The 57,671-nt window shown below is 51.0% G+C and carries 45 protein-coding genes and 1 tRNA gene (2 of these 46 only partly in view); 25 read left to right on the top strand and 21 right to left on the bottom strand.

All coding sequences use genetic code 11. From position 1 onward, the window contains the following. Positions 1-1,228 carry the 5' portion of a serine hydrolase gene (locus JHJ32_RS11465; RefSeq protein WP_200121042.1) on the bottom strand. Its footprint begins 554 nt before the window's first position, so only the first 1,228 of its 1,782 coding nucleotides appear in the window; it begins with the start codon at positions 1,226-1,228; its stop codon lies beyond the left edge, outside the window. A 120-nt stretch (positions 1,229-1,348) separates the two neighbouring features. Here JHJ32_RS11465 and JHJ32_RS11460 point away from each other — a divergent pair, with 120 nt between their 5' ends. Further along, complete coding sequence (locus JHJ32_RS11460; RefSeq protein WP_139378670.1) at positions 1,349-2,119, top strand: hypothetical protein; 771 nt, start codon at positions 1,349-1,351, stop codon at positions 2,117-2,119. Position 2,120: 1 nt separating this feature from the next. Further along, positions 2,121-3,026: a tRNA (adenosine(37)-N6)-dimethylallyltransferase MiaA gene (gene miaA / locus JHJ32_RS11455; protein WP_370584506.1), complete on the top strand. Its 906-nt coding sequence runs from the start codon at positions 2,121-2,123 to the stop codon at positions 3,024-3,026. Positions 3,027-3,050: 24 nt separating this feature from the next. On the opposite strand, the gene JHJ32_RS11450 is transcribed toward miaA, so the two are convergent. The 3 genes from JHJ32_RS11450 to JHJ32_RS11440 all read right to left on the bottom strand — a co-directional run bounded on the left by JHJ32_RS11450 (position 3,051) and on the right by JHJ32_RS11440 (position 6,093). After that, positions 3,051-4,604 carry an Rne/Rng family ribonuclease gene (locus tag JHJ32_RS11450; protein WP_079717160.1) on the bottom strand — a complete coding sequence of 518 codons (1,554 nt, stop codon included), beginning with the start codon at positions 4,602-4,604 and terminating at the stop codon, positions 3,051-3,053. 339 nt (positions 4,605-4,943) lie between these two features. Further along, on the bottom strand, positions 4,944-5,780 hold the full coding sequence (locus JHJ32_RS11445) for a tetratricopeptide repeat protein (protein ID WP_200121041.1): 837 nt from the start codon (positions 5,778-5,780) through the stop codon (positions 4,944-4,946). 28 nt (positions 5,781-5,808) lie between these two features. Beyond that, the gene (locus JHJ32_RS11440; protein ID WP_079717162.1) at positions 5,809-6,093 is read right to left on the bottom strand and encodes an HU family DNA-binding protein; all 285 of its coding nucleotides are present in this window, start codon (positions 6,091-6,093) and stop codon (positions 5,809-5,811) included. Positions 6,094-6,343: 250 nt separating this feature from the next. Here JHJ32_RS11440 and JHJ32_RS11435 point away from each other — a divergent pair, with 250 nt between their 5' ends. From JHJ32_RS11435 to uxaC, 3 genes are read left to right on the top strand one after another with little or no spacing between them, the layout of a single operon-like run. Further along, positions 6,344-7,165, top strand: a complete 822-nt coding sequence (locus tag JHJ32_RS11435) for an SDR family oxidoreductase (protein WP_200121040.1) — start codon at positions 6,344-6,346, stop codon at positions 7,163-7,165. A gap of 29 nt (positions 7,166-7,194) precedes the next feature. Continuing rightward, positions 7,195-8,358, top strand: a complete 1,164-nt coding sequence (uxuA, locus tag JHJ32_RS11430; RefSeq protein WP_200121039.1) for a mannonate dehydratase — start codon at positions 7,195-7,197, stop codon at positions 8,356-8,358. 21 nt (positions 8,359-8,379) lie between these two features. Further along, positions 8,380-9,792, top strand: a complete 1,413-nt coding sequence (uxaC, locus tag JHJ32_RS11425; protein WP_079717165.1) for a glucuronate isomerase — start codon at positions 8,380-8,382, stop codon at positions 9,790-9,792. Positions 9,793-9,810: 18 nt separating this feature from the next. Here the strand turns inward: uxaC and JHJ32_RS11420 are convergent, their stop codons facing one another. From JHJ32_RS11420 to JHJ32_RS11395, 6 genes are all read right to left on the bottom strand, one after another. Next, positions 9,811-10,587 (bottom strand): hypothetical protein, encoded by a 777-nt coding sequence (locus JHJ32_RS11420; protein ID WP_200121038.1) that lies wholly within the window; start codon positions 10,585-10,587, stop codon positions 9,811-9,813. A gap of 134 nt (positions 10,588-10,721) precedes the next feature. Continuing rightward, positions 10,722-11,321, bottom strand: a complete 600-nt coding sequence (locus tag JHJ32_RS11415; protein WP_079717167.1) for a DUF6624 domain-containing protein — start codon at positions 11,319-11,321, stop codon at positions 10,722-10,724. A gap of 291 nt (positions 11,322-11,612) precedes the next feature. After that, positions 11,613-11,969, bottom strand: coding sequence for a nuclear transport factor 2 family protein (locus tag JHJ32_RS11410; RefSeq protein WP_079717168.1), 357 nt, complete (start codon positions 11,967-11,969; stop codon positions 11,613-11,615). A 350-nt stretch (positions 11,970-12,319) separates the two neighbouring features. Then, on the bottom strand, positions 12,320-13,072 hold the full coding sequence (locus JHJ32_RS11405) for an outer membrane beta-barrel protein (RefSeq protein WP_200121037.1): 753 nt from the start codon (positions 13,070-13,072) through the stop codon (positions 12,320-12,322). A 34-nt stretch (positions 13,073-13,106) separates the two neighbouring features. Next, a complete protein-coding gene (locus tag JHJ32_RS11400) occupies positions 13,107-13,571 on the bottom strand; it encodes an SRPBCC family protein (protein ID WP_176146187.1) in 465 nt (154 codons plus the stop codon). Continuing rightward, positions 13,571-13,939 (bottom strand): helix-turn-helix transcriptional regulator, encoded by a 369-nt coding sequence (locus tag JHJ32_RS11395; protein WP_233632609.1) that lies wholly within the window; start codon positions 13,937-13,939, stop codon positions 13,571-13,573. The genes JHJ32_RS11400 and JHJ32_RS11395 overlap by 1 nt, the downstream gene beginning before the upstream one ends. A 344-nt stretch (positions 13,940-14,283) precedes the next feature. On the opposite strand from JHJ32_RS11395, the gene JHJ32_RS11390 reads away from it, so the two are divergent. From JHJ32_RS11390 to JHJ32_RS11355, 8 genes are all read left to right on the top strand, one after another. Then, a complete protein-coding gene (locus tag JHJ32_RS11390) occupies positions 14,284-14,847 on the top strand; it encodes an RNA polymerase sigma factor (RefSeq protein ID WP_176146188.1) in 564 nt (187 codons plus the stop codon). A gap of 105 nt (positions 14,848-14,952) precedes the next feature. Then, positions 14,953-15,933: a FecR family protein gene (locus tag JHJ32_RS11385; RefSeq protein ID WP_200121036.1), complete on the top strand. Its 981-nt coding sequence runs from the start codon at positions 14,953-14,955 to the stop codon at positions 15,931-15,933. A gap of 143 nt (positions 15,934-16,076) precedes the next feature. Beyond that, positions 16,077-19,376: a TonB-dependent receptor gene (locus tag JHJ32_RS11380; protein WP_233632608.1), complete on the top strand. Its 3,300-nt coding sequence runs from the start codon at positions 16,077-16,079 to the stop codon at positions 19,374-19,376. Positions 19,377-19,396: 20 nt separating this feature from the next. Continuing rightward, on the top strand, positions 19,397-20,950 hold the full coding sequence (locus JHJ32_RS11375; protein ID WP_200121034.1) for a RagB/SusD family nutrient uptake outer membrane protein: 1,554 nt from the start codon (positions 19,397-19,399) through the stop codon (positions 20,948-20,950). A 9-nt stretch (positions 20,951-20,959) separates the two neighbouring features. Continuing rightward, positions 20,960-22,744 (top strand): metallophosphoesterase, encoded by a 1,785-nt coding sequence (locus tag JHJ32_RS11370; RefSeq protein WP_200121033.1) that lies wholly within the window; start codon positions 20,960-20,962, stop codon positions 22,742-22,744. Positions 22,745-22,916: 172 nt separating this feature from the next. Continuing rightward, complete coding sequence (locus JHJ32_RS11365; protein WP_200121032.1) at positions 22,917-23,348, top strand: DoxX family protein; 432 nt, start codon at positions 22,917-22,919, stop codon at positions 23,346-23,348. Then, complete coding sequence (locus tag JHJ32_RS11360; protein WP_200121031.1) at positions 23,336-24,109, top strand: sulfite exporter TauE/SafE family protein; 774 nt, start codon at positions 23,336-23,338, stop codon at positions 24,107-24,109. The genes JHJ32_RS11365 and JHJ32_RS11360 overlap by 13 nt, the downstream gene beginning before the upstream one ends. Positions 24,110-24,339: 230 nt before the next feature. Next, a complete protein-coding gene (locus JHJ32_RS11355; protein WP_200121030.1) occupies positions 24,340-25,443 on the top strand; it encodes a hypothetical protein in 1,104 nt (367 codons plus the stop codon). 402 nt (positions 25,444-25,845) lie between these two features. On the opposite strand, the gene JHJ32_RS11350 is transcribed toward JHJ32_RS11355, so the two are convergent. Both JHJ32_RS11350 and purD read right to left on the bottom strand, forming a co-directional pair. Then, positions 25,846-25,917: transfer RNA gene (locus tag JHJ32_RS11350), tRNA-Glu, on the bottom strand. A gap of 54 nt (positions 25,918-25,971) precedes the next feature. Further along, complete coding sequence (gene purD / locus JHJ32_RS11345; RefSeq protein ID WP_200121029.1) at positions 25,972-27,246, bottom strand: phosphoribosylamine--glycine ligase; 1,275 nt, start codon at positions 27,244-27,246, stop codon at positions 25,972-25,974. A gap of 108 nt (positions 27,247-27,354) precedes the next feature. Between purD and JHJ32_RS11340 the strand changes: the two genes are divergently transcribed. The 6 genes from JHJ32_RS11340 (at position 27,355) to JHJ32_RS11315 (ending at position 35,449) form a co-directional block, all read left to right on the top strand. Next, entirely contained in the window at positions 27,355-30,063 is a 2,709-nt protein-coding gene (locus tag JHJ32_RS11340; RefSeq protein ID WP_200121028.1) for a TonB-dependent receptor plug domain-containing protein, read from the top strand. A 6-nt stretch (positions 30,064-30,069) separates the two neighbouring features. Then, positions 30,070-30,828, top strand: a complete 759-nt coding sequence (locus tag JHJ32_RS11335; protein WP_079717183.1) for an enoyl-CoA hydratase/isomerase family protein — start codon at positions 30,070-30,072, stop codon at positions 30,826-30,828. 70 nt (positions 30,829-30,898) lie between these two features. Then, on the top strand, positions 30,899-31,786 hold the full coding sequence (locus JHJ32_RS11330; protein WP_200121027.1) for an SDR family oxidoreductase: 888 nt from the start codon (positions 30,899-30,901) through the stop codon (positions 31,784-31,786). A 116-nt stretch (positions 31,787-31,902) separates the two neighbouring features. Continuing rightward, a complete protein-coding gene (locus JHJ32_RS11325) occupies positions 31,903-33,642 on the top strand; it encodes a phospho-sugar mutase (protein ID WP_200121026.1) in 1,740 nt (579 codons plus the stop codon). A 1-nt stretch (position 33,643) separates the two neighbouring features. Next, positions 33,644-34,186, top strand: coding sequence for an NUDIX hydrolase (locus JHJ32_RS11320; protein WP_079717186.1), 543 nt, complete (start codon positions 33,644-33,646; stop codon positions 34,184-34,186). An 18-nt stretch (positions 34,187-34,204) separates the two neighbouring features. Then, the gene (locus JHJ32_RS11315; protein WP_079717268.1) at positions 34,205-35,449 is read left to right on the top strand and encodes a hypothetical protein; all 1,245 of its coding nucleotides are present in this window, start codon (positions 34,205-34,207) and stop codon (positions 35,447-35,449) included. A 14-nt stretch (positions 35,450-35,463) separates the two neighbouring features. Here JHJ32_RS11315 and JHJ32_RS11310 read toward each other — a convergent pair whose 3' ends face one another. Then, the gene (locus JHJ32_RS11310; RefSeq protein ID WP_079717187.1) at positions 35,464-36,540 is read right to left on the bottom strand and encodes an aminotransferase class V-fold PLP-dependent enzyme; all 1,077 of its coding nucleotides are present in this window, start codon (positions 36,538-36,540) and stop codon (positions 35,464-35,466) included. Positions 36,541-36,775: 235 nt separating this feature from the next. Here JHJ32_RS11310 and JHJ32_RS11305 point away from each other — a divergent pair, with 235 nt between their 5' ends. Together JHJ32_RS11305 and JHJ32_RS11300 are read left to right on the top strand one after the other, a co-directional pair. Beyond that, positions 36,776-39,148 carry an FtsX-like permease family protein gene (locus tag JHJ32_RS11305; protein ID WP_200121025.1) on the top strand — a complete coding sequence of 791 codons (2,373 nt, stop codon included), beginning with the start codon at positions 36,776-36,778 and terminating at the stop codon, positions 39,146-39,148. Between the two features lie 272 nt (positions 39,149-39,420). Continuing rightward, positions 39,421-40,086 (top strand): ABC transporter ATP-binding protein, encoded by a 666-nt coding sequence (locus tag JHJ32_RS11300; protein ID WP_079717269.1) that lies wholly within the window; start codon positions 39,421-39,423, stop codon positions 40,084-40,086. Between the two features lie 14 nt (positions 40,087-40,100). Here JHJ32_RS11300 and JHJ32_RS11295 read toward each other — a convergent pair whose 3' ends face one another. Further along, positions 40,101-41,687 (bottom strand): S41 family peptidase, encoded by a 1,587-nt coding sequence (locus tag JHJ32_RS11295; RefSeq protein WP_079717190.1) that lies wholly within the window; start codon positions 41,685-41,687, stop codon positions 40,101-40,103. Positions 41,688-41,933: 246 nt separating this feature from the next. On the opposite strand from JHJ32_RS11295, the gene JHJ32_RS11290 reads away from it, so the two are divergent. Next, positions 41,934-42,500, top strand: coding sequence for a hypothetical protein (locus tag JHJ32_RS11290; protein WP_200121024.1), 567 nt, complete (start codon positions 41,934-41,936; stop codon positions 42,498-42,500). On the opposite strand, the gene idi is transcribed toward JHJ32_RS11290, so the two are convergent. Together idi and JHJ32_RS11280 are read right to left on the bottom strand one after the other, a co-directional pair. After that, complete coding sequence (gene idi / locus JHJ32_RS11285) at positions 42,497-43,021, bottom strand: isopentenyl-diphosphate Delta-isomerase (protein WP_079717270.1); 525 nt, start codon at positions 43,019-43,021, stop codon at positions 42,497-42,499. The two genes, JHJ32_RS11290 and idi, sit on opposite strands and share 4 nt — an antisense overlap. Positions 43,022-43,075: 54 nt before the next feature. Further along, complete coding sequence (locus JHJ32_RS11280; RefSeq protein ID WP_079717192.1) at positions 43,076-44,389, bottom strand: nicotinamide mononucleotide adenylyltransferase; 1,314 nt, start codon at positions 44,387-44,389, stop codon at positions 43,076-43,078. 180 nt (positions 44,390-44,569) lie between these two features. On the opposite strand from JHJ32_RS11280, the gene kbl reads away from it, so the two are divergent. From kbl to typA, 3 genes are read left to right on the top strand one after another with little or no spacing between them, the layout of a single operon-like run. Next, entirely contained in the window at positions 44,570-45,760 is a 1,191-nt protein-coding gene (gene kbl / locus JHJ32_RS11275; protein WP_079717193.1) for a glycine C-acetyltransferase, read from the top strand. Between the two features lie 53 nt (positions 45,761-45,813). Beyond that, positions 45,814-46,266, top strand: a complete 453-nt coding sequence (locus JHJ32_RS11270; RefSeq protein ID WP_079717194.1) for a hypothetical protein — start codon at positions 45,814-45,816, stop codon at positions 46,264-46,266. A 57-nt stretch (positions 46,267-46,323) separates the two neighbouring features. Next, the gene (typA, locus tag JHJ32_RS11265) at positions 46,324-48,129 is read left to right on the top strand and encodes a translational GTPase TypA (protein WP_079717195.1); all 1,806 of its coding nucleotides are present in this window, start codon (positions 46,324-46,326) and stop codon (positions 48,127-48,129) included. A 24-nt stretch (positions 48,130-48,153) separates the two neighbouring features. On the opposite strand, the gene JHJ32_RS11260 is transcribed toward typA, so the two are convergent. The 5 genes from JHJ32_RS11260 to JHJ32_RS11240 all read right to left on the bottom strand — a co-directional run. Continuing rightward, positions 48,154-49,614, bottom strand: coding sequence for a RagB/SusD family nutrient uptake outer membrane protein (locus JHJ32_RS11260; protein WP_200121023.1), 1,461 nt, complete (start codon positions 49,612-49,614; stop codon positions 48,154-48,156). Positions 49,615-49,635: 21 nt separating this feature from the next. Then, positions 49,636-52,857, bottom strand: coding sequence for a TonB-dependent receptor (locus tag JHJ32_RS11255; RefSeq protein WP_200121022.1), 3,222 nt, complete (start codon positions 52,855-52,857; stop codon positions 49,636-49,638). Between the two features lie 181 nt (positions 52,858-53,038). Next, positions 53,039-54,160: an efflux RND transporter periplasmic adaptor subunit gene (locus JHJ32_RS11250; protein WP_079717198.1), complete on the bottom strand. Its 1,122-nt coding sequence runs from the start codon at positions 54,158-54,160 to the stop codon at positions 53,039-53,041. Continuing rightward, complete coding sequence (locus JHJ32_RS11245; RefSeq protein WP_200121021.1) at positions 54,157-57,429, bottom strand: efflux RND transporter permease subunit; 3,273 nt, start codon at positions 57,427-57,429, stop codon at positions 54,157-54,159. Before JHJ32_RS11245 ends, JHJ32_RS11250 begins: the two co-directional genes overlap by 4 nt. 6 nt (positions 57,430-57,435) lie before the next feature. Further along, a protein-coding gene (locus JHJ32_RS11240; RefSeq protein WP_200121020.1) for a TolC family protein crosses the window boundary here: on the bottom strand, positions 57,436-57,671 show its 3' end. Its footprint extends 1,117 nt past the window's final position; only the last 236 of its 1,353 coding nucleotides appear in the window; its start codon lies off the right edge, out of view; its stop codon occupies positions 57,436-57,438.

The raw sequence follows: 57,671 nt of genomic DNA, 5'->3' as shown, positions 1-57,671 counted from the left end.
ACTCTTGCTGGATATAATCCTGTATGGGCAAACCCGTTTGGTGCTCGGCGATCTCTTTCATAACATACATGCTGACGTCGCTATATACATACGATCCGGAAGCATTAAGCTTGGACTGGAGCATGGTAGGCCACATGATGTCTTCGTAATAGCCCGTACGGATATAGCAGCTGTCTGCCACTTTCACTGCATAGGCTGCTGATGAGTCCGTGCTGAGATCACCGGGTTTCAGGTGCTGGTAAAAAGCGATAAAGGGAACGAAGCCGGCTTCATGGAGCATGATGTCACGCAGTTTGGTGTCTTTCTTGTTGGTGCCCTGGGCTTGGAGCAAGTAATATCCCATGGTGCTGTCCAGGTTGATAATGTCCCGTTCGGTGAGCCGCATAATGGCGGGTGTTGTTGCAGCGATTTTGGTGATGGACGCCAAGTCGAAGATGTCAGACACCGCCGTGCGCCGCTGCCGATCATAGGTATGATAGCCATACGCCTTTTCAAAAATCACTTGGCCGCTTTTGATGGCCATGACGACAGCCCCTGGCGTAGCCCGCTCGCGGATGGCCTCCGCCAAAATAGCGTCGATTTTGGCTTCCAAGCGGGTATGGTCAATGCCCAATGCATCAACGCCGGCATATTCCAGGCGCGTCTGTTCGGTGGTAAAGCCAGCACCAGACGCGTATCTTGCAGAAAAAGACTGTGGCAGGCGTGCCGTGCAGGCCGTTCCCCCAAAAATGGACATCGCCGAATTTTTGACGGCCGTTTCGGTAATTTCGGGATTCCACGCTATTGGGAAATGGAAGAAATCCAATTCGGCCAGTTTGGTGCCGTCGCCGAACACGGCCAATATCACTTCTTTGCCGACAGCCTGTGCATTGATGAGCTGCAACAGGCGCTTGTTCGCTAAGTCGGCCGTGTTTAGCACAAAAACAAGGGTGTTGTAAAACTTGAGCGCTCCATCGAGTTGACGATAGGCATCGGCCTGAGCAGGTATCGGGAGCGCATCTGCCGGAGCATAGCGCTTCAAGATCTCGCCGAAAACGGAGAGCGCCGGTTCATTGTTATACATGATATAAGCAATATTCCGGCGTTGAAGATCGCGCAGCGGAACAATCCTGGTCTGGTTATTCAATAGGACGGTGTGATTTACCCGTGGCGCGTGCTGCCGGGTATATGCCTCGTGCGCTACGCCAAGGAAAGCCACCAATAAATATACCGTATAAAGTTTCTTCATCGTAGACGAATATCGCTAATTTGCACAAAAAATAGGTAGGTCTTGAAAAATTTGCCACATTTGTAATTCATTTGCCTGTTTCCAATGTTTAATGTCAACAGTTCTTTTTATAAGTTTCTGATGGCTTTGCAAGCTAAGCTGCATGCGGAGTTTAATCTTGAGGCACTATCGCCAAGCGCCTGTCTCCTGCATGCGGACGGAATGCCGGATATTGTTTATTACTTATGCGGCGCCGGGGAACGTATTGCCGTGGACAGCACGGCCCGTTGCATTCACATTGACGAAGACCGCGGTATTAAACAGCCGGATCTACTGCTTAACAGGATTGCTGCACTGGCAGGCCTTGCCCAGCGTATCCATGCTCGGGATACGGTGGTTGCCCGTATTGATAAACAGATGGCTATGGCCTTTCAGGAAGACCATCATCTCCAGGTGGCGCTGCCGGGTAAATACCGTTTCGGGTTGTTCCGGGAAGGTGAGCTGGTGGCTGTGGCCGTATTCAGTGGAGGAAGGAAGATGGACAACAAGGCAGCGGATTACCGCTCGTATGAGCTGCTCCGGTTTTGCCATAAACAGGGAATGCAGGTCGTGGGTGGGTTCAGCAAGCTTATCGACGCCTTTCAGCAGGCGTTTGATCCGGGGGATATCATGACCTATGCGGACAAGGATTGGACGGATGGCAGCAGCTATCGCAAGACAGGCTTCGCGATCGCGGGGGAAACGTCTCCTCAAGTCTTCTGGGTAGATACACGGACGATGCAGCGATACTACGAGCAGGCGCTACCGGTTGAAATTCAGCAGAAGCCCGCGGAAGAACGCAGAAATCGGGGGTTTGTGCCTGTTTATAACAGTGGTAGTATCAAGTTGGTGAAAGCATATAAACACGCGTGACGTGAAACTGGTGGTCATCCTCGGCCCGACGGCATCCGGTAAAACCCAATTGGCTGTCGAAGTAGCCAAACGTATAAATGGCGCAATAATCAGTGCAGATTCGAGGCAGGTATATCGAGGGATGGATCTGGGCACCGGCAAGGATCTTGAGATTTATGGCGACATTCCTTATTACTTAATAGACGTTGTAGAGGCCGGAGAGACGTATCATGTCAGCCGGTATCGGGAAGATGTTTACGAGGCGTTGGATGCTATCCAAGAGCGGGGCAAACAGCCTATACTTTGTGGAGGTACGGGCTTATATATCCAATCAGTCGTCCAGGGATTTGAATACGACGGTGTTCCGGTTAATGCAGCATTGCGCGATGCGCTGGAGCCACATTCCATAGAAACGTTAACAGCAAGATTAGTGCACCTGCCGATGCCGCCGGGCTTTAAGCCCGACACCAGCACCAAAAAGCGGCTCATCCGTGCTATTGAAATAGCCGAGTGGTGCCAGGCTCATTTGCTGCCGGCGCGTCCCCGGCCAGCGCCGGACGCAGCAATCTTCGGCATCAATCCGCCTGTCGAATCCCGCAGGCAACGTATTACAGCCCGGCTTCGGCTACGGCTTGACAAGGGGCTGTTGGACGAAGTGAAGGCGTTATTGCAAAGTGGCGTTGCGAAGGAACGGCTAACCTACTATGGGTTGGAATACAAATACGCTACCCAATACCTTTCGGGCGAGATGGATGAAAGCACGTTTTTCTCAAGACTGAACACGGAGATACACCGGTTTGCTAAGCGGCAGATGACTTATTTCCGCAAGATGGAAAAGGATGGACTGCGCATCCAGTGGCTGAACCAAGGAACCGTCAACGAGATGGCCGACGAAGTTTTGACGATGTTGCGCGGAAAGCCCGCATAAAAAAAGGGGCTGAGGCCCCCTTTTTCAAAGTTTTATTTCGACATCCTTGGCATTAAAAAAATGAAACTCGGTCAGGTAATAAGACGAAATGGGCTTTACCTTGATCCAGCGTCCGAATTTAAAGTACCATTTCATTCTGCGGGAAATCAAGCCAGACTTAATGTACGCATAAATGTACGGGTGTACACACAGTGTGATATCCTTTTCGTTCTGTTCATGAAGAATGAAACTGAGGTTATTTTCGATATCGTCCATCAGTACAATACTCGATCGGATTTCCCCTGTGCCATCGCATGCAGGGCACTTTTCGTTCGTGACAATGGACATTTCGGGACGTACGCGTTGCCTGGTGATCTGTACCAATCCGAATTTACTTGGCGGTAATATGGTGTGCCGCGCGCGGTCGGCCGCCATGCACTGCTTCAGGTAAGCATGCAATTCCTTGCGGTTGGCGGGCTTATGCATGTCGATAAAGTCGATGACGACAATGCCTCCCATATCCCGCAGACGCAGCTGGCGCGCAATTTCCTTCGCGGCCTCCATATTGACCTGCAATGCATTTTCTTCCTGGTTTTCCTTATTGGCCGTGCGGTTGCCACTATTTACGTCGATCACATGCAATGCTTCAGTATGTTCGATGACCAGGTATGCGCCGCCATGGAGATTTACCGTCTTTCCGAATGCAGCCTTGATTTGCCGCTCCACGCCGAAATGCTCAAAAATCGGTTCCCGGTGCTTGTACAGTTTAACGATCTTCTCCAAATCAGGAGAGATTTCCTGCACATACGAACGTGTTTCCTCGTAAATCACAGGATCATTCACATAAATGTGCGTAAACTCATCTGTGAGGATATCACGAAGAATTGTCGATGTTCTATCCATCTCGCCGAGGACCTTGTGTGTAGGTTCGGCCATGCGCAGGCGGCTGGTCAAAACCTCCCACTTCGCAATGAGATCCAATAAGTCTTTCTGTAGCTCGGCTACCCCCTTGCCTTCTGATACGGTACGGATAATAACGCCAAAATTGGCAGGTTTGATGCTTTCTACAATCTTTTTAAGTCGATTGCGTTCGGTATTTCCCTTTATGCGCTTGGAAATGGATACCGCACTTGAAAACGGTACTAATACCACATATCTCCCAGCGATGGATAAATCCGAACTTAACCGTGGCCCTTTTGTGGAAATGGGCTCTTTGGCTATCTGGACAGGCAACAACATATTGCGGGTCAATACCTCAGATATCTTGCCGGCTTTGTTGATGTCTTTTTCCAGTTTTAAACTATCAAGCAGCTTCTCTTTGTAACTGCCGTTCTTTACTAATTTGGTAAGCTTGATGAGCGACTGTACTTGTGGGCCCAAGTCCAGGTAATGAAGGAATGCGTCTTTCGAGTATCCGACATCTACGAATGCAGCATTAAGACCAGGCATGATCTTTTTAATCCTGCCTAAATAAATATCACCTACCGCGTAGTTGTTATTCGCCTGTTCCTTGCTGAGCTCTACAAGCTGTTTGTCCTGAAGTAAAGCGATAGTGACCCCCTTTTCGGGAGCCGAATCGATGATTAACTCCTTTACCAACAGCTATTTTTTTTGCAAAGCAGGCAATATTGGAAATAGCATATTCAGCTATCCATATTGCGATTGCGCAATGAATGCCTGCTTTGAATGAAACAATAAAATACGTTTAATCAACACGCCCATCTTCCGGCAGTTCATGTGAGGCAGAGTTCAATTGTGTGAAATCACGCTCATTTATATACCCCAGCCCGGAAGTGGGTCTGCGTCAGGCAAAGTTATTTTTTCTTATGCCGGTTTTTTCTTAAACGCTTTTTACGTTTGTGGGTAGCCATTTTGTGTCTTTTTCTTTTTTTTCCGCTTGGCATAGCTTAATTTTTTTAATAATGAATAAATGAATGATTATTTACTCAATTCATCGATTTTACGATTGATAAACTGAGTGAGGGTTGGATCCGCGGCGAGATCTCGGCTTTTTTCAAAAGCTGCTATCGCTTCGCGTTTCAACCCAATGTTTTCATAACTTGTTGCGAGGTAAAAATAAGATTCGGCATCCGGTTGTATGGACACGACAGTTTTGAACCGATCGATTGCGCGGTCAAACTGCCTCGATTGCATCGAAAACAGCCCCAAACTTTTATTAGCCTCCAGGTGATCGGGGTCGGATTTGACCACCTCCTGCAGCAGTGCGATACCTGCCATGGGATTCGCCGTACCACTTACATACGCGCTGCCTAAACCGGTTTTTGCATCCAGATTGGCTGCATCCAGTTCGAGCGCCTTTTCGTAAGCCTGTATCGCGCGTCCGTTGAGGACAGCAACCGTTGCGGTGTCTTGTAAGTTGGTATAGGCGGCACGGTATGCGTCGCCCGCTTTCAGCCAGTAAGTCAATTGATTGTCGAGCGTAGCGAGCTCTTCATAGACGAATCCAAGTGGCGCTGGCCGATTTACGTCGTCCCACTTGGTTGCAAGCTGCTGCAATAAATCAATCTTTTCCGGACCCGAGGCGCTTGGCAGTTGCGCCTCTATATCTGAGATTTCTTTGATGATGCTGGCATTGAGCCCTTGCTTAGCCTGCTGGGATACCCATTCTAGCGATATATTTGACGCAGCATCGGTATTTGAAACGGCGGTACCTTTATCTTCGTTGACCAGCCCTTTGATAGGTTGCGCCAGCAGAAACCCCATCAGTATCAGGATGGATGTAATGGCGACTATCTGTTTGGTCCGTTGCTGCATGATGGATGCGTTACCTTAAAGGCAGAAATTATTTGTTGCCGGTTTTTACCTTCTCTACAAATGTTTTTGCCGGTTTGAATGTGGGCACGTAGTGAGCAGGAATGATGATGGCGGTATTCTTAGAAATATTGCGTGCGGTTTTTTCGGCTCTTTTTTTCACTACAAAACTACCGAAACCTCTTACATAAACGTTCTCGCCCCCTATCATTGCATTTTTAACGACTTTGAAAAAAGCTTCGACGGTTTCCTGAACATCTACTTTCTCTAATCCGGTCTTGTTAGAGATTTCTGCGATAATTTCTGCTTTAGTCATATCTATATTTTTTGTAATTAATTATTTTTCAACACGTAAGCCCTTTCGATGTTGGGGATGCAAAAGTATCGCTTTAAAACGAGATCTTAAAATAAAATTGTTAAAATTTTGTAAATGAACTGTTTTCCCATTTTTTCGCTAAATAGCGCTACAACGTTTTCGTAGATAATTATTTAAAAAGTGCATAGGATGAGCTTATTTTTTAACTAATATTGGGGTTTGAATACTTATAGACCTTATTTCGATAACTATGGATGGAATACAACAGTTTTCGTTGGCAGGCAAGGTGGTCGTGATCACGGGGGCAACGGGAGTTTTAGGCGAATCATTTGCGCTTGCCACCGCGGCGGCAGGAGCCAAAGTGGCTGTATTAGGGCGTAATCAGGAGCGGGCGGAGGCACGTGTAGAAGCCATTAGGGCCAAGGGCGGAGAGGCGATTGCCGTCATCACTGACGTGTTGGATGAACATGCCGTGCATGACGCCAAAGACCGTATACTTGCTACGTGGGGTACCATAGATGGCTTGGTGAACGCTGCCGGCGGCAACATTCCCGGGGCCACTATCGGTCCGGATCAGAATCTCTTCGACGCCAAGATCGCCGACACACAAAAAGCGGTAGAGCTCAATTTATTCGGGACCGTGATACCCACGCATATCTTTGGGCGGGTAATCGCCGAGAAGGGAAAAGGGTCCATCGTGAATATCTCTTCATTGGCCGCGCAGCAAGCCATCACCCGCGTGATGGGCTATAACCTGGCGAAGTGTGCCGTGGAGGGCTATACCAAGTGGATGGCCGTCGAATTGGCCCAGCGCTATGGCGATAAAGTGCGCGTCAATGCTATTGCACCGGGCGTTTTCCTGACGGAGCAAAACCGGACATTGCTGACTAATCCGGACGGCACCTATACGGATCGTGCACAACGCTTTGTAAATAACACGGCCTATGGCCGGATGGGGAGCCCTGAGGAACTGACCGGCGCGTTGATTTTCTTATTGAGTGACGCCTCGGGCTTCATCTCCGGCGAAACCATTTTGGTGGATGGCGGCTTTAATGCATGGAGTGGAGTTTGATACGTAGGGTTGTAGAAAAAAGATAAAATATGGCAAAAAAACTTGAACAAACTTGGCGGTGGTATGGACCCGCCGATACGGTATCACTGCAAGATATTAAACAAGCCGGAGCGACCGGCGTGGTAACGGCACTGCACCATATTCCCCACGGTGCGGAGTGGCCGCTGGAAGACATCCGTGAACGGAAAGCCATCATCGAGGCCGCGGGATTGACGTGGAGTGTGGTAGAAAGTGTACCGGTGCATGAAGCGATAAAAACGCGGCGGTCGGATGCCGGGCCTTACATCGAAAATTACCGGCAAAGCCTGCGGAATCTGGCGGCCGAGGGCATTAAAACCATCTGCTATAACTTTATGCCCGTATTAGACTGGACGCGTACCCAGCTTGATCTGGAAATGCGGGACGGGTCGAAAGCGCTGTATTTTGACTGGAATGACCTGGCGGCTTTCGACCTTTTTATATTGAAGCGGGAAGGAGCGGAGCAGGACTATCCGGGTGCCATCAAGGACGAGGCGAAGCGTCGGTTTGAGCAGTATACGCCCGCACAGCTCGATGCATTGAGCGCCAACGTGCTCATGGGCATTCCCGGTGAGCGGAGCATTGAACTGGAAGAGCTGCGGGAGAGCATCCGCGAATATGCCGCCATCGGCTTTGACGGACTGCGGAAAAACCTGATTTGGTTTTTATCGTCCATTGCCGATGTCTGCGAAGAAAATGGTATTCAGATGACCATCCATCCTGATGATCCGCCCTATCCTATTCTGGGCTTGCCGCGCATCGCCAGCAATAAGGAAGATCTGCTTTATATCATACGCGAGCTCGATAAACCCTTTAACGGCATCTGTTTCTGCACGGGTTCATTGGGAGCCGGCGCATCGAATGACATTCCGGCCATTTTCGAGGCGGTAAAAGAACGGGTTTATTTTGTGCATCTCCGTAACGTAAAAAAGGACGAGCAGGGCAATTTCTTTGAGGCTGATCACCTGGACGGCGATGTGAACATGTATGCGGTGATGAAAGCCCTGACGGCCGAAAACCAACTGCGGAACCGCGCCATACCTTTTCGGCCGGACCACGGACACCAAATGCTGGATGATCTGCAAAAGACCACGGCTCCCGGTTATTCGGCCATCGGCCGTCTGCGGGGGCTCGCCGAGCTTCGGGGGCTGGAGTTGGGAATTCTTGGACATTAATCGCTACCAAATAGAATAGCCATGGCTTATTTTCTCCATGATAATTTTTTGTTGCAGTCGGATACGGCCGAAGTGCTTTATCATGATTATGCGAAGGGGCTACCCATCATAGATTACCACTCGCATCTTCCGCCTGATGCGATTGCTACTGACGCGAACTTCCGCAATATCACCCACATCTGGCTTGCCGGCGACCATTATAAATGGCGTGCACAGCGGGTATTGGGCGTTTCTGAAAAATACATCACAGGCGATGCAGACGACCGGGAGAAGTTCAGGAAATGGGCCGAAGCCGTACCCTATACATTGCGCAATCCGTTGTACCACTGGACCCATATGGAACTGAAAAACCCGTTTGGCATCCACGAGCTGCTCAGCCCCGATAATGCGGATGCCATCTTTGACAGTACACAGGCACAATTGCGGGCGCCGGAGTTTTCTCCCCGTGGTTTGCTACGGCACTTTGCCGTGGACATGGTGGGTACGACAGACGATCCAGCGGATGATCTCCGGCATCACCAGGCCATTGCCGAGTCTGGTTTTGGCACCAAGGTGCTGCCCACCTTCAGACCCGATAAAGCCTTCCAATTGAGTAGGGGCGATGATTACCGCCACTATATCGAACGGTTGCAGGCGAGCAGCGGTGTAGCCATTGTCGATATGGACACGTTGCTGGATGCGCTTTGGAATAGGGCGTATTATTTCCACAGCCAAGGGTGCCGGATTGCCGATCACGGATTGAGTTGTCTACCCCGGAGAAGCAGCTCCGCCGTCTCGTTGGATGAGGTTTTTAAGCAGGTGCTTAATGGAGATGATCGGCTTGCCGCCGAATATGAAGAGACATTTACATACACGATCCTGTTCGAGCTGTGTAAATTCTATCACGATAAAGGCTGGGTGCAGCAGTTTCACCTCGGGCCGCTGCGCAATACCAATAGCCGTAAGCTTCGCGAATTGGGCGCGGACACGGGATATGATTCCATCGGTGACTTTCCGCAAGCGGAAAACATGCAGCAATTTTTCAACGATCTGGAGGAACAAGGCTGCTTAGCTAAAACCATCGTCTACAACCTTAACCCGTCAGACAACGCTGTATTTGCAGCCATGATGGGCAATTTCCAAAGCGAAGGAATAAAGGGCAAGATGCAATTCGGTTCGGGCTGGTGGTTTCTTGATCAGTTGGACGGCATGACCCAGCAGATGAACACGCTTTCCAACATCGGATTGATCAGTTGTTTCGTTGGGATGTTGACGGATTCACGCAGCTTCCTGTCATACTCGCGGCACGAATATTTCAGGCGCCTGCTTTGCAACCTATTTGCCGAAGACATCGAACGGGGACTGTTGCCAAGAGATATTGGTTGGACGGGCAAGATTATACAAGATATCTGCTATTACAACGCTAAAGCTTACTTCGGTTTGCCGAAAAGTTAATGGTAGGGTATAAAAACCCTAAAAATCAAAATTGTACCGGAAGCTGAGGAAAAATCCCATTTCGCGGAATTTGTCATAGCCCGAGCTGTTGGTGTTGCTTGGTGGCTGGAACGTTACGCGTGGGGAAACATCCGCAAAAAAGCCGCCGTCGATACGGAAGTGCTCCCCTATCGGGAAATAAGCGCCCAGGTGCGCCCCCAGATTAAACGGGTGTCTATAGGAAGTCGTCAGGTGGCTTCCCATATGCCTTTCAAGTGGAGCCTGGCCGTTATCGCCAGCATCAAAGTCGCCGGATAATTGGTAATAAACATCCATACCGACTTTAAATCCTACCACATCAAACGGTTTATATGTCAGCGAAAGAGGCAGGTGCAGCGCCCAATACCGGAACGTTTTGGTGGCACCGAGCCTCGGGAGCAAGGGATCGTTTGGATTTTCGGGAATCAGCTGTCTGAAGTTGTCATTCCATATGCTGAAACCGCCCGTACGGATAGCTAAGCCGGTTTCCCAGCCGAAAAGGTTTGAGCGCCTAAAGTTACCGTTCACCGCGACTCCTGCCATACCCAATGCTATGGGTTTATTGACATACCGAAAAGGCATCGCCTCTTCTTCGTTCCCGGGCAAACTGTATACGAAATCGTCCATCGTATATCCCAGATTTCGCATATCCGTGATGCCGGAGCCAATGGAAACCGACCAAACAACGGGCTGCTGGCCGAACGAGGAAAAGGGGGCGGCAAATAAGGCTATCCATAGCAAGAAACAGAAACGTATATTACAGCTTTTTTCCATCATTTAGCGTTCATGTGTTTAGCGGCAAACCAATGTAGCCGGACTACGCAAATCTAATCATTTGTTTTGACAACAACGGATCGGTACACAACGACACACGAAATTTGCCATTTGGGCCATGCGCGGTCTCTGCTGTTTTATCTGGCCCAGCCGACTTTTCTTTTCCAGGCGTCAGCTTGGTGTTTTCTTTTGTCCATGTCTTTCGGTGGCGTTTCACGCTCGTGTTTTGCCCGTTGTCTTATTAAAATGGTCTGTTCTTCGAGCGTGTTAAGTCCGATAGCTCGTCTTCGTTTGTTCACCCTGTCGATCCGGTCGTATCGAGCGGGGCTGAGCTCCCCGTTTTCGTCCCAATCAAATTGAGTTCCGTAAAGCTGTGGTTTCCCTTCAAATACGGCTATTCGATCAGTTAAGTAAGCTAAGCTTCTGGGGTCAGCACGATGCTCACTAACGGCAGTCTTCAATAGTTCCCTGCATCTTTTCATAAAGTTGGGCTGTCCGATTGCATGCTGAATGACCAGCCAGGCCGCTTCACTCGCTTCTTCACCTACTTTGTCAATAGTCGGGTAGCCAATTTTGTCTATGATATCATTTAACAACGTTGCATTCCGGTTATGCAGTTCCTCCATTTCCTCATTATACCCTTCTCCCAGTAGTCCGTTTTGCACAAGCCTTTGCCTGAGTGCCAAATCGGCATCGCGTAGGTCAATGATTCTCTTGGCAATGTTTTTATAGTCCATTACGTCTTCGCTTACTTCGGGTTATTCAGGGACCTCATCGCCCAGCCTAACCCGCAACCAGACTCTTTATGAGTGCAATGCATATATCAATCCGGATTACAAATTTAATGGTTTTTAATGCCAAAATTCCGACCGGCCGAACCGGGCTGGGGGCGGCAAATTAGATAAGCAGGACAACTCAGGTTCTTTGATCGAGATAACGGCGTATAGCTAATCAGGAAGCGATGGATTTATGACAACGGTCAATTAAATAGCATTAGCAGTTTGTCTAAGCCGCGCCATTGCCAACTGTCATTGTGGAATAGGGAGATTATGAAGTTTGAGGAAGGATAATTTATCCCAATAACCGCGCTGAAAAGTAATTTTGTCATGTTGTATTTGAAAGAAACCACAACCACGCAAACCGTTGGGGTCTTTCCATTCTAAAATTGCCCAGTCTCCGTCTGCAAAAATGTTTTCGGGAATACAAGTCATTTCGGCTGTTGCAAATTCGTCTGCGAACATTTGTTTGATCGCCGCTTTTCCAACAACCGGCTCATTGGCGACTTGATGATTGATTGCATGGTCAGCATACAGGTCGGAGATAGCTTCCACGTCCGCCTTATTAAAGGCATCAATCCATTTATGTAATGTTTCTTTTGGTGTCATATTAGCAACACATTAGAAGAAACAAAGAAGCGGAAAGATTTTGATATTTCAAACCTTTCCGCTTAAGTAGCCCGTAGCTTACAATCTTCGAACGCCTTTTTGCCTGATTTGAAGCGTTTGGCGGGTTTTGATTGAAATATTGCGGAAACAAACAGGGGCAATCGAAAGATAAGGCAGCTTGGCAAGGGCAAATGTAGACCATTGTAATTCCGCAACCTTTCGGCATCGAATATCCTGCAAAGGTAGCTTGTAGAATTTGGTTATCCTTAGCTTGATGGATTTGCGTGGGCAATGTGGCGGGCCGAACTGTTCACCGGGGGGGGACAACATCGGTGGCGCCTCACCCCCAACTAAAAACTGTAGGCTAATGATGCACCAAAGGATCTATTCCTTATCGTGCCCCCATATTTATAATCCCCCCATTTTGGTTGCAGATCCGCTATGCCTTGTTGCATCTCAAACGATAAAGCGTATCGACCGAACAATGCATATCCCAACTTAAGATGTACTCCATAATCCCATGGCTTGGCATAGACGTGGGTATTCATATCGGCAGCGTAGGAATTGTCGTTTTGAAAAGCTATGTTACCCTCCCCGACAATCATGATGTCGCCGATAAGAACGTCTCCGTTTGTTGTCCATGTGCCCCTGGTTCCATAACCGATGTATGGCCCGGCCGCTACTAACAAGTTGCCGGAGCCAACCTTTGGACTATACATGAAGTCAATTGGCAACTCGATATAAGAAACCCTCGCATCAAAATCATTTCCCAAACCAATAAAGTCCGACACGCCATCCTGTTTAAACCCCCGTCTTGCATACACAAATGTAGGTTGAACGGCGAATAGGTCTGATAAATGGATGGCTGCTCCAAGTCCAAGATAAATGCCTGGAACAAACGATGTGGTGGCTTTGCTTCCATCAAGGTCTTTGGCGGTGATGTTGGAGTAATTCAGCCCCGCTTTAATCTCCCATCTTACCTGCGCAAAGCAACCGCTAACCATTCCCATGAAAACAAGCAGAAAAAGTAGTTTTTTGTCCTTCCAGACTTTTTCAATCGGGACTTCGTAAGTGCGTTCGATGACTAATATTTTCCTGTTCATTACTTATGTTGTTTAAATCAGGGTGTTCACTTCATCATTTTTGCTTGGTTTGTGGGAACTTATCTCTTACAAGATTAAGTTCAATGCCGAACTCCAACCAGGCTTTTAGCCCATCCAGTACCGTTGTAAATCCACCTGTATTGTCTTTGATAGCTTGGATAAGGTCATCACCGGCTTGAAGGAAGCCATAATTTTTGATAATAACATAAGTGGTATTGCCGGTCAAAGCCGTAAACTCAAAATCGACGGTTGTAGCCGGGTCATCCCATTCAATGGATATTTTCTTGTCGGGTATGATTTCCTTTACAAACACATCGCTCGAAACATTGTACATTTCCCATTGCCACTTTATCGCCTTTCCCTCTTCAAGTTTTCCACTTGATTTGGTAAACCAAAATCTGGTGGTAATGGTAGGGTCGATAAATGCTTCGAAAACTTCTGCTACTGGTTTCCTTATCATCATTTGACATTCTACCGTTGGCAATTTTTTAGTTTCCATTATTTTGATTTTTTATTGTTGTCAAGAAATTTGCCCAACGCGTCCAATTTGGTTTCCCAAAATTGTCCGTACTCTGTTATCCATTCATTTACTTCGTTCAGCTTTTCCAATTTTGCTTCGCAGATTCGCTTGCGTCCTTGTTGCTTCATCGTCAGCACACCACATTCTACCAATATTTTTAAATGTAGCGATATAGCTTGTCGGCTTATATCAAACTGTCCAGCAATAGTATTGACATTGACAGGTGCTTTTGCATCATACCGATAATGGCTCTTCGGGTCTGCAATAGCCTGAAAAACATCTCTTCGCGCCTCCATAATACGCAAGCGTTTGCTTGTAAATATAAAAGCAAGTATTTGCTTGCGCAAGATTTTCTTCTTTTTTGAAAATTCAGTCTTCGCAAAAATTAATAAAAAACTTGGCTGTATGTTATTGCTTTTCGTTTTATGGAGGATTGGGGGCGAAAGGATTTATTATGCAAAGTGCTTTAAGCAACGGCAAATACTTTCATAGCCCCCTTTCTTTGTTCTTCTTCGTAATCCACGGCTTGTGTATCAGGTAACAGACTGAATAATTCGAACTGCAAACCTTAGAGGCGCAGTAGCGCAACGGCGCGGCGGGAAGCCATAACCTGCTGCGCCTCGTTTAATGGATTGTTAACCTTAGGTTAACAACGTGCTGCTATCTTTACCGCCGAAGCATGGCGGCGCTTATGCAGAATCATACGACCGAAGAACTTTTTCATCTGGCCAAAACAGGGGATAATGCGGCTTTCACGGCCCTGTATCGTCGTACCTGGCAGCCGCTGTACGAACTCGCTTACCGTAAGACGAAGGACGAAGACGAAGCAAAAGATATTGTTCAGGATATCTACATCGTGCTTTGGCAGAAGATCGACACCATCGAGCTGCAAGGATCGGTAGCGGCGTACCTCTATAGCATGGCCAAATACGAAATTATTCGCCGTATGCGGCAGTTCTTAAAAGCCAAGCAGCATCACTACGATTACCAGCAGCTGATCGACTCCATGGTGGCACCAAGCTACCAGGCGATCTTTGCCGACGAGCTGAAGCAGCGCCTGAAAAGTGAAATCGAGGCGCTTCCGGAACGGCAACAGCGCATATTGCGGCTGCACAGCGAAAAAAACTATACCACACGGGAGATCGCCGACGAGCTTAACATCGCCGAGCAAACCGTAAAAAATCAGCTGGTACACGCACGGCGCAAGGTGCGTAGCGGGATCAAGGCCGGAATCTTATCGTCCATTTTGCTTTAAGTTGCTGCGATCACAATTCTGACATCATTTCTTAACAATTTCATCATCATTACCCATAGGTACTCCCCTCGCATTTTTTACTCATGTGGGTAAATAAACGCGGAGATGACAAAGCAAGCAATAAGCGATTTGCTGGAGCGCTACCTAGCCGGCCGGTGCAGTCGGGAGGAGCGGGAGTGGATTGACCAATGGTTCGACCAGCAGGAACCGGTCACGACGGCGTTGACGGAGTCCGATGCCGACCGGCTGGCCGAGGAAATCCTCGCGGCCATCAATGAACGGACAGTAGCGGCTGAACGCCGGACTGGCATGCGGGTAGGCCGGAAGGCATGGTGGCGGGGGGTGGCTGCCGCCATTGTCCTGCTGGCGGGCGCAGGCTACCTGTTGGTAAGTCAGCGGGACAGCACGCCTGCGCAGGAGCAACTACCTGTTCGCTCGGTTTTTACATTACACACCGAACCCGGTCAGCGTGCCCGGCTCACCCTGCCCGACAGCAGCGTTATCTGGCTGAATGGCCGCTCGGCCATCCGCTACGATAAGGTGTTTGACGGCGCGATACGGGAAGTTTTTCTGGACAGTGGGGAGGCCTTCTTTGAGGTGCAGCACGACCCCACCCGGCCTTTTGTGGTGCATGCCGGCGAAGTGGACACCCGGGTACTGGGTACGTCGTTTAACGTGGAGGTGGCGAACCACCGCAACGAATACCGGCTTACCGTAGCAACCGGAAAGGTAAGCGCAGGCACCGCGGAAGAATTGCACGTGCCCGCCACGGTGTTGGAGGCGGGGCAGCAGCTGGTTTACAACCGTAAGGCCGGCAGCCATGAGGTGCGCACCGTCGATCCGGCAGATTACAGCGCCTGGACGCGGAAGGTGCTCGTGTTCCACCATGCTCCATGGCCGGAGGTTGCTGCGCGGCTAAGTGCTTGGTACGGTGTGGACGTGCAGTTGCAGCTACGCCGGGGTGCGCAGGAAACATTTACGGCACGATTCGAAGATCCATCGCTGGCAGCGGTGCTAAACGCCCTGCAGAAGATTAACAAATTCCATTATACCATTAACAGGAAGGAGGTCCGCATTACTGATTAACCACACTACCCGAAAAAAGGCCAGAACTGCTGACAACAATTCCGGCCGAGAACGTTTTCAATTGCTTTTCCACAAACAAATCAAAAACAACAAGTAAAGATATGCGAAAAATACCAAAACTGCATACGTATATAGGTTTATTTATGAAATCATCAGTAGTGACTCTCTGTGTAATTGCCGCGACTGCCGGCACGTTACTGGCTCACCGGAGCGACGCGCAGGAGGCGGCAAACACCATGATACAGTTTTCATCGAAGCGGCTGTCGCTCATTCAGGTGCTGGAAACCGTGCAGGAACAGTCGGGTTTCAACCTGATCTACAGTCCCACGCAGATTGATGGAGATCGCGTTGTCGAAATGCCGGCAGCAGAAACCAATCTGGAGGCCCTCCTCCACTATTTAACGGCCAATGCACCCATTGTCCATGAGATCAAAGGACAAAATGTTTACATCAACCGCAGGCAGCAGCCGGGGCGCGTGACCGGCAGGGTCGTCGATGCGGAGGGCAGGCCGCTGACGGGGGCGAGCGTCAGCCTCGTCGGGGCAAATGCTGCGACCATGAGCGGGGAAGATGGTAGCTTTGCACTGCGTATACGGCCGGGCACCTACACGCTGCGGGTGAGCTATATCGGCTATGACGCCTATGAGCAGCGGGTAGCCGTTGCAGAAAATGAAGATACGCCGGTCAATGCGATTCTGCGCGGAACGGGCCAACTGGCTGAAGTGGTGGTCAGCTACGGTACACAGCGCCGCCGCGAGATCTCTGGAGCGGTTGAAGAAATTAGTGCCGCCAATTTGCAGGACATGCCGGTCGGGCAGTTCGCCCAGCAGCTGCAGGGCAGGATTGCCGGTGCACAGATTTACCAGACCTCAGGGCAGCCGGGAAGGGGAATGTCGTGGCGGATCCGCAATGCAGCGTCCCTCTCTTCGGGGAATTCCCCGCTTTTTGTGATCGACGGCATGCCGATAACGGGAAGCATAAATAACATCAACCCAGCAGAGATCGAGTCGTATACCGTGCTGAAAGATGCCGCGGCAACGGCACTATATGGCTCCAGGGCTTCCAACGGGGTGATTTTGATCACAACGAAACAGGCCCGGCCCGGCGATGCGACCAGAATCGAACTCAACACCAATGTCGGGGTCCAGCACATTCCAAGCCGCGGCGTGCCCGTGATGATGAACGCCCGGGAATATGCGACCTTCATGAACGAGCGCTACCAGGATATGATCCGGTATGAAGGGTACACCGGCGAAATTCCGGAAGTATACCAAAACCCGGAACGGTATGGCAAGGGTACCGATTGGTTTTCGTTGCTGACGCGCACGGCGCCCATCCAAAATTACGACCTTACCTTTACCAGTGCAGGCGAGCATTCCACCTCCTCGGTGGTAGCGGGTTACCAAGACCAGCAGGGCGTGGTTGTCAATTCCGGTACCAGGCTGTACTCGCTGCGCATCAACCAGAACTACCGCATAGCTGACGATCGGCTGCAGATCGGCTTCAACTTAGCGCCGAGCTACCGGCTGGACCACAACAACCGGCTGGCGGATGGTATTCAGGGCATTGTGCAGAAGACCTCGGAAGCCAGTCCATTGATCGATCCGTATGATGAAAACGGCAACCTTGTAAAACATGCGAATTCGCCGGGCATGGTCGGCTACATTAACCCCTTGGCGCGGTATACCGAAGTGATTGACGACTACATCACTACACGCATCTTGGGAAATGCCCGCCTGAACTACCGCATTTGGGACGGCCTGCATGTGAAAGGCCTGTTCGGCGTGGATAAAGGCGCCGAAACGCGACAATTTTTTTCGCCGGCGCTGATCAACGGAGATGATATTTCCACCGGCACGAGCAGCTCGGTGGATAACTATAGCTATACCGCGGAGGCCAACCTGAACTATCATAAGACCTGGAAGTCGCACGATATCGATGTGTTGGCTGGGTATTCCTTCCAGTCGTTTAGGCAAAAGAATAATTCCGTAACCGGAAGAAACTTTTCGAGCGACGACGTGCCATACCTAAATGTAGCTGCTAACATTACCGGCGGGTCGAGCAATGCGGCGGCCTACAGCCTTCTTTCGTACCTTGGCCGGATAGACTACAGCTTCAAGCGCCGTTATTTACTTAGCGTTTCCATGCGTCGCGATGGGTCCAGCCGTTTTGGCGAAAACCAGAAATATGGGTCGTTTCCTTCCGTTTCTGCGGGATGGATCATCAGCGACGAGGCGTTTATGGATGCTTGGAGCGGCACGCTGAGCATGCTCAAGGTACGCGGCAGCTATGGTATAACCGGAAACAACAACATTGGGAACTACACCCATGTCGCCCGGCTTGGTGGCTCCGATTATGTGGCCAACGGGGCGCTGGCTCCGGGTACGACCATTACCGCGCTGGGTAATACCAACCTGGCCTGGGAACGGAGTAAGCAGCTCGACGTGGGCCTCGACGTGGCGTTTCTCAACGATAAGCTGTTTTTTACGTATGACTACTACCGAAAGCTGTCGGATGGGCTTATCCAAAACCGGCCGATTCCACAGGGTTCGGGCTATTCGAGCATCACGTCGAACGTCGGCGAAATCCGCTTTTGGGGGCATGAGTTTAGCGCCGGTGGCCAATTCGACTTCGGTAAACTTCACTGGAATACGGCATTCAATGTTTCGTTCAACCGCAACCACATTGTCTCGCTCGTGAGTCCGGGATACTTCCGTCGGAACAATACGACCAGCTCGGATTATTTCCGCAACCAGGAAGGGTACCCGCTTGGCATGTTTTTCGGATATGTGTTCGAAGGCCTGTACCAGGATGCTGACGATCTGGCAAACTCGCCTAAGGAAGCCAATTCGGACGTGGGTACCATCAAAATGCGCGACATCAACGGCGATAACATCATCGACGAAAATGACCGCACGTTTATCGGCGACCCCAACCCGAACATGCTTTTTGGCTTGACCAACAATTTTACCTATGGCAGACTCGACCTGGGAATTTCCATGGCCGGCGCCACCGGCGGGGATATCATCCTTCCTGCTAAATGGGCGTATCTGACGAACATGGACGGCGCGCGTAACCTCTTGGCGGAAGCGGCGGACCGCTGGCGGTCGGAGGAAAATCCCGGGTCGGGCAAGTTTCCACGCACGAAGACCGGTACTACCGGCATTGGCAGGCAGGTCAACTCGCAATGGGTGGAGGATGGCTCATACTTGAGCGTCAAAAACATTACCCTGGGTTACCGGCATCCGATTAAAAATGCGGGTCCCATCAAGCAGGTTCGCCTGTATACCTCCGTCCAGAATGTGTTTATCCTCACCAACTACTCGGGGATGAATCCGGAGATCAGCCTTAACGGCCTGGACGGCACCAGCATCGGGATTGATGAAAACGCCTATCCCGTGCCCCGCACATTTTCCTTTGGCTTAAACCTACTTTTTCAATAACCGATTAATGGACTGTACTCATGTTTAGATATATTTATATTTCTCTGATCGCCACGGCATTGCTGTTCGTGTCGTGTGAACACGCGCTGGATCTGATACCTGAAGACCAGGTTTCGGGCGGCAACTTCTTCAAAACGGAGGCCGACTTTACGCAGGCACTGAATGCGGCTTACCATCCCCTGCGGGTTGTTGGGCCGGATTATTACGTCAGTGAAATGCGGTCCGACAATACGCACTACGAACATAACCCGGCCATCCAGGGGACAGCAGTGACCATGCGCTCGGACATCGCTAATTTTACCAATGACGCCAGCAATAACTACTCCAACCAAATGTACTATGAAAGCTATAGGGGGATCTCCCGGGCCAATATCATCCTCGCACAGATCGACCAATCGGCATTGAGCCAGGAGGCAAAGGACCGCTTCAAGGGGGAGGCGCTATTTCTGCGCGCGTTTTACTATTTTAAGCTGGTGCGTTATTTCGGTGGCGTGCCACTCTACCTGCAGCAAGTGACCAACGAGGAGGAAGCCTTTCTTCCGCGGTCGCCAAAGGCGGAGGTCTACAACCAGATCGTTGCTGATGCCCGGCAAGCCATCGATCTGTTGAACGTCCCGTCCGGCTTCCCCCAGTCGGGTTATGCAACGAAAGGATCGGCCACCATGCTGCTGGCCGATGTGTATGCCACGTTGGGGCAATACGGCGAAGCCGAAAAATTGCTGCTCGATCTGGGTACGATGGGGTATGACTTGCTTAATAACTATGAGGACGTGTTTTCGACGGCAAATAAAAACAGCCGGGAATCGATTTTTGAAGTGCAGTTCATGGAGGGGCTGGAAACGGGTATGCAAAGCAACTTTATCTACATATTCCTTCCGAAATGTTATAACACGTCCCTGATCACCTTCGGTGTGCCCACACGCAATACCGCCACGGATGGCGGGGGAGGATGGAATACCCCGACGCAGGACCTGATTAATGCCTACGAGCCGGGCGATCCGCGCCTGGAGACATCCATCGGTATCGCCGAAGGTACTTATGACGGTAGCTATTACTTTACCCTGGAAGCGGACAAACCTGTGACAGGCTACGAAGCACCCGTGGGTAAGGTGGGCGTGCCGTACATCAAGAAGTACCTCAATCCGCACAGCAACCCCAACAATACCGACGACAACTGGCCGGTGTATCGCTATGCGGATGCGCTGCTGTTGCTCGCTGAGGTTCAGAACGAACAGGGAAAGATCGCCGAAGCGCTGGTGCACCTAAACAAGGTTCGCAACCGGGCGATGCCCGACGCGACGCCACTGGCGACGGGTTCAAAGGAAGTGCTGCGCGAGCTAATTCTCCATGAACGCCGCGTGGAGCTGGCCTTTGAAAACAAGCGCTGGTTCGACCTGATCCGTGCTGACAAGGCCGTGGAGGTCATGAATGCCTATGGCGAAGCGATGAAACAGCAACATTCCTACTTGCTGCCGGCTTCGTATCAAGTCGATGAGCGTAAGCTGCTGTACCCGCTGCCATTTGCGGAAGTGGGGGTAAATCCTGAATTGGCAAACGATCCAGATAACCTGTAATCGATGAATATGATGATAAAAAAATTGATAAACCTGCTCTATGCCGCGGTACTGATAGCGCCCGGGGCTGTCTATGCGCAACCTGCTGAACACGCCGGACAGACGAAGACGTTTTCCATTGCCGTTATCCCCGACACCCAGTACAACACGGAGGAAAGCCAAGGGGGTAATAATGCGCTGTTTGAAAGCATGATCCAGTGGGTGCTGGACAACCGCGAGAAAGAAAATATCGTATACTTGGCGCATGTGGGCGACATTACCGACAAGGGTGATCGCCAGCCAGAGCAATGGGTTAATGCGGCGAAGGCCCTGTATCCACTCGAGGAACCGCTTCCCGGCCTGCCGCACGGCCTCCCGTATGGCTTGGCGATCGGTAACCACGACCAGCATCCCAGCCAGTTTGCGGTAACCGGCAAAACGGAAAACTACAATAAGTATTTCGGGGTGGACCATTTTAAGGGGCGCGACTACTATGGCGGGCATTTCGGCGACGATAACGACAGCCACTACGACCTTGTCTCTGCTGGTGGGTTGGACTTGATTATCATCTACATTGAATACGACGCTTTTGACGAACAGCAGGATGCCATGAACGACTGGGCGGTGGAATTGCTGCAGCGCTACAGCGATCGAAAGGCGATCATCGTGAGTCATTACATACTGGGTTTCAATCCGGTAGCGGGCAGTAATGTCGCCGGACCGGCGGCCTTCGGTAAACAGGGCCAGCGGCTGTACGACCGGATCAAGACGCAACCCAACGTGTTCCTGATGTTGTGCGGTCACGTGGGCGCCAATGGCGAAGGCTACCGGCAGGATACCTATGCGGGGCATACCGTCAAGACGATGCTGTCGGACTATCAGAGCCGGCCGATGGGAGGGAACGGCCTCATGCGGCTGCTGACATTCGACCTGGAAAAAGACGTGCTGCATGTGCGTACGCTGTCGCCGTACCACGGGTTGGAAGAAACGGACGACGACAGCCGGTTTACCGTGCCGCTCTTCCGGGAGGCTGCTGCCAGTCGGCAGTTCGATTTTAACTTCGATGGCAAAGCGGATATTTTTCGATTCGTGGGCGGCAACTGGTATGACGCCGAAGGGATCAAAGCATCGCTGGGCCAGAAAGACGATATTCCCGTGCCCTCGTATTACCGCCACTTCGGCAAAACCAGCCCCGCGGTGTACCGCCGGGCAGAGGCGGCATTTTACCTGAATGACTGGGAGGCGACCCCATTGGGCGAGGTGGGCGACGTGCCGGTGCCGGCAGACTACGACGGCGATGGCGTTGCCGATGTGGCCGTATGGAGTCCGCGTACCGGAGAGTGGCTGGTGGCCGGAAGTGAACCGGTAAAGCACGGGTGGGCGGAGTCGGTGCCGGTGCCGGCCGACTACGATGGAGACGGTGCTGCAGAACGGGCGGTCTGGCGATTCAGCAACAACACGTGGTACATTGCAACGGTGGGTAATGTGCCGTTCGGCGAAAAGGGCGACGTACCGGTACCGGCGGATTACGACGGCGACGGTAAAGCCGATATGGCCGTCTGGCGCCCCGCGACCGGCGAATGGCTGGTCTATGGACAGGAGGCCCCCCTGGCTACGCTTGGAAAACGGGGAGACCTGCCCATACCGGGCGACTACAACGGCTCGGGCAGGGTGCAGGCAGCCGTGTTTGATCCGGCGGAAAAAGCGGTGATCCTGGAGGATGGAACACGTATTCCCATGGAAGCGTCCATCGACGAGGTGGTCAACCTGCCATATGCGATCAAAGCCTATTACCTCGAACTGCTAAAAAAGTAAACCGCCGTATACGTTAATTGCCAAAATCCTGTCCCGCAACCGCGGGACAGGATTTTGTTTATGCGGCAGGTTTATCGTTGACGTTGCATACCCGCTATACCATCATATTTTCAAATAGACCATTTGATGCCGGCTCAGTGTGTTAATTTTGTTATAACTAACAGACACCCCGATGAAATATGTATTGAAAACAGATAAGTCATCGACAACCATCATTATCCGGTTGATGGTCGGGATCGTATTCCTGTCAGAAGGCGTACAAAAATTCATGTTTGCCGAACAACTCGGTGTTGGGCGGTTTGCCAAAATAGGCCTGCCCGGTCCGGAGTTCCTGGGGCCTTTTGTGGGGAGCTGTGAGATGATCTGCGGTGCATTGGTGCTGTTGGGCTTGCTTACGCGGTTTGCAGCCATCCCGCTGCTTTGCATCATGCTGGTGGCCATGGCTACCACCAAGGCTGATATCCTTGTCGGCGAGGGTTTCTGGGCCATGATGCATGCCAGCCGTACCGATTGGGCCATGTTGTTGGGCAGCCTTTTTCTGCTTATTCGTGGTGGCGGTCGCTGGTCCATTGATCGTAAAATCAATAGCCGATGGAAATCCTGATCCTGTCATTGGCTGCCTTCGTGGTAGCTGTGCTCACCTTTTTTTCGGGATTCGGTCTCGGCACCATCCTCACGCCAGTGTTCATGGTTTTCTTCCCGGTAGACCTCGCCATTGCGCTCACCGGCGTGGTTCATTTCTTCAACAACCTGTTCAAACTGGTCCTGGTAGGCAGAGATGCTGACCGATCGGTCGCCATACGTTTCGGTGTTCCGGCGGTCATCGCCGCTTTTTTCGGCGCATGGCTGATGCTAAGAATGAGCAATCTGCCTTTGTTGTTCTCATATAGCCTGGGCGGCAATGTATTCGAGGTTTATCCCGTTAAATTCACCGTTGCCATCCTGCTCATCGTATTTGCCTTAATGGAGCTGTCCCCGTATTTCAATCGCTTGGCATTCAGCCGCGATAAGCTAATTCTTGGGGGTGCGTTAAGTGGCTTTTTTGGCGGTCTGTCGGGCAATCAGGGAGCTATGCGCAGCGCCTTCCTGATCAAGGCCGGGCTTTCCAAGGAAGCGTTTGTGGGTACGGCTGTGGTGGTATCTACCGTTGTAGACCTCACGCGGTTATCGGTCTACACCACGCGTTTTGTCGCATCGGACCTTCATGACAACCTGATGCTGGTGGGTTGTGCCACCGGCGCGGGCATCCTGGGTGCCTACGTGGGCAACCGGCTGCTGAAGAAAATAACCCTAAAATCCATCCAGGTACTGGTTGCTGTGATGCTGATTGCCGTTTCCCTTGCATTGGGAGCGGGATGGATTTAGCTGCTCCCATTAACGTGGAACTCCTTCTCGCCAAATTCGCTTGCAAGTAACTTGATCTGACGGAGCAGCGATATACCGCTATCACTTTTATACCGATTTCCTTCAATTGATGGCCCCAACGTTGTACTTACCGGCTGAAAATTAACAAATATATAATATAGCAACCTGTTTGCCACAGGAACTTATTGGTATTTTTATGCCTATTACCAAAGACAGTTCATTGCAAAAAAATGAGATGGTTACCCGTTACATTTATTGTATTCCTTGTGCTGACCGGTTGCAAAAAGAGCAACGAACTAGGAGGCGAAAGGGAGGCTGATGATAATCCCGTTCAATCGGAATGGAAAGCGCATGGTTTCTTTCTTGGCGACAACGTGAATCAGATGAACAGTATGCCCACTTCGGACAAACTGTTTTTCATCGGTTCCAACGGTCTGGTGGCCATGGAGCCCGTCGCCGAAGAAAATGGACTTGAACCTTTTGATGCGCATATTGTGCGGTATGCAAAGGATTTTGACCAGCCCGAAAAGGCCAGGCTCCCGTTGTCTCCGGATTTTTTTATCGGTTATCACAAAGCATCCCATACCATCGCCTTTACGTCTAACCTAAGCCCCTTATTGCCGTACGGAAAAGTCTATTTCAGCATGAAGCGGCTGGATCCGGATTTTTCGGAGTTTGCATTTATTGATCCCATCAATGGAGAATCGATGGCAATCAACAATGCCAACCAAGTGCTGGTTCCTTTCCTGGCAACTGCTGAGGGAAAGTCTGTGTTGAGGCTGGCACTGATTGACGTTCAGGTAACGAAAATGGATTCACAAAGCGCAATCGATACCCTGCAAACTCGCATAATATCCCTTGATGACGACGCAGGGATCAATTTGGAACGCATTCAGTCTGTCGAGGAAGACTTTTTTGTGTCGACCGCCAAAAACTTTTATAAGATTGACAAAGCCGGCGCTGTATCGCAGGTGTTGCCAAAGCCGATATATAGCGTGCTGGGTCTTGAATCTGTTATTTATGGAATGGGGGAAGGAACGATGTTCGCCTCGACCGACAAGGGCGTTACTTGGACGGAATTGTATGAGGTTCCTTCCGACCTTTACCGGTCAACGTTAACCCGGGTCGACGGGAAGACGATCGGATACCGCAATGAGCGGTTATGGGAGGTTTCGCTCAGCCAGAGCGGGATGTCCGCCCGGGAGCTGGATAACCAGCACCTGCAAAACCACACTATAACTTCAATCAACGAGTTTGAAGGATATGTGTTTCTGACAACGACATCCGGCGTTTTTTTCAAGGATCCGAAGGGGGTGCTACAGGATATTCGTTAATGAATAACGTCAATAAATCGAGCCGTATTCCGCAGCCGTTATTTTGACTACCCATTCAGGGGCCGTATCCCATAAACCAATAGATAGCCAATCATCCAGAAATCCCCGATGGTTGCCGGAATAAACAGAGCCTCCAGGTAAGGATTTCAATCCCAGTGTAATCGATAAACGTGCTTAGCAGGTAACCGATGCCGCCAATAACCGACGTTCGGCCAAGCCAGACCGGCATCCGTGGCTAACGGATTACGATACGCCCCATTGGAATGAGCCATAGCCCAAAGAACAGGCTTTCAATGCCCCTTTGGGGAGGGTTGTAAAACGTCGCCTGGTTTATGCCGTGCTCGTAAGTTTTTATGGACATAAAAAAAGGAGACAACTGATAAGCTGTGCCTCCTTGAGTAGTAGCCCATAGGGGAATCGAACCCCTCTTTCCAGAATGAAAATCTGGCGTCCTAACCGATAGACGAATGGGCCTCCGGAAGGGACTGCAAATATACAGTTATTCGAATATCTTACAAATAGGATACGTTACAACAAATCAAATCCGATGTCCTTACGGAAATATTTCCCTTCAAAGTAGATGCGCCCCGCATCGGCCGTGGCTTGTTGCAATGCATCAAAAAGGGTGTCTTCCAAGGCCGTGACGGCCAATACGCGACCTCCCGCTGTTTGTACTACGCCGTTTTCTTCTTTCGTGCCGGCATGAAAGACAATGGAATCTTTCACGTTTTCAACATTGCTTATGGCCTTGCCTGATTCGAAGTTGCCCGGGTATCCGCCCGAAACAAGTACTACGGTAGCTGCTGTTTTCGGCGAGAGGGTAAACGAACGTTCGAATAAATCACCTTTCGCCACGCCTTGCAGCAAGTCAAGTAGGTCGCTGTCAATCCGCGGAAGTACGCTTTCGGTTTCGGGATCGCCCATCCGCACGTTATATTCAATGACATAGGGATCTCCGCCGACATTCATCAAGCCGATAAAAATAAAACCTTTGTAAGGAATGCCATCCTTTTTCAGCCCATTGATGGTTGGCACGATAATACGTTCCTCCACCTTATCTAAAAACTCATTGTCAGCAAAAGGTACGGGCGATACCGAACCCATACCGCCGGTGTTGAGCCCCGTATCGCCTTCTCCGATGCGCTTGTAGTCTTTTGCGGCAGGCAATATTTTATAACTGTCGCCATCCGTGAGCACGAAAACAGATAGTTCAATGCCGGTCAAATATTCTTCGATGACCACCTTGCTGCTTGCTTCACCGAATTTGGCGTCTGCAAGCATTGCTTGCAGCTCCTTCTTGGCTTCGTCCAACGTTGTGCAAATAAGCACTCCCTTTCCTGCCGCCAGCCCATCTGCTTTGAGCACGATGGGTAATTTTTGCGTTTCAAGATAAGCCAATCCGTCTGCAAGCGTAGCTTTGTCAAAGGAGCGCGAAGCAGCTGTGGGAACCCCATGACGCACCATGAATTGCTTGGCAAAATCCTTGCTGCCTTCCAGCTGTGCCCCTGCTCTTTGGGGCCCGATGACCGGGATGTGCCTGAGATCGGTGCGATCGAGAAAATAATCGTGAATACCCTTTACCAACGGTTCTTCCGGACCCACCAACACCATGTCTATGCTATGCTGCAACACAAAGTCTGCTATTCCGTCAAAATCGGTAACCTTGAGCGGTACATTTTGGCCATAGCGGCCTGTGCCTGCATTACCGGGGGCAATGTATAATTGGGTAAGTTGCGGACTTTGGGCGATTTTCCAAGCAAAGGCGCTTTCCCGGCCGCCTGAGCCGATAATTAGGATGTTCATCTTGCAAAGATATTTTTTTTGACTATATTTACCACTATAGGTATAAAACCAATGTACATCATGCTTGTTTATCACTTGAGCCATTATCTTGTGTAAGATTATTTACGTATGCACCGCACGATATCTATATTGGTCGTTTTCTGGTTTTCTGTACAGGCATTGTATCCACAGGATACTGTGCTTAACGAGGTGCTGGAAACGCTTAGTAACTACGCTGAAGCGTATCCTCAGGAAAAGGTATACCTGCATTTGGATAAACCCTACTATACGGTAGGTGATGATATTTGGTTTAAGGGCTATGTCACTATCGGTGCGTATAATAACCTTTCCGGTCTCAGCAAAATCCTGTACGTTGATCTCATCAGCCCTGGCGACAAAGTTGTCCAGTCCATCCGGCTGCCGCTTATTGCCGGAGTGACCATGGGCGACTTCCGGCTTGCTGACTCGCTCACGGAGGGCAATTACCGCATCCGTGCGTACACCAATTGGATGCGGAATTTTGATCATGATATTTTTTATGATCGGGTGTTGCCCATAGGAAATGCCCGCACGGATAGTATTGTCACATCCAGCTCGTTCTCTTATGAAAACTCACCTACGCACACCGTAAACGCAGCCATCGCATTTACGGACATCAGAGGGGGGCCGCTGGCCGACATGGACGTTTCCTACGAAGTGGATATGGAGGGGCGGAATATCGACCGGGGCCGAGCAAAGACAGACGAGGAAGGACGGATAGCGTTTGCGTTTGTAAACAAACAACCATTCAACCTGAAAACGGGAAAGATAGCGCTGGCATTGTCTACGCCGGAAAACAGGCGGGTCACGAAAACCATACCGCTGAAGACCACTTCCGAGGCCAATGGCATTCAGTTTTTTCCGGAAAGCGGCCATTTGCTGGCGGGGAATCTGACCAAGGTGGCGTTCAAGGCTTTGGCTCCTGAAGGCCTGGGCGTCGGCGTGCGCGGGCATGTGGAAGATGAGACCGGCGTACGCATTGCCGAATTTGAGTCGACCTACGCCGGAATGGGTAATTTTAGCTTTATCCCGCAATCGGGGAGCAGGTACATAGCGAAAGTAACCTATGCAGACGGGAGTCAAGGGGAGCAGGCGCTTCCGGAGGTGGCTGCTTCCGGCTATGCGCTGGCCGTAAACAATGAGCTGGATAAGCAGATTTTTGTGCAGGCGACAGGCACGAAAGACGTGGTCAAAGGCCAAGAAATCAACTTGCTGCTGCAACGAAACGGGATGATTTTCTATGCCTCAAAGAGTAAGTTATCAAAACAGGAGGTAGTCTTTTCTGTACCGCGCGAACACATCCCTTCGGGAGTGGTGCAAATAACCTTGTTTGACGCGGAGATGAAGCCCCTGGCGGAACGGACCATTTTCAATATGAACGAAGAATCCGTGCTGCCGGTCTCCGTATCTACAGACAAAGACCGTTATGGGCAGAAGCAAAAGGTCTCGGTAACGGTGAACGTGGGGCGCGAATCGGATACCAGTCGCATCGCTACACTGTCCGCTGCTGTGATAGATGTGGCTAAAGTGCCCGTTGACAGCGGTATGCGCGAAGGGAGTATTTATGCCAGCCTCCTGCTCAGCGCCGATATCAAGGGCTACATCGAGACACCGGAATATTACTTCGAAGAAATGGACATCGCCAAGCGGAGGCAGCTTGATAATGTCATGCTTACCCAGGGGTGGAGCCGAATCAATTGGCCGGAATTGATGGCAGGAAAAACACCGGCCATCACCTACCATCCCGAGCAGGATCTGCGCATCAGTGGCATCGTGACCAAGCGCGACGGGAAGACGCCTGTGCCCAACGCGACGGTGACCATCTTGTCTACCAGCAACGTTACGGCCGTAATCGATACCGTTACGGGGTCCGATGGGCGGTTTAGCTTTGACCGGCTGCTTTTTTATGACAATACAAAGTTTGTCGTGCAGGCGCGCGATGAGCGCGGCCGAAGGAACGTGGACGTCCACCTGGATGAGGTGTCCCGGCAGCAAGTGACCCGCAATAAAAATACGCCCGATGCAACTGTCGACGTCAACCAGTCCATCAGTACTTACCTCAAAAATACGCAGGAGCAGTTTGTCGAGATGGAGCGGTATGGACTTAAAGAGAAGACCATCCTGTTGCAGGAAGTCAAAGTAACGCGGGAAGCCGAAGAGAAAAAGGTGCGGCATTCGAGCAACCTGAATGGTCCTGGCAATGCCGATCAGGTCATCACGGCCGACGAGCTTATGATGGGCTGCCCCACGCTGGACATCTGTTTGCAAGGTAGGTTATTAGGGGTTATTTTTCGTAACGGTATCCCTTATTCAACCCGGTCGTTCAACCAGCCCATGCAAATCGTGCTGGATGGGATGTTCATGGAACCCAGCGCGCTTTCCATTATCAATCCGTTTGACGTGGAGACCATCGAGGTGCTGAGGGGGGTCGGCAACACGGCGATTTACGGCAGCCGGGGTGGCGGTGGCGTACTCATCATTACGACCAAACGCGGCGACAGCGGCGGATACAACCGCGACCTGTACACGCCCGGCATTGTCACGCATAGCCCGCAGGGCTATTACGAAGTAAGGGAATTCTATGCGCCTGACTATGACGCACCTGTGGATTCGCTGGCCGGAATGAAAGATCTCCGTACCACCATCCACTGGACACCTCATATCGTGACCGATCCGGAAGGCCATGCGTCATTTCAATTTTATACGGCTGGTAGCCCGGGTACTTACCGCATTCTGGTAGAAGGGTTGGATGTAGATGGACGCCTGGGGCGTGCGGTGCATTACATTAAAGTAGACTAAGCAATAATGGATTTTATCAAGAATACCGTAGACGAACGAGTTTCCCATGTTTATTTGGATAGTGGAAAATCAAACGCCATTAACCAGCAAATGCTGGAGGAGCTGAAGGAAACGATAGTCACTGCCCAGGTGGATCCTGCTATCGAAGGCCTTATTTTGCATGGCAAATCCGGTTTTTTCAGTGCCGGGCTCGACCTGATAGCTTTATACGCCTATAACGAGGAGGAGGTCCGCCGGTTTTGGCACACGTTTATGGACTTCGTCCGGACGTTTGTCGCCTTTGATAAGCCGGCGGTAGCAGCCATCAGTGGCCATAGCCCGGCCGGTGGGTGTGTGCTGGCTATTTGCTGCGACTACCGGGTGATGGCTGATGGCGATTACATTATCGGCCTCAACGAAGTGCCCGTGGGCATCATCGTGCCAGCCAGCATTTTTCAACTGTATGGCTTTTGGTTGGGGGAAGCAGCGGCTTATCGTTATTTATTGGAAGGGAAGCTATTTAAACCTCAAGAGGCCCTCCAAGCGGGATTGGTAGACGAAGTGGTAGACGCGCGAAGTATCCGTACGGCTGCCGGGCGGCAACTGGCAAAATATACGCAATACGAGCGGAATACATGGCGGCGGAGCAAGCGCAACATGAGGCAATCGGTGATTGATGCCTTTGAAGCCGATCAGGAGGATACCATTGAGGCGATATTACAACAATGGTGGTCGCCTGCCACCCGCTCCATTATTAAATCCATTATCGATAATCTGAAGCGGTGATGGCGAGCTTATAACCGGTCGGTATGTGCGGGTATGGGAGTGCTATGGACCAAGGGTAATACATAAACGGATGGATAATCAAACAAATAAAGTGCAAGGTGCGCTGCGTGAAGGTGCATTAGCCGGCAAAACCATCGTTGTCACCGGTGGTGGCACCGGATTGGGAAGGGCCATGGCTACTTATTTTTTGCAGCTGGGTGCCCATGTAATCATCGCCAGCCGGAGGATAGATGTATTGCAAAAGGCTGCGGACGAAATGGAAGCCCACACTGGCGGGAAGGTTCTTCCTCTCGCTTGCGACGTGCGGGACGCCGGACAGGTGGATGACCTGTTGACGCGTTCATTAACCCGATTCGGCAGGGTCGACGCGTTGGTCAACAATGCGGCGGGCAATTTCATCTCGCCCACTGAACGCTTATCTTCTAATGCTTTTTCATCCGTTATAGACATTGTGCTGAAAGGCACGGTCAATTGCACACTGGCTTTCGGTAAGCATTGGATTGCGCAGGCGCAGCCGGCAAGCATCCTCAATATTGTCACTACCTATGCGTTCACCGGGTCGGCATACGTTGTGCCCTCGGCGGCCGCCAAAGGCGGTGTACTTGCCCTCACACGCTCGTTGGCGGTAGAATGGGGCCGGCACCTGATTCGTTGCAACGCCATTGCGCCGGGGCCGTTCCCTACACAGGGGGCCTGGGATCGGTTGCTGCCTGGCGATCTGGCGACACAGCTTGATCTCAAAAACCGGATACCGCTTGGTCGCGTGGGCGAGCACCAGGAACTGGCCAATCTCGCTGCGTTCCTGCTGTCCGATTTTGGATCGTATATAAATGGAGAGGTGATCACCATCGACGGCGGCGAATGGCTTCAAGGAGCCGGGCAGTTCAATGGCCTTCGAATCGTCCCGGATGATGTGTGGGATACGCTGGCACAGCGCATACGACAAGCCAAGGGCTGAGCGAGGCCATCGCCTGACTAATTGCGTAGCCAAGGCCACTCCATAATTTGTATATCAAAGGCAATTTATCTAAGTTTGAGAGCAACAATTGAGAGCAATAAACAAATAGAAAACCCATGATGACAACGAATTTAGACCCAGCAACACAAGCACGCGCAGAAGCTTGGCTGCTTGCGCCATATGATGAGGAAACCATCGGTGCTGTAAGGCAGCTTTTTGACACCGGTCAGTACACCGACTTGACGGATAGTTTTTACAAAGATCTGGAATTCGGCACGGGCGGCCTTCGCGGTATCATGGGTGTCGGTACCAACCGGATGAACAAATATACTATTGGTCGGGCTACCCAGGGATTGGCCAACTACTTGCTTAAGGTCTATCCATCCGAGGAGGTGAAAGTTGCTATATCCTACGATAGCCGGAATAACTCGAAGCGGTTCGCACGGTTGGTGGCAGACGTGTTTTCGGCAAATGGTATCCGGGTGTACTTGTTTGCCGAACTTCGGCCCACTCCCCACCTCTCTTTTGCGGTGCGCCACTTGCAGTGCCACGGAGGCGTTATGCTTACCGCCTCGCACAACCCGAAGGAATACAATGGCTATAAAGCCTATTGGAACGACGGGGGACAGCTGGTGCCGCCTCATGATAAAAACGTAATTAAGGAAGTATACGCCATCGAAGACTTGAATGAAATCAAGTTTAGCCCGATAGCGGAAAACATTGTTTTATTGGGCAAAGAGCTTGATGATGCTTACCTTGATGCCATTGCCAAGTTAACCATCCGTCCCGAGGCGGTTGCACGGCAGAACGATTTAAAAATTGTCTTTTCGCCGATACATGGCACAGGGGTTACCCTGGTGCCGCCGGCGTTGGACCGTTGGGGTTTTACCAACGTGAATGTTGTGGCTGAGCAAGCGACGCCTGATGGCAATTTTCCCACCGTGATATATCCCAATCCGGAGGAGGAAGAGGCCATGTCGCTTGCTGTGGCCGAAGGTAAGCGCATCGGAGCGGATGTCATCTTTGCTACCGACCCGGACGCCGACCGTGTAGGGGCGGCAGTAAGAAATGCCAAGGGTGACTATCAGCTGCTTAACGGCAACCAAATCGGAAGCTTGCTGGTCAACTATGTGCTTTCGGCAAAACGGGACCAAGGGGATCTCCTGCCGGATGATTATGTGGTAAAGACCATCGTAACCACCAACCTCATCGCAGACATTGCCAAGCAATATGGCGTCACCTACTACGATACACTCACCGGCTTCAAATACATCGGCGAGCTGATTACGCTTAAAAACGGCAACGGACGATTCCTTGTCGGCGGCGAAGAGAGCTATGGCTACCTTGTGGGTGAGCTGGTACGCGATAAAGACGCCGTGGTTTCGGCAGTGTTTATCGCTGAAATGGCAGCGTACTATAAGGATCAGGGCAAGACGCTCTTTGACGCACTCATTGACTTATACGTCGAGCATGGCTTTTATAAAGAAAAGCTCATTTCATTAACCAAGAAGGGAAAAGCCGGGGCAGAAGAAATCCAGGCCATGATGGAACGTCTGCGGAGCGCACCGCCACAGGTCATCGGCGGCATTGATGTCGAAGCGATCAAAGATTACCAAACCAGCGAATCATACAACCTGAAAACGGGTGAGCGCGAAATCATCAACCTGCCTAAGTCAGACGTTTTGCAATTTATTACGGTAGATGGGGATGTCGTTTCTGCTCGGCCATCGGGTACAGAGCCGAAAATTAAGTTTTATTGCAGCGTCAGGCAACCGCTTTCCGGTTCGCAGGACTTCGAGCGGGTAAGCCGGGAGCTGGACGAACGGGTGGAACGCATTATGCAAGATATCGCTTAATATGCTGCATTGGGAAACCTTATCTTCGGAATACCTTGTACAAGCACCTTGGGCGGTACTGCGCAGGGATGTTTGCCGCATGCCGAATGGTCATATCGTGCCGGCTTATTATGTGCTTGAGTACCCCGACTGGGTAAACATGGTGGCATTAACGGCAGACAACCAATTTATTTTGGTCAAACAATATCGCCATGGCGTAAAACAGGATGTGCTCGAAATTCCGGGCGGTGTGATAGACCCCGGCGAAGATGCAATCGCTGCGGCTACACGCGAAATGTTGGAAGAAACAGGCTATCGGTTTGATCATATCGAACCGATAGCTACGCTGTTTCCGAATCCGGCCACAAGTAATAACAGGACTTATTCCTATCTCCTTACAGGTGGCGTCAAGGTGCAGGAGCAGCAGCTCGACGAACAGGAGGCGATCGATGTCGTGCTGGTACCTCCTGATGAGCTAAAGCAGTTGCTGCTCGACAATCGGTTTGGACAGGCGTTGCATACCGCTGCGCTTTTTTATGGCCTGGCAAAGTTGGAAATGATATAGGCAGATTTGGACCGCAATATGCATACCGTCAAAGTCGGCAACTGCTACTGGACAACGGTGGCTTTATGGTTTCTTTGCACGGCGTTATATGCCCAGCGCCCGTCGAATGAAGTGGAAATAACCGAAGTCAAGGCAGACACCAGCCTACAGCGCGACCTGATAGACATCGCGAAGCGCGTGATAAAAATGGAGCCGCCCCGCGGGCCGGACAGCACCGGCAAAAAGTTTTATTTTTCGGCACTTCCCTTTTCTACTTCCGTGCCCGGCGGCGGTCATGCCCTGATTACAAGTACCACGGCTGGATTTTATCTCGGTGATCGCAAGGATACATACATGTCGCGGGCTACATTTACGCCTTATTGGAACTTCAAAAGGCGGTATGGATTTCCGATACGGTCGTATATCTGGCTCAATAAAAATAAATGGGTTATTAGCGGCGACACCCGTATCCTTAAATATCCGCAGCATACATGGGGCCTGGGGAGGCAGTATAGCGAAGACGAAAAGCTACTGGTAGACTATTCGTATTTCCGTTTCTACCAACACTTGCTGAAGCGGATAGGAAAGGGGTTCTTTATTGGTGGAGGATATAATTTGGATATCCGTATGGGTATACATGCCGAGGCTGAAGATACCCGGCTTCGTGATTATACCGGCTATCCCTATGGTACCGCGCCGGCTGAACGGACGATATCTTCGGGCTTGAGCCTGAACCTGCTGTTCGATACGCGGGCAAACTCCATCAACCCCATCGACGGGAACTATGTCAACCTCCAGTTTCGGGTAAATCCTAAGTTCATGGGCAGCGGAGAGTCCTGGGAATCGCTGTACATCGATGTCAAACGGTATCACCGGTTGACGGCCAATCCCAACCGCCAGCATATGATCGCCGTGTGGAGTTATTTTTGGACTGTTTTTAATTCAAATGCGCCATACCTTGACTTGCCTACAATCGGTTGGGATACGTATAATGGCTCTGGCCGTGGATTTGAGCAAAGCCGTTATCGGGGGAAATACCTTTATTACATCGAAACCGAATACCGGAGGGACCTCACCGCCAACGGCCTGTTCGGCTTTGTGGTGTTTGCCAACGCCAATACCGTAAACGGCCCAAGAAGCACCTTCTTTTGGACGTGGAATCCCGGTGGTGGTGCCGGCCTCCGGATAAAATTCAACAAAAACTCCGGAACGAATATCGCGCTTGACTATGGGTTCAGCAGGAGCTATTCCGGATTCCGCTTGTCTTTGGGCGAAGTTTTTTAGCCCAGGAGAGCTCTTCAACCATCCAAAACGTCGAGTAATCGCTGCAAATCGGTTGGCGTGTTGAACAGGTGGAAGCCCACGCGGATACCCGGTCCACGCATAGCGCAGCTTATCTTGGCTTCAATCAATTTGTCGAAGAGGCGCTGGTCGCCCTTTAAATTAAAGAATGTACCGTGTGAGAATGATGCCCGTTTGACAACAGGCTCATCGAGCAGCTTCCGTTCAGCAAAGGCCTCATGGGCGGTAGTAACCAGTGTGCGGAGCCGCGAGGCTTCGGCAGGGAAGGCAATCGTTTGGAAAAGGTTGATGGCCTGCAGCAGTGTGCCGACGGCCAATGTGTCCTGATGCCCGGGCTCGAACGCAAACGACAGGTCGTTTTTGCCGAGTAAATGGTGGAGCCGGGGCTTGGGCGCATCCTTGCCTGCAGGGCGGAGCAGTTCGGGAATGTCTTCCTTGACCATCATAAATCCGTTGCCATAGCCGGCGAGCATCCATTTATAACCGCTCACCAGCAGTATATCTATTCCCGATGCGCTGAAATCAAACGGCTCCGTACCACAATATTGTGTGCCGTCTGCGATAACGAGCAGCTTTGGGTATTGCCGTTTTAAGTCTTTCAGAAAATCAAAATTTATTCGGATGCCACTGATATACTGCACTAAGCTAAACGCAAACACATCCGGTTGATGCTCTTGCACGCCAGCGGCCACATGCGTTTCCAGGTGTTCATCGGTTGGCACATAATTTCGGGGCAGTCCCAGCCGCTCTATGTTGTAATTGATTGACGGATAATCGTCCGCTAAAAGAAGATAACGATAGTTTTTGGGAAAGTAAGAAAGGAGTGTATTAAACCCATAAGAGAAATTGGGCAGTAAAACTGTTCGATCTGTGGAGCCGTTGAAGAAGTCGGCGACTGCTTGTCTGGTAGTCTGGAGCAAGGGTTCGTGTGCTATCCTGAATTGGCTGCCCTCGTCGGCAAACGCTTCGTCATGCTGCCTGCGCCAGGCCAATACGGGCTGCGCCAAAATCCCTGAACTTGCGGTGTTTAGATATGTCCAGTGCTGCAATACCGGAAACCATGTTGAATCCATGTTGTAAAGGTGCAAAATCCTTTTTAATTGCGAAACGCATAAATTGGTGAATAGTTATTGGATACTGTCCGAAAACGGACACCTGTTGTCCGTTTTCGGACATGGGCATGTCGAAGGGCCAAAGTCGCTCACTGACTAACAGTTGGTTAACCGTTTGGTCGTGAAATTGATAGATCAATGATATTAAGGTAATGGGATTTTTCCGATCGCTCATCATATTATAAACAAGTACTCCATGAATTTGAATAACTTAAAAATTGCCTGGCGCAATGCACTTAAGACCAAACTGTTCACCGCGTTGAATATTCTTGGTCTTGCGATGGGTTTCGCCGGATTCATTCTGGCCTATCTTTATATCAACCGGGAAACCAGTTATGACCGGTGGAATGCGAATTACAACCAGATCTACTTGGTAGGGCTGAGTTATCAAGGAAATAATACTGATCTTACCCCACCGGCATTGGCCACCGCGATTAAAGCAACATTGCCGGAAGTGACGGAGGTTGGCCGGGTATCTTATTTTCCCTATGAGCTGCCGTTTATCAGCGATGACGGACAGGCATTCGTAAACGATTGGAAGGCCGCCGACCTGTCCATTATACGCATGTTTGGTATTGAAGTATTTGGGAATGCTGTACACCAGGGTGATCATCCGGAGTTGAATCTGATAACACCGGAAATGGCGCAGGCCTTATTTCCAGATAGTGCGGGGCTTACGTTCGAGCCCCGGCTTATTGCCCTGCAAAATGAGCAGAGCGGTATGTATTATCACATCCATGGTGTCACCAAGCCCCGGAAACTGTCTAACCTTACCTATGATGCCATCTTTTTCAAGCCCGATCTTGCGGGGGACAGACTGGGGGATCCGCTCCCCTACCAAACGTACATTCAGGTAAAACCGGGCACAGATATCGACCAGCTGGATAAAAAGATCAAGCACCTCTATAAGCAGGAAATCTCCCAACAGCACCACGTGGCCACGTCGGCATTTGCGAAGGGGACAACCTACCTTGATCCGCTGAAAAACCTGCACCTTAAGCCGAAGCACGGCTTAAACACGGGATATATTACCGTTTGGGCGTTGGCCGTTCTTTCGGGGGTCATCCTCTTGCTGGCGGGGATTAATTTCGCGAACTTGATGATTGCCCAGGCTAACAGGAGGGCCAGGGAAATTGGGATTAAGAAGGTGTTTGGCGTGAGTCGCATCGGGCTGGCCGTGCAGTTTATGTGCGAGGTGGTGATCCAATGCGTATTGGCTGCAGGGATCGCCTGGTTGCTGGTCGTCCTCTGCCGGGATGGGTTGCAGCAGTGGCTGGCTTACGACTTAGCCCCCGTTGCTTCCGGCGGACAGCAGGCTTGGCAACTATTGCTCGCGGCGGTGATGACGGCGCTCGTATCGGGGATTTACCCAGCCGCCATCTTATCAGGTTATCGCCCGGTAAGCATTTTGAAAGGTAATTTCCAGACTAGCCACCGTACCGCTTGGTTTCGTCATGCTTTGTTGACATTCCAGTTTGTCATCGCGGTGGTATTCATCTCCGGAATGCTCATCATCAACAGGCAACTGGATTATGTGCGCGATGGCGACAAAGGGTTCGACCCCGCGCAGGTAATCTATATCAAGAATGCCATGCTGCTGAACAACCCAGCAGATTTTAAGCCGTTTCGTGATCGGATGCAGGCCTACCCCGGCATCGAATATGCGACGGTAGCTACAAGTGTCCCTGGAGGAATCGGCCCGGCAAAAAAGGAGTTTGTGTATGCAAATGAAACACACCGGGCCGATCACATTGCAGTGGATTTTGACTATGTAGAAACGATGGGTATGGAAGTCCTGCAGGGGCGGTCGTTTACCGATGCGTTTCCTGCCGACTCGGCAAAGGGGGCTCTTGTCAATGAAACGCTGGTGAAAGCCTTCGGCATACAAAACCCCATCGGCAAAACCATCCGGGGATGCGATACCGACTTCCAGATCGCTGGTGTGGTCAAAGACAGCAAGATAGCAGGGTTCGAGCAACTGGTAGCGCCCACCGTATATTCGATAAAGAACCCATGCGGACAGTACAAGACGGAGATTCTGGTGAAAACCAGACAGGGGACCGCTCGGGAGACATTGGCGACGCTGGGAAAAGACTGGAAGTCCATTAACAGATTGGACGGCGAGTATTTCCGCTATGAGTTTGTGGATCAGAAGTACGCAGCACTGCATGCGCAGCAGGTACAATTGGAGTCGGCATTCAGCGCGTTTACCGTTCTGTCGATTGCCATTGCCATAATGGGCCTATTCAGCATGTCGGCATACAATGTCAGCATCCGGCAGAAGGAGATGAGTATCCGAAAAGTACTGGGAGCCTCGGTGAGCCAGCTCTTTATACAGCTCAATAAGCCTTTCCTTAGGATACTCATGCTGGCTAACCTTATTGCGTTGCCTTTGGCTTACCTTTTGGTCGACCGCTGGCTGTCGAGCTTTGCTTACCGCATCACGGTACACTGGTGGATGTTTGCCGTGGCGGGCTTTTTTGCATTATTGATAGCACTATTCACGGTGTCCTACCAATCGGCGCGCGCTGCAAGAGCCAATCCCGTTGATTCGCTGAAGGAAGCCTAATGGCTCGCCGTCGATGTTCGAATCCGAACAGCCGCTGTCCGAATCCGGACAGTACGGATGCGGTTGGTTATTTAAAAGCTTTATAATGAGTTTATTGAAATATTGGTAAGGATTTTGGCATAGCTGGCATAACGATTTGGGCGACCACGGAGCGATCGACACACTGCGTTTTTAACGGACGTGATTATAAATTGCATATAAAGGCAACTTTATCTAAGTTTGACAGAAAGCAAAACCGGGTAGCGGAAAGCCAAAAGCTGACAACAAAAGAAATGATTCAGTTAAACAACATATTCAAATGGTACAATGTGGGCGGCAGCCGCTCGTTTGTACTGAAAGACATCAACCTCCACATCGCCGAGGGCGAGTTCGTTTCAATCATGGGGCCGTCAGGGTCCGGAAAATCCACGTTGCTCCATATCCTGGGGTTATTGGATGAACCTGATGAAGGGGAGTACTTTTTCATGAACGAGAATGTGCTGGGGCTGAAAGAAAAACAGCGGTCGGCGCTATACAAGCAGCATATAGGCTTTGTATTTCAGGCCTATCACCTTATCGATGAGCTTACCGTATACGAGAACATCGAAACGCCACTTATTTATAAAAACCTGAAAAGCGGCGAGCGCAAGGCTATTGTCGGTGATCTGCTCGATCGGTTTGGTATCGTGGGCAAAAAAGACCTCTTTCCAACCCAGCTCTCCGGAGGCCAGCAACAGCTGGTGGGCATTGCTCGCGCGCTGGCTACTACACCGAAGTTGTTGCTCGCAGATGAGCCCACAGGTAACCTCAACTCCAAACAAGGGGAAGACATCATGAATCTGTTCAAGCAACTCAATGAAGAAGACGGAGTTACCATTGTTCAGGTGACACATTCGGAGAAAAATGCCGAATACGGCAACCGGATTGTTGAGCTGCTGGATGGGCAAGTCGTGAAATAAGCTTATTGAGGTTACTACTCTGTTTGCAAAGTTAACAAGGCTTGAGCGAGCACATTATCCGAACGGTTTCGCACGCGGAAAAAGGCTTCGCTGCCAAAGTAATAACGGCCCAATAACGCTTCGATATCGGTACGGATCAGAGGCTTCACGGCGTTTGCTTCATTCGGCGTGTATTCAATGCCTTTTTCGCGTATGTGTTGCAGGAAATTTTGGTATTCCTTGTCGGGCAGGAAGTAGCCTTTTAAGTAGTTTTCCACCGCGTAGGCAGGCAAGGACTTGGTAAGTCTTCCGTAAACGTAAGTCTCAATGAGGTTGGCCCGCCGTATTTTGCGGTATAGCGCACTGATACCGCTGCTATCAATAGGCACCCATATATCGGGAGAAATGCCTCCGCCACCGTACACCAGCTTGCCGGATTCGGTTTTATAGATGATGGTATCTACCTCACTTTTTCCCTGGGCCGGCAAATTTGTAACCTGCACATCCTTGCCGGTATGTACGGTGTACGAACGCTGGATGGATCGGCCCAGCGGGGTATAATATCGGGCCACGGTAAGGTTGAGCGCTGAGCCATCGCCAAAGCCAAACTGCTCCTGAACGAGGGCTTTGCCGAATGATCGGCGCCCAACGATAATGCCCCGCTCCAGATCTTGTATGGCACCGGCTACGATCTCACTGGCCGAAGCCGATTGCTCGTCAATAAGCACCACCAGATCGCCCTCGCCGAAAATGCCATTGGCGCTGGAATAGTAATCCACCCGGGGCTCATGTGCCCCTTCTGTATATACAATCAGCCGCTTGTCTTCGAAAAATTGGCTGGCCAGCGCCGTAGCTGCGTTGAAATACCCGCCGCCGTTTTCCCTTAGATCCAATATCAGCCGCTGTGCGCCCTGCTTCTTCAGGTTTTGGAGCGCCTGCTTGAAGTCGTCAGCTGTTCTGGCCCCGAAACGCCTGATTTTGATGTATGCTGTAGCGCTGTCAATGATATACGCGGCATCAATACTGCTCACTTCCACGCGGTCACGCATTACTTTAATGGGCAGCGGCAAATCCTTCCCATTGCGGTTGATGCTGATTTCAATGGCTGTGCCTTTGCGCCCACGGATCTTTCCTTCAATGGCTTTATCCGTGATGCGCACGCCGGCCACGGTATCTCCGTTGATGGCGATAAGTTTATCGCCCACCCGTATACCGGCCCGTTGTGCGGGCCCACCGTTAATCAGCCCAACGGTCATCAGCGTATCATTGAGGATGTAATATTCGATGCCGATACCTTCAAAAGTGCCTTCGAGGGTTTCATGTTGCTTAAGCGCCTGATTGGGCCGCAAGTATTCGGAATGCGGATCCAGTTGGCTCACAATTTCATCGATGGCCAGGTGCTGCAACTGGTCGATATCTACACTGTCTACGTAATTGCTGGCAATGAGATCAATGATGCGTTGCACCTTACCCGTTTTTTCAGAAATACCTAACGGCAATAGGCTAGCCCCGCCCGTGCGCGAATTTTCGTCCGCGTAGTTCTGCCCGAGCAATATACCAAGAAATAAGGCAGCGCCATATGTGGCTGCTATAAACAGGTTTCTTCTTGTCTCCTTGCGCATATCATTGATAACCTGCGCTAAATTAAATAGTTTTCTGCATTTTTGGTGGCTATCGCATAAAAATTGCATGAATTATACACACGCTGCGCCGTTTGAATCGCCCGATTTTCCATCGACAGCCTATGTGTCATTCCCCGGCGCAATTTGATCGGTTGTGCCGCGAATAATCGTGACTGAATACCGTTTCACAAATTGCATTTAAACAGCAATTTAGCTAAGTTTGTAAAAATATAATACGGAAAAGCGATGCACGAGATTGAGCCTTATTACCGCTGGAGAGATGATTACGTCGCTGCTGAAGATGAATTATCCCCTTTTTACGGTACAGAATACAGCGAGTTTGAATTTGACAAGCAGATCTATAACTTTTTATTGCATCCCCAATGGGATAGCTTCGGTTCCAGCACGTTGTATCTCAAGATTTTATTTTCTGATTATCAGCGGGGTTACACGATCATTGAGCTGATTGGCGAATGGAACGATGCCATCTACAATGATATCATGTTGCTCAAGCGCGAGGTGATTGACATCATGATTGATGCAGGTATCAGCAAATTCATCATGATCGGAGAAAATGTATTGAACTTCCATTCGTCTGACGATTGCTATTATGAGGAGTGGTTTCAGGATATCGAAGATGGCTGGATAGCGGGAATCAATTTCCGCGACCACGTGGTAGACGAATTCAAATCCAACAACATCGATTACTTTATTAATTTCGGCGGTGTACTTAATGACATGAGCTGGCGCAACCAAAAGCCACAGCAAGTCTTCAAAGCTGTGGAGGAGCAGTTGGTGAAGCGGCTACACTAAATTTGTTTAGCTAGTTCGAACACCCGTTTGTAAATCAGTTTAAACCATTCGGTATAAACCTCCGGGTGCGTGTGCAGTTCGTGCTCGATCTCAGCGGCGCTTGCCCAGCGGTAGGTGGCTACTTCATCGGGGTTTGGTGTGGGGTGCAGGCCAGCAGCCTGTCCGATGAATACATGATCAAACTCATGCTCGACCAAGCCGTTGTCAAAAGCGGCGCGGTATACAAAGGTAAAGGCAAACGTCAAGGGAGTTTTGAGGCCCATCTCTTCGTGCAGTCGTCTATGTGCCGCCGCGGATGCTGCCTCGCCGGGATTAGGGTGGCTGCAGCAGGTGTTGGTCCACAGGTTGGCGCTATGGTATTTGTGGGCAGCCCGCTGCTGGAGGAGCAACCGGCCTTCCTTATCAAATACGAAAACGCTGATAGCGCGGTGCAACATTCCCTGCTGGTGGGCCTGCAACTTCTCCATCACACCCAACTCATGGTCGTATTCATCAACCAGTATGACATTTTCTGTTTTCATTCCGTATTTTTTGCCAGGCCCACAGGCCGTCACTGGCCACTTACCAGCCGCCATTTACACCGTTTTTACATAGCGCTCATCGTAATTTTCGATGTCAATGATGTAGTTGTTCTTCACAAGAAACTCAAAGAGCGGCCGTGCCTCGTCCGATACCGGCATGTTCGCCGTCGTCACAATCTGATTGTGTTGTTTATTGAGATACGGGTATGCATATAACTTCACATTCTTGCTAAACAGCCCGCTTACATAAGCCAGCAGCTCATCGGTATAATTACCTTTGGTATACTGCTTGGAGTTGAAAATATTCCGTAGATTGGAGATATTCGTTGAAATGCCAACATTGCGTGGCTTGAATTGGGCCAGGTACTCAGCTAAGTAATGATTTCGGGTGAAGTTGGAAACCAAAATATGGTTGCCGGTGCTACAAAGGTATTCCGCACGTTCGGCGAAATACTGCAGGTCTTCGTTGGTAAACTGCGGTGTCTGATCAAGGACGTTGGTCATGAGCACCTCAATCATGACCACCAGGTTATCGTCTTTGATACCAAGGTTGCGCTTAAACTGGTCTACGGCCAGGTTAAACAAATCAAAATTGGGATTGGACTTCTGCCGATATTTGGTACGCAGGATCATGATGTCCTTTTTATACAGGAGATCCTTGCTTTGGTAGGCCGAACCTTGCGGGTTGAAAATGGCGGCTTTGGAGTACCCTTTGGCAATGAGATAAAGGTTAATCAGCCGCTCATTCACATCCCTGAAGGCTGGGCCACTGATTTTTACCAGGTCGATTTCTATCGATCCCTGTGAGAGGTTGTCTACCAAGGATTCGATCATCGTTTGTACGTCTTGCCTATAATAATAAGCCGCAAAAACAAGGTTCACACCAAGGATGCCCAGTACTTTTTGCTGCAGGAGGTTATCACTGTCCAACAGCCGGACATGGAAGATAATTTCGTTGGGCTCTCCACCGGCCTCGTGCTGGAATCGAATGCCAAGCCAACCGTGCGGGTCGTTGGTTTTGCTGAAGTTGAGCGCCGTCACCGTATTCGCGAAGGCGAAAAGCCGTTTGTTTTGGTATTTTTCGCCAGTAAGCCGCTCGGTGAGCAGCCTATACTCGTGTTCGAGCATTCTCCGCAGCCGTGACCTGCTGACATACCGCCCAGACTCTTCGGTGCCGTAGATGGCATCGCTAAACGCCATATCGTAGGCAGACATCGTTTTTGCAATGGTTCCGGAAGCTGCACCAGCATTGAAAAAATTCCGGGCGACTTCCTGTCCCGCACCTATCTCCGCGAATGTGCCGTAGATTTCTTCATTAAGGTTGATTTTTAGTGCTTTCCGTTTGGTTTCATAGATTTCACGCGCCATGGCACAAAGGTAACCATTTAATGGTGTTCCTTAAAGAAACAATTCGAATCCGCCGCCTAACGCTTAGGTGGCCCACCCTTGGGGTGTTTGGCTTTCGATGGAAAGATATTCCAAATACAATAAGATTTGCCGCCGTCTTATCCTAAAAAAGCCTATTTTTGCCACCAAAACCCAGCAGTCATGTATAAAACCCTCCAACCCGTACTGCAACAAGAATTGCAGGCTATCAAAGACGCAGGATTGTACAAAACCGAACGCATTATCGTCGGTCCCCAAGGAGCAGCTATCAAAGTCCAAAGCGGTGCTGAAGTGGTCAACTTTTGTGCAAACAACTATTTAGGGCTTTCTTCGCACCCCAAAGTCATCGCGGCAGCCAAACAGGCTATTGATACGCATGGTTACGGGATGTCATCCGTACGCTTCATCTGCGGCACCCAGGATATTCACAAAGCGTTGGAAGCCAAGATTTCAGCGTTTCTTGGCACAGAAGACACGATCCTCTATGCGGCGGCTTTCGACGCCAACGGCGGTGTGTTCGAACCCTTATTCGGTGCCGAGGACGCCATCATTTCGGATGAGCTGAACCATGCATCTATCATTGATGGCGTACGCCTCTGCAAGGCGCAGCGGTTTCGCTATAAAAATTGTGATCTGACCGATTTAGAAGAACAGCTCAAAGCCGCGCAGGGCGCCCGGCATCGGATCATCGTGACGGATGGGGCTTTTTCTATGGATGGAAGCGTCGCACCGCTGGACAAAATCTGTGATTTGGCCGATCAGTATGAAGCACTGGTCATGATCGATGAGTCACACTGCACGGGGTTTATCGGCAAGACGGGCCGTGGTACGCATGAATTGCATGGCGTGATGGACCGGGTAGATATCATCACCGGGACCTTGGGCAAGGCATTGGGCGGTGCATCGGGAGGTTTCACCTCCGGCCGTAAGGAAATCATCGACATGCTTCGGCAGCGGTCACGCCCTTATTTGTTTTCCAATACGCTTGCCCCCGCCATCGCAGGGGCGTCCATCGCGGTATTGGATATGTTGAGTGAAACCACCGAATTGCGTGACAAGCTGGAGTACAACACGAAATATTTTCGCGAGAAGATGACAGCGGCGGGGTTTGATATCAAACCAGGAGAGCACCCCATTGTGCCCGTCATGCTCTATGACGCCCCATTGGCTCAGGAGTTTGCCGCCAGGATGCTGGACGAAGGGATTTATGTTATTGGCTTTTATTATCCGGTGGTGCCCAAGGGCAAAGCCCGCATCCGCGTACAGCTCTCGGCGGCGCACGATCAGCAGCATCTTGACAAAGCCATCGCAGCGTTTACGAAGGTAGGTAAGGATTTGGGGGTCATTAAGTGATCGTACGGTATGCTTAGTTTCGGCTGTAACGAAAGCAGTAGCTCCTGCAACGAATGAAAAAACCATCAATAAAAGATACGTTCCACTACATCAGTTACTTGCAATACCCGCTGATGTTGCTTGCCCTGTTCTACATCGGGAAATTGTATTATGATATTTTTGCCTTTCGCGATAGGGTTTTGCTGTTTCAAGATATAAACAACATCCTGCTTTTTATGGGGGTGGCCATTAGCTTTTCGGCGCTGCAAGATACCAATAAGACACAGAACAAACTTTCGAGACGAATTTGGGAAAGCCCCAAAAAGGGCAAAATCGCGTTGGGTCTCCTGTTTTTTTCGGCCTTTACCTTCATGGTTTTTGGAGGCGTTGGCCTTTTTTTGACAGCCAACGAAGCGTTGGCTGAAGTTTCTATCGGACTTTTAGTATTGGGTATTGGTGAGATGGGGCTCCTTAAGACCGCCATCGAAATGTTTGAAAACCATCGGTTAGATAAAAAAATCTCCTGATTCTCATGGATTTTCCTTACCTTTGCGCCCTTAAAAATTGACAAATAGGTTGCTGGAATGCAAAAAATCAGAAACATAGCGATTATCGCCCACGTAGACCACGGCAAGACCACCTTGGTAGACAAAATCCTCCACTTCACCAATCTCTTTCGTGACAACGAACAAACCGGTGAACTGATACTGGACAACAACGACCTCGAACGCGAGCGGGGCATTACCATCGTCTCTAAAAACGTCTCCGTGCGGTATAAGGACGTCAAGATAAACATCATTGACACGCCGGGCCACGCCGACTTTGGCGGTGAAGTGGAGCGGGTGCTGAAAATGGCTGATGGCGTCATCCTCCTGGTAGACGCTTTTGAAGGGCCAATGCCGCAAACCCGATTTGTGACGCAGAAGGCGTTGGGCCTGGGGTTAAAGCCCATCGTGGTGGTCAACAAGGTCGACAAGGAAAACTGCCGCCCTGATGAGGTCTATGAGGCTGTCTTTGATTTGTTTTTCAGCCTCGATGCTACGGAAGAACAATTGGATTTTCCGGTGCTATATGGCTCCTCCAAGCAAGGGTGGATGTCTACAGACTGGAAAGCACCGAAGGAAGATTTCACGGATTTACTCGAAGCCATTCTCCAGCACATCCCGGCTGCGCCTTATGTAGACGGGACCTTGCAGATGCAAGTTACTTCGCTGGATTATTCTTCTTTTGTGGGCCGTATTGCCATCGGCCGTGTTGCCCGTGGCACCATCAAGGAAAACCAACCGGTATCGTTGGTAAAGCGCGATGGCAAAATCGTTAAATCCCGCGTGAAGGAACTGCATACGTTCGAAGGCCTCGGCCGGGTAAAGGTACAGGAAGTCAAAGCCGGTGATATTTGCGCCGTAGTGGGTATCGAAGGGTTTGACATCGGGGATACCATTGCCGATTTTGAAAATCCCGAGCAATTGGCGGTCATCAAAATCGATGAGCCTACGATGAACATGCTGTTCACCATCAACAACTCGCCATTCTTCGGCAAAGAGGGAAAGTTCGTGACTTCACGCCACCTCCAGGAACGGTTGTATAAAGAAATGGAGAAAAACCTCGCTCTTAAGGTCGTGCCTACCGAATCTCCTGATTCGTACCTGGTCTATGGGCGGGGTATCCTGCACCTGTCGGTACTAATTGAGACCATGCGCCGCGAGGGATACGAGTTGCAGGTTGGCCAACCTCAGGTCATCATCAAAGAGATTGACGGCGTGAAGTGCGAGCCGATTGAAACGCTGGTGGTAGACGTACCCGCAGAAGTGTCTGGCAAAGTGATCGAACTGGTGACGCAGCGTAAGGGTGAACTTCTGGTGATGGAAACCAAGGGCGATATGCAGCACCTTGAGTTTGACATCCCCTCACGTGGTATCATCGGCCTGCGCAACAATGTGCTCACCGCTACGGCCGGTGAAGCCGTGATGGCACACCGTTTCAAGGCTTACGAACCTTGGAAAGGCCCCATCCCTGGCCGTTTGGCAGGGGTATTGGTATCCATGGAAAAAGGACAGACCACAGCCTATTCCATCGACAAACTGCAAGACCGCGGCCGCTTCTTTGTTGAACCCGGTGTAGAAGTGTATGAAGGGCAGATAGTGGGTGAGCATATCCGGGATAATGATTTGGTCGTCAACCTTGTAAAGGGCAAACAGCTGACCAACATGCGTGCTTCGGGCAGTGATGACAATGTGCGCATCGCCCCGGCAATCAAGTTTTCGCTTGAGGAATCGATGGAATACATCCAGGCGGATGAGTATATTGAGGTGACGCCGCAGAATATCCGGCTCCGTAAGATATACCTTACGGAGAATGAACGGAAAATAAACGCGAAAAAATTCCAATAGGCAAACCCTTGCAAAACCCCGGTCTCAATAGCCGGGGTTTTGTGTTAATGACGGGTTGGTGCGCAACTCACTTTCGGGAATAGGCATCAGTAAGTATTTGGGATCGAATACCAGCGAGCCGCCCCCTTCTTCGGGGCGGGCCAGATACGCATTCATGATGGCGGTTGCCCGTTCGGGTCCTTGCCGCACAATATCAAACCACCGCAGCGCTTCACAGGCAAATTCCAGCCGGCGTTCCTTGAATAGCGAATCGCGGAATACCTGCTGATCTGGGAGGTCAGCGCTTGTCAAACTGTCCAAACCGGCGCGGCTGCGTACGGTATTGAGCAGGACGAAAGCTTCGCCATCGGGCTCGTATCCCATTTCGTTCAATACTTCGGCATACATGAGCTGCACGTCGGTTATCCGCAGGATGGGGAAGTTGACGTCGTTATCGATGTTATTGATGGGCACGGTGCCATGTGAAAATTTGACAAAGAGCTGCGTCATACTGTCTACGACATTGTTGACCGTTGTATAGCCCTTTTGGATAGTAACGTCACGGCGGACATCGGTGGTATCATATGCTTCGTACAGGTCGTCCGATACCGCCACCCAGGTTGAGCGTCCACCTTGCGGGAATTGCGCTGACCGTAGGTTTTCAGGTACCAGAGAGTATACCAGCGGGTTGCCTTGGTTTACCAATCCGGCGGTATATTGGATTTGGAAGACATGCTCCGAGCCGTTGTCCCGGGTGTTTAGGAAACAATCGACGAACTCGGGGTAAGGGCTTAAGCCTTCATAGGCCAGTATTTCCTCCAGGAGCGGGCGGGCAGCCTCGTGATTGCCCATGTAAAGATGCAGGCGTGCAAGGATGCCTTTGGCTGCGTAACGTGTTGCACGCCCCAGGTTATCGCCGCCCTGACTTTCGGGAAGCACTTCTCCGGCTGCTTCCAGATCCGCTGCGGCAAAGGCAAAGGTCTCCTCCTGTGAGCTACGGGCTATCGCGGTTACCTCCTCGGCTGTCATCACACGGTCGATTAAGGGTACACCACCAAATAGCCAGCCGAGTTGGAAGTAGCAGAAGCCCCGGATGAAACGCGTCTCACCACGCATGATGGTGCGTACATTTTCGTCGGGGAACTCCCCTTCGTCGATCTGGTCCAAGATGTTATTGGTCCGGTTGATGACCGACCAGTAGGCTCCCCATACACCCAACACCAAATCATCGCCAGCGGTAAAGCCAAACCGCGCTGCGGGGAGATTCGCGGTGTTCTGTTGCGTATTGACATTGTCACTGAGACTTTCCACCAGCATCGGATAATCAAAGCCGTGTACACTGCGCAGACCGCCATAAGCACCGAACAGCGCCTGGCGGAAATCATTGACCGATCGGTAAAAGTCCGCCGCGTTATAATCCGATTCCGGAGTCAGTTCCAGGTCTTTGTTACACCCCCAGACTACTTGTAGCGTAAAGGCAAATAGTACAATTCGTATCGTTTTCATGACTGTCTAAGCGTTGGCGGTTTAAAAAGAAACATTAACTCCCATGGTAAAGCGTTTGGATATCGGGTATCCACCATAGTCGGTACCCGGTTGGGTGTTTTCCGATGTGCCGCCACCCCCGGCATTATTGGCTTCGGGGTTGGAGCCCGGATATCGGGTAAACGTGTGCAGGTTATCGGCCATGATGTACAGGCGTATCGCACTGATATCCCACTTCTTGAGCAGCGAACTGGCGAAGTTGTAACCCAATGTGATATTGCGTATCCGCACAAACGTCGCATCGTAGACCCACGTGTCGTTATACGCCGGGTTTACGCCCACAACGCTGGGTGTCACACCGTCCCAGCTCATGTCTATCCCTGACGGGATATTGCCCGCAAATCTGGCAGGCTTGTAGGCATGCAGCCAATCACGGTATTGGTTGGTGCCCTCGCCCAATCCGTTGTTGAAGCCCCGTCGCCCCTGGTAGAAAAGATCGCCTCCCTGCTGGCCCTGGATGTCAAAGCTGAAGTCAAAGCCCTTATAGCTCATTCGGCTTGACACCCCCCAAAGGAAATCCGGCTGCGCATTACCCACGATCGTGTGATCCTGCTCATTGATTACGCCGTCACCATTGCGGTCTACGATGCGGATATTGCCCTCCAGCTGCCCATTGACGATGGGTACCAATGCATTGCCATCGGCGTCAAAATGTTCCGGCAGGAGCACCCCATCGGTTTGGTACATAAAGAAGCTGCCAATAGGCTGGCCCACGATTGTCGCATAAGCATTGAAGTCGTTAAGCGTGCTCAGCTGGATAAGCTCATCGATTCCCGGAGCAAGGGAGCGGACACGGTTGTTGTTTTTGGAGAAGTTGAGCGAAGTTGTCCAAGAGAACGTCTCGCCCTTTATGTTTTCGGTTGTGAGTTGTAGCTCGATGCCTTTGTTTGTCACCTCTCCGATATTACTCCGCATGAAGGAAAAACCGCTTATGCGGCTGGTCGGCACATTGAGCAGGAGATCGGACGTCTTATTAAAGTAGGCGTCGGCAGTTAGCTGTATACGGTTATCCAGCAGCCAGAAATCCAGGCCGATATCACGCGACAGGGTTGTTTCCCAGCTCAGGTTTTCGTTGGCAATGTTGCTCGGCACCAAACCGATCACGCGTTTGCCGTTGAGGTTGTAGTCCTGAAGCCCGAGGAGCGAAATGTGTTCGTAGTTGCCGATGCGGTCGTTGCCGGCCTTACCGATTGACCCCCGTATTTTCAAAAGTGAAAGCCATGCTACGTCGCTCAAGAACGGCTCGCTATTGATCTTCCATCCGGCGGATACCGCTGGGAAAAGGCCCCACTTGTTGTTTGCACCGAACCGGGAAGACCCGTCGTAGCGGGCGCTGGCCGAGAGCAAATACCTATCCAGCCATTGATATTGTATCCGTCCGAAGAACGAAGCTGTAGCGCTTTCGCCGATAGTAGTGCTGGCAAGCAGCGGATTGTTGGCATTGTTCAATGTCGGTAGCAGGTCGTTGGGATAGCCGTCAGCCGAAGCCGCCAGGATATCCTGCCGTATAAATTCATACTGCTGGCCGCCCAGGATTTCCAGCATGTGATCATCCCCAAGATAAGGGCGGTAAGTCGCGGTATTCTGTATGCTGAAGGTGCCGTTGTCTGTGCTCGATCCGTAACCGACGGCCTGTGCGCCAGGGTTGACATTCGCTGGAATAAATTCGTTATAGGCGGCATGCGTAAAGATGTAGCCCAGTTGGGTGCGCAAGGTCAGCGTTTCGATGGGCTCGTACTCCGCAAAACTGTTGAGTTGTATCTCATTGGCTTTGGAGCGAGCGGTCATTTCGCGCAGACGTGCCAGGGGATTGACGTAGGTCTGCGCCGGCGAAAAGCCGGTTGCAACCGTGTTTTCGTCGATACCGACCACCGGAGGCATAGCTAAGGCATAATGGGCATTGCTCTCCTTGCCATCCGTTTCGGGGTCATTCATGATATTGAAAGATGTGGCCACGTTCGCTCCGAGCCGGATCTTTTCGCCGATATCGAAGCTTGTGTTTGCCCGTAAATTATAGCGTTCGAATCCGGTATGCCGCATCACCCCATCCTGTCGGAGGTATGACCCCGAGAGCAGAAAGGTGCCTACCTCGCCACCCCCGGACACCGTCAACGCGTAGTTTTGCATCGGAGCATGATGATACACGATATCTTGCCAATTATTGTCAGGTAAGGATGCGGGGTTGAGGTAGCTCTCGGGGTATTGAAATTCTGCCGGCCGGCTGGTAATTGGGAGTGAAAGATCGCCGCCGGCCTGCTGGAACCGTGAATCCCGTAGGTAACGGATATACGCGGTATACTCCTGCGTGTTCATCATGGGCAGAAACCGGTCTACCTGTTGGTAGCCGGCATAACTGTTGAACTCCACGCTCGTCTTGCCTGCGGCGCCCTCTCTGGTCGTGATAACGATAACGCCGTTGCCGCCTCGTGCACCATATATCGCTGCTGAAGCCGCATCTTTCAGCACCTCTATCGATGCGATATCCCGCGGATTTACATTACGCATATGATCCTGCTGGATTCCGTCAATCACGTATAGGGGGTTGCTGGAAGCTGTGATGGAATTGATGCCCCGTATCTTGATGTTTGCTGCCTTCCCCGGTCCGCCTGTACTTTGGCTCACCCGTACGCCTGCGATTTTGCCGGCGATGCCCTCTTCGGTGTTGGTGATAGCGTTATTTTGGAACGCTTGGCCCTCAAGTGAGCTGACCGCACCCGTGAGGTTTTCCCGCTGCACGGTGCCGTATCCGATCACGACCACTTCCTCCAGCGTTTCAGCTTCGGAAGGAATGAGCACGACAGTCTGTCCGTCGGCGACGCTGAGAGGCATTTCGAACGGCTCGAAACCGAGCATCGAAAAGGTAAGGATGGCCGCCGAGTCGGTCGGCGAACGAATCTCGAATCCTCCCTGCTCATCAGACTGGGTCCCTATTTCTGACCCCTTGATCCCGATGGTTACACCAGCGAGCGGAATCTCCTTGTCGTCCGTGACTTTGCCCTTTACCACGCGTTGTGCCGTGTCGGGTGCTGCGGTATCCCGTTGTGCGGTGTCCTGTCGGGCGACGTCTTTTTTTATCGTGTCCTGGTGAATGGTTTCTTGGCCAAAAATCAAGCAGGATGCGGCATAGCCTTTCAAATTGCCGATAAAGAACAATAAACAGCAACTGATGCCCCAAAGCATCCGCGGGCAAACACGTTTTTTCATAGCCTTCTAATTAGTTCGATCATTATCTTCCGATAGCTGGCTTGCGTATGTGTTTGTTTTGAAGGTATGCTGGACAAAGTAATATACAGCGTTTAGGCGTATTTGTTTTAGAAAACAAATATCCTAAACGCCGAAGGCAAGGAATGTGCCTTCGCGCGACCGCCTGATACAGGCGTTGGGATTAGGGCGCGGACAGTGTGATGGACACGGCTGAGTTGTTTCTGATTTCCTCGTTCGCCCGTAGGACGAGCCTATCGCCTTCCTTAATATCGCCGAATACCTCGGTTTTGTCCGGTGTTATATTCCCCGTCGTAATCGGCACCCAGCTGGCCTTGTTGTCTTCCACTTTGATGACATATACACCCTGTGTACTATTTAACACGGCTGACGATGGGATCGCGAAACCGTTGGCAAGTCCATTAAGTGGGATGTTTACTTCAGCTACCATTCCGGGCAGCAATCGTTTTTCGGCATTATTCACATCCATCTCGATACGTTGCGATCGCAGCCGGGTGTCGAGCGCGCCTGCCAGCCGGTTCACATGGGCCTCGAATGGCTGGTTGGGGAGCGACTTGACCGTGAAGGTCACCTCGCCGTTTTTTTGTAGATAGCCGGTGTACGCTTCAGGTATGCTGACGACCAGCCGGAGCCGCTGATGATCTTGCAGGGTAAAAATGGGTGCTTCCGAACCGCGGCCGGTAGGTCCCACATAAGCTCCGGGACTGACATTGCGCGCAGTTATCACGCCGCTGAACGGAGCACGTATTTCCAGGTAATTGCGCATATCGGTCACCTCGGCATGAGCGGCCTTGGCAGCTTCCAGCTGGGCGAGATCCGCGTTTTGACGCGCCAAGGCGAGGTCCAGATCGTTCTGCGACACCGTGCCCGGCGTTTTGCTGGTCTGTAGCAGGCGCTCATACGTGGCTTTGCTGGCCAGGTAGGTGGCCTCTTGTGATTTAAGCCGAGATGCAGCGCCCAGCAGCTGTGAATTAAGTTCGGGGGCCTCCAACGTGGCCAGCAACTGCCCGGCGCGTACTTCGCTGCCGACATCGGCATGCAGCGTTTTTATGAAGCTGCTGACTTTGGCATACAGGTCTACCTGTTGGTAGGCGACCAGCTCGCCCGGTATCTTGAGCGTTGATGATAACCGGTCAGGCTTCAGTTCGAATGCGGCAATGGCTGGCGCTGCGGCTTCAATTGCCGCGGAACCACCGGATTCGTTTTCTGCATTTGAAGGGCTGCACGCGTGCCAAGCAGTAGTACTTGCAAGCAGTGCTATCATCAGAATCGTTCTAGTCATCATGTTTTCGATTGGATATAATGTATGCTTTCTTCATCTTCTGGATCCAAAGATACGCTTTGCGTAGAGGCTTTCGCTTGGCCCCAGCCAAATACAAGTGGTAGGATAAAAAGTGCAGCAACCGTAGAGGCCGCCAACCCGCCAATTACTGCCCGGCCTAATGGTGAAGATTGGTCGCCGCCCTCCCCATGACCAATGGCCATGGGGATCATGCCGACAATCATTGCCAAGGCTGTCATCAAAATAGGGCGCATTCGTAAAGCCGCAGCCTCCCGCGCAGCCAATAGGGCATCCCCATTATGCTTGCGGAGCTGCTCGGCGTTGGTAATCAGCAGCACCGCATTGGATATGGATACACCCACGGACATAATCATTCCCATATACGATTGGAGGTTCAACGTGGAGCCGGTAGCCATTAGCAGCAGCAATGAACCTACAATCACGGCCGGCACGGTAGCCAGTACGATGCCCGAAACTTTAAACGATTGGAAGTTAGCAGCCAACATCAGGAAAATTACGACGATGGCCACCATGAGCCCGTTTTCTAGGCTGCTCATCGTGTCATCCAGGGTTTGGCTCAATCCAATCAGTTCGATGCTAAGCCCTCGGGGCAGCTCGCCCAGCGAGGCAATTGCCGCCTTCACGTCTTTTGCCGCCGTATTTAGATCCACATCGCTGAGGTTGGCCGTCACGGACAGCATCGGCAACGCCCCCAGGTTGTCGTTTTCGCCGTTGGTGGTGCCGGTCGTGATCGTTGCCACATCGCCGAGCACGGGGCGCGCGCTGTTGCTAAGCAGCGGTATCTCCGCGATGTCATTGATGCTGGCCATTTCGCTTTCGGGTACTTGCACCTGCACGCTATAACTCAGGCCCGCTTCGGCGTCTACCCACGTGTTTTTTTCGGTAAACCGGGAAGACGATGTCGCCGCGATAAGTGAGCGGCTTATATCGGTCATGTCCAATCCCAACTGAGCCGCTCGGACACGATCGACCTCAATGTTAATAGCTGGATAATTGACGGACTGGCCCAGCTGTACATCCCTCAAATAGGGTACGGCGGAGAGCTTGTCGATGACATGTTGGGCATATTGCTGGCTCAGTGCCTTGTCCCGTCCGGATAGCCGCACTTCGATGGGGGTCGGCGATCCCTGGCTGAGTATTTTCTCGGTAAGTTCGATCGGTTCAAAAGAAAGCTTTACGTCAGGCAGTTCGGTCCTTAACCGTTGACGGATACGTTCCTTCAGCCCATCCAAATCGGTGTGGTAGTGTTCGGCTAATGACACTTGGACAACCGCTTCATGCGGCTGGGCCATCCAAAGGAAAATCGGACTGATGGAAAACAGCGACGGGTGGTTGCCAACGTAGGCAGAAGTAATGGCGATGTTTTCCGCACCTACAATGTCTTTGATAGCTGCCAGCGCATCCAGCGTAATTTTTTCCGTGTACTCGATTCGGGTGCCTTCCGCCGCGCGTAAACGTACCTGAAACTGGCGGCCGTTTACCTTAGGCAGGACATCCCTGCCGATGTTCATCATGAGCACTGCCGCAACACCGCATACCACCACGAGGTAAGTGGCCACTATCGGTTTGCGATAGGGCATCATCCGCTCGATGAAGCGGAGGTATCGCATGCGCATCCGTTCAAAGAAGCTTACTTTGCCGTCCCGGTTGCTGTCTTCGCGTTCTACCAGCACTTTCTTTTGGCTCCACGTATCCGTTTCGCTTTCGGCATCCAGGCCCGAAGCGGCGAATTCTTCCGCGTCGCTCATCGCTTGTCCGCGTTCGTTCCTGCGATGCTTGACCTTCATCATCCAGTTGGCCATCACGGGCACAAACGTCTGTGCCAGAAAGTAAGAAATGATCATACTGAAGCCGATGGCCAGTGCCAGTGGCAGGAATAGCGATCCCGGTATACCTCCCATTGTAAACGCTGGAGCAAATACGGCCAATATACAAAGTAGGATGAGCAATTTGGGGAAAGCAATTTCTTTACATGCATCCCAGATGGCTAATGCCTTGGGCTTACCCATGTCAAGGTGTTGATGAATGTTTTCGATGGTCACGGTACTTTCATCCACGAGAATACCAATCGCCAAGGCAAGTCCGCTGAGCGTCATGATGTTAATCGTTTGTCCAAAAAGACTCAGGAACAGCACGCCGGAAATGATCGATGTAGGAATCGTAAGTATCACAATGAGTGCACCCCGCAAGTCACCCAAGAACAGGATGACCATTAACCCCGTCAGGATGGCACCGATAGCGCCTTCGGTGAGCAAGCTTTTTACCGAGTTGATGACATATGTGGATTGGTCAAACTCATAACGCAATTGTACATCCTCGGGAAGTTGGCTTTGAATGACGGGCAGTGATCTTTTTAGGTTTTGTACCACTTCCCAGGTAGAAGCATCAGCGTTTTTCGAGACATTGAGGTATACCGAACGGCGGCCATTGACCAAGGCATACCCGGCGGCAATGTCTGCACCGTCTTCCACCGAGGCGACATCGCGTAGGTACAGATTAGATACGCCGCCCTTAAACAGGGGAATGTTTTCGAAATCTCGGATCCCCTTTATGAGTGTGTTTGTCGGGGTGATGTAGTTTTTATCTCCAACACGTACGTTGCCCGAAGGGGAAGTTTGATTGTTGAAGCGTAGCGCGGCAACCAATTGGTCCGGTGAAAGATTATGCGAGCGGAGCCGTTCGGGATCCACTTTGATGACCACCGTGCGCACATTGCCGCCAAAAGGCGGCGGCGCTACAAGGCCGGGGATACGGGTGAATGAAGCCCGCACATAGGTGTTGGCCAGGTTCGCCAGTTCATTATTGTTGCGTATATCGCTGCTCAACACTAACTGGCCCACGGGGAGTGTGGAAGCATCAAACCGGATGATGAACGGCGGGTTCGAGCCTGCCGGGAAGATGGCTTGAATGCGATTGGCGAAACCGGTGAGCTCGGCGGCCGCCTGAGCCATGTCCGTGCCGGGATAGAAGCTGATTTTCATCAGCGTAAGCCCCTGTATGTTTTTGGTCTCAATACTCTTGATGCCATTGACAAACAGCATAATGTTGATATACTGCTTGCCAAACATCGCTTCCATTTGATCCGGTGTATAACCCGAAAACGGGTGGGAAAGGTATATGACCGGCAGGTCAAGTTTAGGAAAGATATCCACCTTGATGGAGCTAATTGCTTTGATGCCGAAGAAAAACAGGCCGGCTACAATAACCAGGATGGTGATGGGTTTACGGAGTGCAAAGCGGATTAAGTTCATAGACGGCTATAATTCATTCATAAAAAGTTCAATATCTCCCGAGGCGGCGGCTTTGAGCAGAAATGCCTGCCACACATTGTTATAGGCGATATCCCGGTCGGTTTCAGCGCGAACCAGCGCATACAGCGCTTGCGTAACATCGACCAAGTTGGCAAGTCCGTTGTTATACAGCACGGTTCGCTGTTGATAAGCTTCCGCTGCGGCTTTTACCTGTATGGGTGCTTCCCGGTAATTTCGCAGGG

The sequence above is a fragment of the Parapedobacter sp. ISTM3 genome, from assembly GCF_016533505.1.
Classification (GTDB): domain Bacteria; phylum Bacteroidota; class Bacteroidia; order Sphingobacteriales; family Sphingobacteriaceae; genus Parapedobacter; species Parapedobacter luteus.
The sequence above is the reverse complement of the archived record's forward strand: the minus strand, read 5'-3'. Positions and strand labels throughout refer to the sequence as shown.

Excerpts from the sequence above, each read along its gene's own strand:
- JHJ32_RS11460 (WP_139378670.1), top strand. The coding sequence starts at position 1,349 with ATGGCTTTGCAAGCTAAGCTGCATGCGGAGTTTAATCTTGAGGCACTA.
- JHJ32_RS11445 (WP_200121041.1), bottom strand. The coding sequence starts at position 5,780 with ATGCAGCAACGGACCAAACAGATAGTCGCCATTACATCCATCCTGATA.
- JHJ32_RS11440 (WP_079717162.1), bottom strand. The coding sequence starts at position 6,093 with ATGACTAAAGCAGAAATTATCGCAGAAATCTCTAACAAGACCGGATTA.
- JHJ32_RS11435 (WP_200121040.1), top strand. The coding sequence starts at position 6,344 with ATGGATGGAATACAACAGTTTTCGTTGGCAGGCAAGGTGGTCGTGATC.
- uxuA (WP_200121039.1), top strand. The coding sequence starts at position 7,195 with ATGGCAAAAAAACTTGAACAAACTTGGCGGTGGTATGGACCCGCCGAT.
- uxaC (WP_079717165.1), top strand. The coding sequence starts at position 8,380 with ATGGCTTATTTTCTCCATGATAATTTTTTGTTGCAGTCGGATACGGCC.
- JHJ32_RS11420 (WP_200121038.1), bottom strand. The coding sequence starts at position 10,587 with ATGATGGAAAAAAGCTGTAATATACGTTTCTGTTTCTTGCTATGGATA.
- JHJ32_RS11415 (WP_079717167.1), bottom strand. The coding sequence starts at position 11,321 with ATGGACTATAAAAACATTGCCAAGAGAATCATTGACCTACGCGATGCC.
- JHJ32_RS11410 (WP_079717168.1), bottom strand. The coding sequence starts at position 11,969 with ATGACACCAAAAGAAACATTACATAAATGGATTGATGCCTTTAATAAG.
- JHJ32_RS11405 (WP_200121037.1), bottom strand. The coding sequence starts at position 13,072 with ATGAACAGGAAAATATTAGTCATCGAACGCACTTACGAAGTCCCGATT.
- JHJ32_RS11400 (WP_176146187.1), bottom strand. The coding sequence starts at position 13,571 with ATGGAAACTAAAAAATTGCCAACGGTAGAATGTCAAATGATGATAAGG.
- JHJ32_RS11390 (WP_176146188.1), top strand. The coding sequence starts at position 14,284 with ATGCAGAATCATACGACCGAAGAACTTTTTCATCTGGCCAAAACAGGG.
- JHJ32_RS11385 (WP_200121036.1), top strand. The coding sequence starts at position 14,953 with ATGACAAAGCAAGCAATAAGCGATTTGCTGGAGCGCTACCTAGCCGGC.
- JHJ32_RS11380 (WP_233632608.1), top strand. The coding sequence starts at position 16,077 with ATGAAATCATCAGTAGTGACTCTCTGTGTAATTGCCGCGACTGCCGGC.
- JHJ32_RS11375 (WP_200121034.1), top strand. The coding sequence starts at position 19,397 with ATGTTTAGATATATTTATATTTCTCTGATCGCCACGGCATTGCTGTTC.
- JHJ32_RS11370 (WP_200121033.1), top strand. The coding sequence starts at position 20,960 with ATGATGATAAAAAAATTGATAAACCTGCTCTATGCCGCGGTACTGATA.
- JHJ32_RS11365 (WP_200121032.1), top strand. The coding sequence starts at position 22,917 with ATGAAATATGTATTGAAAACAGATAAGTCATCGACAACCATCATTATC.
- JHJ32_RS11360 (WP_200121031.1), top strand. The coding sequence starts at position 23,336 with ATGGAAATCCTGATCCTGTCATTGGCTGCCTTCGTGGTAGCTGTGCTC.
- JHJ32_RS11355 (WP_200121030.1), top strand. The coding sequence starts at position 24,340 with ATGAGATGGTTACCCGTTACATTTATTGTATTCCTTGTGCTGACCGGT.
- purD (WP_200121029.1), bottom strand. The coding sequence starts at position 27,246 with ATGAACATCCTAATTATCGGCTCAGGCGGCCGGGAAAGCGCCTTTGCT.
- JHJ32_RS11340 (WP_200121028.1), top strand. The coding sequence starts at position 27,355 with ATGCACCGCACGATATCTATATTGGTCGTTTTCTGGTTTTCTGTACAG.
- JHJ32_RS11335 (WP_079717183.1), top strand. The coding sequence starts at position 30,070 with ATGGATTTTATCAAGAATACCGTAGACGAACGAGTTTCCCATGTTTAT.
- JHJ32_RS11330 (WP_200121027.1), top strand. The coding sequence starts at position 30,899 with ATGGATAATCAAACAAATAAAGTGCAAGGTGCGCTGCGTGAAGGTGCA.
- JHJ32_RS11325 (WP_200121026.1), top strand. The coding sequence starts at position 31,903 with ATGATGACAACGAATTTAGACCCAGCAACACAAGCACGCGCAGAAGCT.
- JHJ32_RS11320 (WP_079717186.1), top strand. The coding sequence starts at position 33,644 with ATGCTGCATTGGGAAACCTTATCTTCGGAATACCTTGTACAAGCACCT.
- JHJ32_RS11315 (WP_079717268.1), top strand. The coding sequence starts at position 34,205 with ATGCATACCGTCAAAGTCGGCAACTGCTACTGGACAACGGTGGCTTTA.
- JHJ32_RS11310 (WP_079717187.1), bottom strand. The coding sequence starts at position 36,540 with ATGGATTCAACATGGTTTCCGGTATTGCAGCACTGGACATATCTAAAC.
- JHJ32_RS11305 (WP_200121025.1), top strand. The coding sequence starts at position 36,776 with ATGAATTTGAATAACTTAAAAATTGCCTGGCGCAATGCACTTAAGACC.
- JHJ32_RS11300 (WP_079717269.1), top strand. The coding sequence starts at position 39,421 with ATGATTCAGTTAAACAACATATTCAAATGGTACAATGTGGGCGGCAGC.
- JHJ32_RS11295 (WP_079717190.1), bottom strand. The coding sequence starts at position 41,687 with ATGCGCAAGGAGACAAGAAGAAACCTGTTTATAGCAGCCACATATGGC.
- JHJ32_RS11290 (WP_200121024.1), top strand. The coding sequence starts at position 41,934 with ATGCACGAGATTGAGCCTTATTACCGCTGGAGAGATGATTACGTCGCT.
- idi (WP_079717270.1), bottom strand. The coding sequence starts at position 43,021 with ATGAAAACAGAAAATGTCATACTGGTTGATGAATACGACCATGAGTTG.
- JHJ32_RS11280 (WP_079717192.1), bottom strand. The coding sequence starts at position 44,389 with ATGGCGCGTGAAATCTATGAAACCAAACGGAAAGCACTAAAAATCAAC.
- kbl (WP_079717193.1), top strand. The coding sequence starts at position 44,570 with ATGTATAAAACCCTCCAACCCGTACTGCAACAAGAATTGCAGGCTATC.
- JHJ32_RS11270 (WP_079717194.1), top strand. The coding sequence starts at position 45,814 with ATGAAAAAACCATCAATAAAAGATACGTTCCACTACATCAGTTACTTG.
- typA (WP_079717195.1), top strand. The coding sequence starts at position 46,324 with ATGCAAAAAATCAGAAACATAGCGATTATCGCCCACGTAGACCACGGC.
- JHJ32_RS11260 (WP_200121023.1), bottom strand. The coding sequence starts at position 49,614 with ATGAAAACGATACGAATTGTACTATTTGCCTTTACGCTACAAGTAGTC.
- JHJ32_RS11255 (WP_200121022.1), bottom strand. The coding sequence starts at position 52,857 with ATGAAAAAACGTGTTTGCCCGCGGATGCTTTGGGGCATCAGTTGCTGT.
- JHJ32_RS11250 (WP_079717198.1), bottom strand. The coding sequence starts at position 54,160 with ATGATGACTAGAACGATTCTGATGATAGCACTGCTTGCAAGTACTACT.
- JHJ32_RS11245 (WP_200121021.1), bottom strand. The coding sequence starts at position 57,429 with ATGAACTTAATCCGCTTTGCACTCCGTAAACCCATCACCATCCTGGTT.